Genomic DNA, 55,185 nt, shown 5'->3' on the forward strand with positions numbered 1-55,185 from the left:
CATCGCCAGCAAGCCGGCTCCCACGGTACGGTGTTTCACCGCAAAATATTGCCGAACCCAGCCCCCCTTGTCGGGACGCCGCACCGCAGCGATGGCGCCCGCAAGGACGCCTGAGCCTCACAGGCGAGCCACACGTTCCTGATCAATCCAGTTTGAACGCCTCGTCCAGCGGCACCCGATAACCGTTGGCCAGGCGATTGGTTTCGTTGGCCATGCCGACCACCGCCTGCAACTCGCCGAACATCTCGTCGGTCATTCCCGCCTTGCGCGCGGCGGCGGTGTGGGAGGCAATGCAATACGGACAGTTGTTGGTGACACTGACAGCGACGTAGATCAGTTCCTTGGTCAGCGAGTCCAGCGCACCGGGGGCCATGATCTCCTTGAGGCTCTCCCAGGTGCGACGCAAGGTCGGCGGGTGCCCGGCCAGGCACTTCCAGAAGTTGTTGACCTGCTCGACCTGGCGGGTGTGCATGATGTCGTCGTAGACCGCGCGAACTTCCGGATTGGCGTCTTCGTATTCAATCAGATGCTGGGACGACATGAACGGCTCCTCGGGTTGATGGACAGCGATGAATGAAACAAAGGTTATAGCTGAATCCGTCCGCGCCGTGCTTATCCTTGCGACCCGCGCAAACGAAAACTCCCGGGGCTCTCCCCCGTCCACTGCTTGAAAGCGCGGTGGAAGGCACTGGGCTCGCGAAAGCCGACTTCCTGGGCAATCGCGGCAATACTCATGGTCGTGGTGCGCAAACGCTCGAAGGCGATCGCCCGGCGCACCTCGTCCTTGATTTCCTGATAGGAAAAGCCCTCGCGCTGCAACGCCCGGCGCAGGCTGGCCAAATGGATATCGAACTCCACCGCCAGCTGCTCTAGGGTCGGCCAATGGTCATAGCCACAGGCGCGCAAGCGCTGGTGGACCCGGGCGCTGAAACCCTCGCGATTGCGAAAACGGATAAACACCGACTGCGGCGCATCCCGCAAGAAGGTGTAGAGCGACTTGCGATCCTGCAACACCGGCAAGCGCAGATATTCGCGCTCGAACTCGATCTCGGTCACCGCCGCATCGAACTCCACGTAGGCACCCCACAACAGATGCTCGTCGCCATGGGGCGGGCGGGCATGGGCGAAACGGGCGCGGCTGATGGGAATGCGCCGCCCGGCCAGCCAGCACATCAAACCGACGATCAGGATCAGGAAGGTTTCGGTGATCACCGCTTGCAGGTAAGGGTCCGGCGTAACGGTACGCATCACTACGACCACCCGCTTGCCACGGACCTGCACCTGGGCCTGGATATCGCGCAGGAACAGCGCGAAATACTCCAGCGACAGGCCCAGCGCCTTACCCACGGTCGGTGCCTGGATCAGTCCCCGGCAGATCAGGGCGAAGCTGCCGATGGGCATGCCATGGGAGTCGAAGCCGAAAAACTCGTCGCCCAGTTCACGAATCACCGTCAGCCAGAGTTGCGCCAACAGCCGGGGGGCAACCCGCTCGCCCAGTTCGTCCAGCGAGCGCTCGGCAAAGCCCGAGGCCTGCAACAGCTCGGCAATGCGCTCCGGGCGGTCGAGAAAGCGCGCCAGCAGGGCCTTGATGAAGTAGGACGACACCGAATGTTTTTCTTTCATGAATCCCAAGCTGCGTATGGCAAAAAATCACAGGTTTACTGAGCAGTTTCGGCATAGGCCGAGTGGATGGGCAAGTCCTAGACTTACATCATTGGATACATCACCTGCGCCCCTACAAGGATCATGCAAGCTGATCCGCACAATAATCAGGACTGCCCCCATGTCAAAGCCCGAAGTGTATATCGTCAGCGCCGCCCGTACCGCCATCGGCACCTTCGGCGGCTCGCTGAAAGACGTTCCCTTGAGTGAACTGGCCACCACCGCGGTCAAGGCCGCCCTGCAACGCAGCGACCTGGACCCGGCGCGGGTCGGCCATGTGGTGATGGGCAACGTGATCCCCACCGACACCCAGGACGCCTACCTGTCCCGGGTCGCCGCCATCAACGCCGGCATTCCCAAGGAAACCCCGGCCTACAACGTCAACCGTCTCTGCGGTTCGGGCCTGCAGGCGATCGTCTCGGCGGCGCAGACCCTGTTGCTGGGCGACGCCGACATCGCCATCGGTGCCGGCGCCGAATCCATGAGCCGTGGCCCCTACCTGCTGCCCTCGGCCCGCTGGGGCGCGCGCATGGGCAATGTCCAGGCCATCGACTACATGCTGGGCATTCTCCATGACCCGTTCCACGGCATCCACATGGGCATCACCGCCGAAAACATTGCCGAGCGCAATGGCATCACCCGGGAGATGCAGGACGCCCTGGCCCTGGAAGAACAACTGCGCGCCCGCCGCGCCATCGAAGAAGGCCGTTTCACTTCGCAGATCGTCCCGGTGGAGGTGCGCGACCGCAAGGGCACGCAACTGTTCAGCGTCGACGAGCACCCGCGGGCAACCTCGCTGGAACAGCTGGCGCAGATGAAAACCGCCTTCAAGAAGGATGGCACCGTCACCGCCGGCAATGCCTCGGGCCTGAATGACGGCGCCGCCGCCCTGCTGCTGGCCACCGGCGCCGCACTCCAGAGCGACGGCCTGAAACCCCTGGCCCGCCTGGTGGCCTACGCCCACGCCGGGCTCGAACCGGAACTGATGGGCCTGGGCCCGATCCCCGCCACGCGCCTGGCCCTCAAGCGCGCCGGCCTGACGGTGGCCGACCTGGACGTGATCGAAGCCAACGTCGCCTTTGCCGCCCAGGCCTGCGCCGTCAGCCAGGAACTGGACTTCGACCCGGCCAAGGTCAACCCCAACGGCTCCGGCATTGCCCTCGGCCATCCGGTGGGCGCCACCGGCGCGATCATCGCCACCAAACTGATTCACGAACTGCACCGCACCGGCGGCCGCTACGGCCTGGCCACCATGTGCATCGGCGGCGGGCAAGGCATCGCCGTCATCTTCGAACGAGTTTAAGGACAACAAAGCATGAGTATTCAACGTATCGCCGTGATCGGCGCCGGCATCATGGGCAATGGCATTGCCCAGGTCTGCGCGGTGGCCGGCCTTGAAGTGTCGCTGATCGACGTGTCGCAGCAGGCCCTGGACAAAGGCCTGGCGACCCTGACCGGCAACCTCGACCGGCAAGTGCGCAAAGCGGTGATTTCAGCCGAGGATAAGCAGGCCGCTCTCGGGCGCATCAGCCTGAGCACCGACTATGCGGTGCTGGCCCAGGCCGAGCTGGTGATCGAGGCGGCGACGGAAAACCTCGAACTGAAGAAGCGCATTCTCAAGCAGGTGGCCGAAGTGGCCAGTGCCGAATGCATTATCGCCACCAACACCTCGTCGCTGTCGATCACCGAGCTGGCAGCCGCCATCGGCAAGCCGGAACGCTTTATCGGCCTGCACTTCTTCAACCCGGTACCGATGATGGGCCTGCTGGAAGTCATCCGTGGCCTGCAGACCAGCGACGCCACCCACGCACAGGCCATGGCCCTGGCCGGGCAGATCGGCAAGACCGCGGTCACCGCCCGCAACCGCCCGGGTTTCGTGGTCAACCGCATCCTCTGCCCGATGATCAACGAAGCCATCTTCGTGCTCCAGGAAGACCTGGCCAGCGCCGAGGATATCGACGCCGGCATGCAGTTGGGCTGCAACCAGCCGATCGGCCCGCTGGCCCTGGCGGACCTGATCGGCCTGGACACCCTGCTGGCGATCATGGAGAGCCTGCACTCGGGCTTCGACGAACCCAAGTACCGCCCGGCGCAGTTGCTCAAGGAAATGGTTGCCGCCGGCTATCTGGGCCGTAAAAGCGGTCGCGGCTTCTATACCTACGAGCGCTGATCGCCATGCCCCGGAGTGCCCTCGCCGCCGTCGTGCCTGAAGCCGAGCTTCAGGCCAGGACCTCGCGTCATCTGGAAACCCGCGAAAAGGCCGTGGCGCTGTTTGCCCGGCGCGGGTTCGCCCAGGTGGGCTTGCGTGAGCTGGCCGGGCACCTGGGCATCCAGGCGGGCTCGCTCTACAACCATATCGAGAGCAAGCAGGCCTTGCTCTTCGAGCTGATCGAGAGCCTGCACCTGGAGTTGCTGGGGATCGTCACGCAGCCGGTGCGTAGCGCGCGCTCGGCGGAGAAGCGCCTGAACGAGTTGATCGCCGCGCACCTGGACCTGCATCGCGACAAGGGGGATTTCTTCCGCGTCGCCGAGCACGAGTTCCACTGCCTGGAAGCGCCGCATCAGGCGGCGATCCTGGTGTTGCGCCGGCGCTATGAAAGTCATCTGATCAAGTTGCTGACGCCGCTGGGGTTGTCGACCGACGACACCCTGGCCCTGACCACCGTGCGCACCTTCCTCTGCCTGCTGAACAACCTGCCGGCCTGGACCGAGGAGGCCGGACTGGACTCGGCGACTTATCGGGCGTTGATGCACAACATCGCGCTGGGAGCGGTCAAGGGCGCGCTGGTCAAACCGCCCCTGTAGGAGCCAGCTTGCTGCGGGCGGCGTTCCGACGATGAGCTCAAGAGCGCCGCGTGGTTTCAGGTACCCCGCGTTATCGTTGACGTCCATCGCCAGCAAGCCGGCTCCTACAGGGGTTTTGCTGTCTTCAAGATACGGTGGTTACAGACAGGTCGCTACCGCCGCCAGCCTTCTTGCGCCAATCGGCTTGCTGTTGGTCGCGTAGTAGTCGACCACGGTGCCCGAGCCTTCATGGCGCACATCGGCAAAGAACTCCGAACTCCGGGTATAAACGGTCGTACCGCCCTTGTAGCCGGGCTGCAGATAGGCCGCCGCATCCACACCGAACACCGCCTCGTCCTGCCAGGAAAACTGGATGCACTCGGCAACGGCATCCCCGGCCTTGCTCGACGTGAAGCTCTTGGTCGGCCCGGTGGTGCGGGCCTGGTTCATGCCGGGGCCCATGCAGCCTGCCAACGCCACTACCGCCAACGTCCCGATTAACATCCGCATGACCGTTCCCTGCCGAAAAAAAGAAGCGACTTTAACATTGTGGCCGCTCAATACGAATCACTACTGCGCGAAAGCTCACCCGTTGCCCGGCGCAGTTGTCCCCTTCGCCTGGCGACCCTCCCCTCCAGTCGCCTGCGACGCTGCATCGGGTTGCGCAAACCCGACCGGCTGTCCAAGCTCAGTCCAGTGATTCAAGGATGGCTCATATGCTCAAGACGTATTTCAGACGGGCCCAGCCGGGTCTGTGCCTGCTGTTCGCCGCACTGATCGGCGCCACGGCCTTCGCCGAAACAGCCCCGGTCTTCCCGGATGCCGACGCCAGCGATCCGGCGAAACTCGGCTGGATGATCGGCGCCCCGCCCCCGGCCGACCGCATCCTGCGCTTCGAGGACGGCAGCTATTTCCGCTTCCCCGCCCTGCGCTGGAGCGTCTCGCACTTTCGCCAACTGATGCCCACCACCAATGTGTCCCGAGGCCTGGAGAGCCCCGTTGCACTGCCAGCCGCCTTGCGCAGCGATATCGACCGCCTGCGCTTCACTCCCCTCGACACAAAAACGCCGATGAGCTGGGAGCAGTCCCTGGCGGCGACCTACACCGATGGCATCCTGGTGCTGCACCGTGGCAAGGTGGTGTACGAGCGCTACTTCGGCTCGCTCAAGCCCCAAGGGCAACACGCCGCGATGTCGGTGACCAAGTCGGTGATCGGCACCCTGGGCGCGACGCTGGTGGCCGAAGGGCTGATCGATGTGAACAGGCCGGTCAAGGACTATGTGCCGGAACTGGCGAAGTCGGCCTTCGGCAATGCCAGCGTGCGCCAGGTGCTGGACATGACCACGGCACTGGACTACAGCGAGGACTACGGCGACCCGAACGCCGCCGTCTGGGCCCACGCCCAGGCCGGCAACCCGCTGCCCAAGCCCGCCGACTACCAGGGCCCGCGCACCTACTACGAATTCCTCCAGAGCGTGCAACCCGAAGGCGAGCATGGCAGTGCCTTCGCCTACAAGACCGTCAACACCGACGTGCTCGGCTGGGTGATCGCCCGGGCCACCGGGCATAACGTTGCGCAGGTGCTGTCGGAGCGGATCTGGAGCCGCCTGGGAGCCGAACAGGATGCCTATTTCACCGTCGACTCGATTGGCACCCCCTTTGCCGGCGGTGGCTTGAACACCGGCCTGCGGGACCTGGCACGCTTCGGCGAAATGCTGCGCAACGACGGCCGCGTCAACGGCCGGCAGGTCGTGCCCGCGAGCGTGGTCGAGGATATTCGTCGTGGTGCCGACAAGGCGGCATTCGCCAAGGCCGGCTACTCACTGCTCAAAGGCTGGAGCTATCGCGATATGTGGTGGGTCACCCATAATGACCACGGCGCCTATATGGCCCGGGGCGTCCATGGCCAACGGATCTATATCGACCCCAAGGCCGAGATGGTGATCGTGCGTTATGCCTCTCACCCAGTGGCGAGCAATTCGGCGAACGATCCGGTGACCTTGCCGGCGTTCGAGGCGCTGGGAAAATTCTTGCTGGAGCATCCGCAGAAATAATCCGCCCCAGCTTCTGAAAGGCAAAAAAAAGCCCAAGCGGCTGATGGACGCTTGGGGCTCAAAAATGCATAAACCGTGGTAGGTGAACGCGGGGCGCATATTACCCCACTGCGACAATATGTAACAAGATTTTTTTCAATGGCTTATTGACATAAGTCCTTCAATAACCACATGTTTTTCATGGTTTGGCGTGAACCATAATGGGGCACAAACAGCCGTTTCTTATTCCAGAAACAATCCGTCGGATAGCTTGATATCACCGACAACAGTATTTGCTTCGCCAACCCGGGACGGCGACAATTGCCGCTCCATTTTCCTTCGAGGTTTGCAACATGCGTAAAGCACTTACCGTCCTGGCCCTGAGCGCCCTGTTTGCCCAAGGCGCCATGGCCGCAGGCGGCACACAGGCCGCGGTCGGCGGTGGTCTGGGCGGCGCCCTGGGCAACGTCCTGGGTCAGAAGATGGGCGGCAGCACCGGCGCAGCGGTCGGCGCAGGCCTGGGTGGCGCAGCCGGTGGCGCGGTAGCCGCCAAGAAAGGCAAGAAAACCAAGGCCGCCATTGGCGGTGGCCTCGGCGCAGCCGGCGGTTCGCTGCTGGGTAACCAGTTGGGCGGCAAGACCGGCGCGGCCATCGGTGCCGGCCTCGGCGGCGCAGCCGGTGGCGCACTGGGCGGCAAGTAAGGTCAGCTTGTAGGCGCCGGCTTGCTGCGGGCGGTGTTCCACCGATAGGCCGGATAGTCCAGCAGGACTTACCGGCCTCATCGCCAGCAAGCTGGCTCCTACAAGGTTTCGTGGCGTTTCCCAGGCCTCCACAGGGGCAAGCCCTGCTGCAAGATCCGTATTCCCCCCCCAGTATCGATCACGCTGATATTCGCTATTGGCAAGGATCCGTTCCGCCAGTGCCGAAGGGCTTCGTAAGATGACACCCACTGCCTCACCACTTTCACGGTGAGGGGATGTCTTCCCGGAGACCGCCATGAAATATCTTCTGTTTATCCTGTTGTCGCTGTTCAGCCTGGTCGCGACCGCCCAAGGCAACGCACCGGCCACGCACCCCGTCCAGGGGGCGACTGCCAGCACCAGCGCCGAACCCTATGACTATTCCGAAGACCTCGACCTCGCCAAGGCCGTGCGCGCCGACAGCGCCGCCGCGTCCGACTGTGGCCCGGTGCAAGGGCATGTGGTCTACGTCGACAACCAGGGCGTGCGCCACGAAATGAACTTCATCCGCCTGGGCAATGCTTGCCAGCACGGTTGATCGGCAACCCGACGTGAAGGCTCCAGCGTCCGTCAACACGCACAATCAGGAGCCTTCGCCCAGCAGTTCCTGCCTGACCGAAGAGAGAATCTCGTCGGACAACGCCGGTGAATGGCGGCTGGCACGCGCCAGCGTTACGGCCCCCACCATCGTGACCGCCAGTGTAATCGCCTTGCGCCGGGCTTCGTCCGCAGTCAACGACCCGGGTAATGTCGCCTCCAGGGCATTGATCATCCCCTCCAGCCCTTCTGTGAAGAGATCCTGTATTTCCCGTCCCTGGCGGCAGATTTCTCCCGCGTAGGCCGCCATCGGGCAACCTGTCGAACCGTCGCGATTGGCCTCGGATACGTAGATATCGACATAGGCCTTCAAGTCATCCCCCGACACCCGCCTGGCCTCCATGAATCGATCCCGGCTGCCCTGTTGCAGGTAACGATGCGCTTGCGTGGCCAAGGCTTCCTTGGACTTGAAGTGGGCATACCCCCCCCTGGGTCAGCCCGGCCGCCTCTCTGCTGCTCAGCGAATATGTGGACCTCAAGCCGGGCGATGCGATTGCCCTCAACTCGGCAACTTCAGGCTTATCGCAGTGGCTGTTTGTGCTGGCGAAGAAAAAGGGACTTGAAGGCGGTGGGGCTGATCCGCCGCCCTGAAGGCGCGGAGACCCGTGGTTGCGACCATGTGATCGTAGAGGGCGAAGACATTGCACTGGCCAAGCAGCGCCTGCAGGGACTGAACGTGCGCCTGGGCCTCGACGTATTGGGCGGGGCTTACGCCGGCCATCTACTACAAGTACTGAGCCCGAAAGGCAAACTGGTGGTCTACGGTGCGGTGACACTCCAGCCGATGGAGATTTCCGGTGGTGTGCTGATCGCCGGAGAGCTGACGATCGAACCGTTTAAGGTCGCCGTATCGCCGGAATACCTTCGGCGATACGGACACTTCCCCTGGACTCAGAACGCGAAACACGAACAGCCGAAGGCACCCCAGAAACCCTGGAAGTCACTGACCGGCACATTCGACATCCGTGCCCGTTCATGACCGTGGGCATGCACCCCGCAAGGACCGCTGCACTGGTGCACCTGGGCCTGCAACGGCGAGTTCGGCCGCCAGTGCCCAGGTACCTTGACCACCGGCGACCAGTCGGGGGTCACCGGCAGCGTGGGCGGCGCCAGCTTGTCGAAGTCACCCGCCGCGTGCACCACCTTGCCGTCGACCACCGTCAACACCGACTCGATCCACTTGATCGCCTCGGCCTCGACACTGAAATAGTCCGCCGACAGCGCCACCAGGTCAGCCAGTTGCCCGACCTTGATCTGGCCTTTCTTGCCCTGCTCCGAGGAAAACCAGGCACTGCCATGGGTGTACAGCTCCAACGCGGTTTCCCGCGACAGGCCCTCGGGATAGAGCTCAAGCCCGCCCACGGTACGACCGCTGACCATCCAGTACAACGAAGTCCAGGGGTTGTAGCTCGAGACCCGCGTGGCATCGGTGCCCGCGCCCACCGGCACGCCCTCGGCGAGCATGCGCTTGATCGGTGGCGTGGCCTCGGCGGCCTTGGCGCCGTAACGCTCGACGAAGTATTCGCCCTGGAACGCCATGCGGTCCTGAATGGCGATACCGCCGCCCAGCGCCCGCACCCGCTCGATATTTTTCGGCGTGATGGTTTCGCAGTGATCGAAGAACCATGGCAGGCCATTGAACGGAATATCCCGATTGACCTTCTCGAAGACATCCAGCATCCGCGAAATGGATTCGTCATAGGTGGCGTGCAGGCGGAACGGCCAGCGCTGCTCCACCAGATGCCGGACCACCGGCTCCAGTTCCTGCTCCATGGTCTGCGGCAGGTCCGGACGGGGTTCGAGGAAGTCCTCGAAATCCGCCGCCGAAAACACCAGCATCTCCCCTGCCCCGTTGTGCCGCAGGAAGTCGTCGCCCTGGCCATAGGTGACCTTGCTGGTCCAGTTCTTGAAATCCGCCAGCTCTTCCTTGGGCTTCTGGGTAAACAGGTTGTAGGCGATCCGTACCGTCAGTTGCTGCTTGGCCGCCAGCTCGTTGATGACTTCATAGTCGTCCGGATAGTTCTGGAAACCACCGCCGGCATCGATGGCGCTGGTGACGCCCAGGCGGTTGAGTTCACGCATGAACTGGCGAGTCGAGTTGACCTGATACTCCAGCGGCAGCTTCGGCCCCTTGGACAGGGTCGAGTAGAGAATCATCGCGTTGGGCCGGGCAATCAGCATGCCAGTCGGCTCGCCCCGGGCATCACGGACGATCTCGCCACCCGGCGGATTTGGCGTGTCGCGGTTGTAACCCACTACCCGCAGCGCCGCACGGTTGAGCAAGGCGCGGTCATACAGGTGGAGGACGAACACCGGGGTGTCCGGCGCCGCCTTGTTCAGTTCTTCCAGGGTCGGCATGCGTTTTTCGGCGAACTGGAATTCGTTCCAGCCCCCCACCACCCGCACCCATTGCGGCGCCGGGGTGCGCTCGGCCTGGTCCTTGAGCATGCGCAACGCATCCACCAGCGAAGGCACGCCTTCCCAGCGCAGTTCCAGGTTGTAGTTCAGGCCGCCACGAATCAGGTGCAGGTGCGAGTCGTTGAGGCCGGGGATGACGGTACGGCCCTTGAGGTCGATCACCTTCGTTGCGCTGCCGCGCAGGGCCATGGCCTCGGCGTCGTTGCCCACGGCGATGAAGCGACCGTCCTTGATCGCCACCGCCGTAGCCTTGGGTTGGGCGCGGTCGACCGTGTGCAGGCGGCCGTTGTGCAGAATCAGGTCAGCGATCACATTGCTCATATCAGTTCTCCTTGCTTGACGGAATGTAACGGTCAGCGAAATCAGTGGTTGGCCGGTTGCAGCCAGCGGCTGAACAGACGGGTGACACGGGGCATGAACACATAGACCACCAGCAACACGATGCTCAGGGTGATCAGCACATTGGCTTGCACGTAGCCGCCCAGCCAGGGCAACCGGGCGAACAGCGGACGCCACAGCATCGGCACCAGGAAACTCAGTGGCAGGATCACCAGGAAGGTCACGCAGGCCTGTTTCCAGCGCGGTACCGGACCGGGCGAACCCACTTCGGCCGGGGTGAACCAGAACTCGCGCTCGGCGTTGACCTCGGTCTGGTCACCGTCGGCCAGCATGGGCTGGGCCTCTTCCACCAATCCACGGCGGTCGTCGGAGTCCAGCCAGTGTTGCAGTTGCTCGGTAGAGGCGAAACGCAGCACGCTGGTAAACAGCGTTTGGCCGTGGCTGTGCCCACGCACCACGTCGATGCCCAGGTGCCCCGGATAACTGCGAGCCATGGCGATGGTACGGCGCAGCCAGACTTCATAGGCCTGGTCCTGGCCCTTCTTGATCCGATGACGGACCAGCAGGGTCACCACGCCATCCAGCAATTCGATATTCATGGGCGTTGACTCCCCAGGCGAGTGAACGGTGCCAAACACCGATCCAAAGAGAAGGCCCCTGAGCCGCCGATCAGCAAGGTGGCGAAGACAATCACCAGCAACCAGGCGAACTGCCCTTCGGCCAGGCTCCACTCAGGGTGTACCCACACCAGCGAAACCAGCAGCAGGAACAGCACCGGCAGCGTGGCCAGGCGCGTCAGCAGGCCGAGGATGATCAGCAACGGACACAACACTTCGGCGAAAATAGCCAGGCTCAGGGTCAGGTGTGCCCCCAGGCCGAACGGGTCTTCGATCAAGCTCAGCTGGTGCTGGAAGTCCAGCAGCTTGGGCAGGCCATGGACCCGCAACAGCAGGGCCGATCCGCTCAGGCGCAACCAGAGCAGTGCCCAGTCAGCCGAAGTACGCGAGGACAACAAGGGGGTGGCGATCATCTCAGCTCTCCCGGTGAAGGCTCGAGGCAATGAGGCGTCGGGCGCGGCTGGCGCGCCCGACTCACGTCATTACTTGACCTGACGCGCTGGCGCGTTGTGGACCATGGTGTAGGCGTAGTCCACACCCATGCCGTAGGCGCCGCTGTGCTCGCGGACCAGATCCATCACCGCGTCGTAGGTTTCCTTGTGCGCCCAGTCACGCTGGAACTCCAGCAGCACCTGCTGCCAGGTCACCGGTACGGCGCCGGCCTGAATCATCCGTTGCACCGACATGTCGTGGGCTTCCTGGGTGGTACCGCCGGAAGCGTCGGTGACGATGTACACCTCGAAACCTTCGGCCAGGGCTTCCAGGGCCGGGAAGTTCAGGCACACCTCGGTCCACAGTGCAGCCATGATCAGCTTCTTGCGACCGGTGGCCTTCACCGCCTCGACGAACTTCTTGTCTTCCCAGGAGTTCATCGAGGTGCGCTCGATCGGCTGTGCGCCCGGGTTCACGGCCAGCAACTCAGGCCAGATGTAGCCGCTGAAGCTCTTGGTTTCCACCGAGGTGTAGATCGTCGGTACGTTGAAGATCTTCGCCGCCTTGGCCAGGCCCACAGTGTTGTTCTTCAAGGTCTGGCGATCGATCGATTGCACACCGAAGGACATCTGCGGCTGGTGGTCGATCAGGATCAGGGTGGAGTTGGTTGGGTTGAGCAGTTCACGGATAGACATGGCGAGTTCCTTTTGGCTGTCGAAGGTTTGGTTCATCTTGAAGCTCGGCGCGGGCTCCGTTTGGAGGTCTGTGCTGCCGGCTTGGAATGAACTTTAGGCCACGAAGAAAAAAGGAACAATTACCTAAAATTGAGAATAATTGATTCTATTTAAGGGACAATCCTGAATCACCTTGTTGTCTACCCGTGCCCGTCGTCACCGTGGCGGCGCAAACGGCTTCGCCGCAGCGGCCCTAGCCGCCAGCGTGCGCTGCTCCCAACGCGCAATGACCAGTGGCGCCAGGGCGTTGCCCAACACATTCAAGGCGGTGGTCGGCATATCCATGAGGCGGTAGACGCCCGCAATAAAGGCAATGCCCTCCAGGGGCAGGCCGGCGCTGGCCAGGGTCGCCGAGAGAATCACGAACATGAACCCGGGCACGCCCGCCGCGCCCTTGGAGGTCAGCACCATGGTCACCACCAGCAGCGCCTGTTCGCCGATGCTCAGGTCGATCCCGTAGAGCTGGGCGACAAACAAGGTGCCGATGCCGAGGAACAGCGAGGCGCCGTCCAGGTTGAACGAATACCCCACCGGCACCACGAAACTCACCAGTGAACGCGGTGCGCCGAAGCTCTCCAGCTTGGCCATCAGTTGCGGCATCACCGCGGCGGAACTGGCGCTGGAAAACGCCAGGATCAACTCGTCCTTGATGTGCCGGATCAGCCCGAAGAACGGCACCCCGGCCAGCCGCGCCACACTGCCCAGGACCACCAGCGCGAAGACGATGATCGAGATGTAGCTCACCAGGATCAGCTTGATCAGCGGCAACAACGAGCTGAAACCGAAGTTCGCCACCGTCACCGCAATCATCCCGAACACGCCGATGGGCGAATAGGCCATGATCATCGAGGTCACGCGAAACATCCCTTCCGAGACCCCGCGCAAGGCGTCGAGCAAGGGCCGCTTGCGTTCTTCGCCGAGCCCAGAGACACCCAGGCCGAACATCACCGCAAAGAACAACACCGGCAGCAGGCTGCCCTTGGCCATGGCATCGATCACGTTGTCCGGAATGATATTGAGCAGGATCTGCCCCAATCCATGTCCCGTCGCACTGGCCGGTGCCACGTTGACCGCCACCGCCTTCAGGCTGGCCAGGTCGGTTCCGGCGCCCGGCTGCAAGAGGTTGCCCAGCACCAGCCCGACGATGATCGCGGTGGTGGTGATGGTGAAGAAATACAGCAGGGTCCGCACGCCGATGCGGCCAAGGGACTTGCCGTCGCCGTTGCCGGCGATGCCCACCACCATGCAGGCGAACACGATAGGCACGACGATCATTTTCATCAGCCGGATGAAGATATCGCCCGCCGGTTGCAGCACATTGTCGATCAACCAGGGACGCGACTCCGGAAACCGGTGCAACAGCGCCCCCACCAGGATGCCGGCGGCGAGGCCGATGAGGATTTGCAGGACGAGGGGAATACGTGGCTTTTGCATGGAATGCCTCTGAAAAAAACCAGGACTGTTTCGGGCAGTGTTTGTTGTTGTAAGCCGCTTCAACGCGGCGACGCCGTCGACTCTGTGGTCAATCAGCGCAACGCCTGGCAGGCGCGTCGAAGCCGTCGGCAACCTTCCTCGATCACCTCCATGGCGCTGGCGAACGACAGCCGCACATACGGCGACAGGCCATAGGCGCTGCCCGCCACCGTGGCGACCCCGCCCTCGCGCAGGAAATACGCCACCACATCCCCGTCACTCTCCAGGCGTTGAGCGTCCGGCGTGACCTTGCCTATCAGGCCTGAAACGTTGGCGAACACATAGAACGCTCCGTCGGGCGGTGTGCAACCGATCCCAGGGATGTCGGCCAGCAGTTCGAGCATCCGCCGGCGCCGCTCGACATAGAGTTCGCGCATCTGCGCGATGGGCGCCTGGTCGCCGGCAAACGCCGCGACGGCGGCCGCCTGGCTGACCGAACTGGGGCAGGTGGTGGTCTGTGACAGCAACTTGCCCATGGCCGCGATCAACCACCGCGGGCCGGCGGCGAAGCCCAGGCGCCAACCGGTCATGGCATAGCCTTTGGAAGCGCCGTTGACGATCAGGGTGCGCGCTTGCAAGTCGGCGGCCGCCGCCACGAAGGACACATGCCGGGCAGAGCCATAGACGAAGTGTTCGTAGATCTCGTCGGACATGATCAACACCTGCGGATGCTGGCGCAGCACATCGGCCAGCGCCTGCAATTCGGCTTCGCTGTACACCGCCCCGCTGGGGTTGTTGGGGGTGTTGAGAATCACCCATTTGGTCCGTGGTGTAATCGCCTGTTCGAGCGCCTGGGGCAGCAGCTTGAAGCCGTTGGATTCGTCACCGGGAATGATCACCGGGGTCGCCTCGTTGAGCCGGGCGATATCCGGGTAGGACACCCAGTACGGCGTGTGGACGATGACCTCGTCGCCCGGGTTCAGGGTAGCTGCCAACGCATGGTAGATGATGTGCTTGCCGCCACAACCGGCGATCACCTCGTCGTCGCGGTAACTCAGGCCATTATCGCGGGCCAGCTTCTGCACGATGGCCTTGAGCAACGCCGGCGTTCCCGGGGTACCGGTGTAATGGGTTTCGCCACTGAACATCGCCTGTTGCGCGGCTTCGAGAATATGCCGTGGCGTGTCCAGGTCCGGTTCGCCGATGGTGAAGTTGACGATGTCCCGGCCCTCACCACGCAACTGCGTGACCAGGGCGTTGGCGGCGATACTCGGTGACGGCTCGATGGCAAGGACGCGGTGCGACAGTAATGATTGACTCATGGGTCTTCTCCTCAGTTCGCCAGGCCGGCTTTTTCCAGCACCTTGTCCAGCCACGACTGGTCGATCGCGCCGCTGGCGATCTCGGCCTTGACCTGTTCTTCGTGGGCCTCGTGCTGGCGCGCCTTGACCAGCACCTGTTCGGCATCCGCCTGGGAAAACGCCACGAGACCGTCCTCGTCACCGACGATCAGGTCGCCCGGATTGACGATCATCCCGCCAATGGACACCGGCACGTTGATTTCCCCCGGACCGCTTTTGTAGGGCCCGCAATGCACCACGCTGCGGGCGTAGCACGGCGTGTCCTCGAAGCTGGCGACATCGCGGATGGCACCGTCGACGATAAAACCGACACAGCCGCGCTGCTGGGCATAGAGCTTGATCAGTTCACCGATCACCGCGTTGTTACTGTCGCCCTGGGCATCGATGACCAGCACATGGCCGGGCTCCAGCAGGGTCAGGGCCTTGTAGATGTAAAGGTTGTCGCCGGGACGGGTCTTGACCGTCAGCGCCGTGCCGACCAGCTTGCCGCTACGGTTGTAGCGGGTCAGGCCGCGGGCGCCGATATGCCGGCCGAGGTTGTCACTGATATGCGGGGTGACGACGTTGCGAAAGGCCTCGACCAGCGAAGCGGACGCCAGGGCTGGCGAGGTGAGAATGCGCGAACCGGGGAAAGACATGATGACCTCCTTGAACGAAGAAACCCGTGTGGGCCTGGATCGATCTTAAGAAAGGCCAGCCAATACTTTTAGCGATATTTTTCTATTGAAAAACATCGCTTTTATTCATAAAAAATAGAAAAGGCGAGTCGGCTTACGCCTGCAGCAGAAGACGTCCAAAATCACAGCACTGATGTGCCAGGCGCGCCACTTCCACGCTCAGGCCCTGCAAGCGATCGGCCCGATGCACGGCGGCATAGCGGATCTGCGGCAGTCCCGGACGGGTCTCGATCACCCGCAATCGGCCCTCGGCGATCAAGGGCGCGAGGCATTGCCGAGGCAGGTAGCTGATGCCCACGCCGGAAATGGTCAGGCCGATCTGGGCCACCAGGTAATTACTGATCAAGGTGCGATTGAGGCGGACATCGTGCTGGGCCAGCCAGCGCTCGTAGACCAGGCCTGTGCCCGAACTACCCCCTTGGGTCAGCACGGTATAGGCCGACAAGGCCTGAAGGTCCATCGGCGCGGATTCGCGATACAGGTCCGGCGCGCACATCCAGGCGTTTTCCACGGTCTTGAGCGGTGTGGCGACAAAGCGTGCGTCGTCGAAGACATCGGGCACGATGATCAGGTCGAGCTGATCGTTCTCCAGCTTCTTGAACAGCTCGGAACTCAGCTCGACCGAAGGCTCCAGCACCACCTTGGGGTAGGCTTCGCGAATCTGCTCCACCAGGGCGGGCAACCAGGTCAGGGCCGTCAGTTCGGTCACCCCCAGGCGAAAGCGCCTGACCAGCACCTCCCGGGAACTGATGCGCTCCAGCAGATAGTCGCGCTGGCGGAGCATTTCGGCCGCATGCTCGAACAGTTCGGTGCCTTTTTCCGTCAACCGCGCGCTGCGTTTCGAGCGGTCGAAAATCGGCACGTCGAAGGCGTCCTCCAACTCCTGGACACGCTTGGAAATCGCCGACTGGGACATGTTCAGTTTCATCGAGGCCGCTTCGAAACTGCCCAGTTCGACGATCCAGTAGATGGCTTCCAGCTGTTTGAAGGTAATCATGGCGTCGCCTCAGATGAAAAAAAGCGCGCCATTATTTACCCATCCCATCGACTTCGGTAAAGCACTTCGACGGAGAAGCCCTAGGTCCTGGCCACAGGTTCGGAAATACTCAGCAAGACCACGAAACTCAGCAACGAACTGATGGCCATGAAAGCAAAGACATAGTCCCAACCATGGGTATCCAGAAATAGACCGGTCAGGAACGGTGTGGCCGCCCCGCCCAACTGGCCGCCCATGTTGACCACCGCGCTGGAGACGGGAAAGGCTTTCTTGCTTGCCAGCCCCATGGGATAAACCATGTAGGAAGAAAAACCGAGGCTGAGCACCACGCCGGTCATCAGCAGCAAGGCGCCATAGGTCAAGGGATCGGCAGGCGAGTTGATCAACAGATACATCATCAACGAAGTCGCCAGCGCCGACAGCATCATGCCAGGCTTGCGCCGCTTGCCCATGAACCGGTCGGAGAAGACCCCGCCCAGGAGGTTGCCGATCACCGCGCCGACCCAGGGTGCAGCCGAGACCAGCCCCATGTTCATCAGGGAGTAGTGTTTGACCGTCATCAGGTAGGTGGGAATCCACGCCAGCAACACACTGGAAATACCCAGCTGGAAGCAGTAGCCCAGCGCACAGCCCCAGATATTCCAGGACTTGAATACCTGGGCGGTGGTTTCCAGCGTCGCCTCCTCGCGGAAACGGATCAACACATCGAGTTTTTTCATCCACGGCTGGATCGGTCGCCCCCCCACGACCTTGCCGTCGACAAGCACCTTGGAGTCGTTGACGATGTAATCCAGTTCAGCCGGTTTGACGAAGCGGCTCTGGGCAGGATGGTTGGCGACCAGGTAATACCAGACCACCGAGAGCAGCAGGCCCGGCACCGCAAAGCAGTAAAAGATCTCGCGCCAGCCCCAGGCGGCGATGATCAGCGCACACAGCGGCGGCACGATCACCGGCCCGAACTTCACCGCCGACAGGAAGATCCCCGTGGCCGTGCCCTTTTCCCTGGCCGGAAACCATTGGTTGATGGTCGAGGTCATGCCCACCGGCAGCGGGCCCTCGGCAAATCCCAGGCCGATGCGATAGAGCTTGAGTGCCAGGATCGAACCGGCGGTGCCGACCAGGCCGGTAAACAGCGACGTCAGGATCATCGCCCCCGGCAGGATGTTGCGCACGCCAAAACGACTCGCGGCGAACCCCGACGGCAACTGGGCGATGGCATAGGCCAGCAGGAACAGGCTGATCAGCCCACCGGCTTGGGCATTGCTCATGGCAAATTCCTGACGAATGAACGGCAGCGCCACCCCGAGGTTGGCGCGGTCGGCGGCCGCCAGGGTGTAAGTGAGGAAAATCAAGCCGGCCACCACCCAGCGGTAACGACCGGGGGCAGCCACGTGCAACGACTCGTGACGAGACATGAGAAGGCCTTTTTATTAGTGTTGTGGCCCTAATCTAGAGTGCAAACAACCTGAGCATTAGCGATTTATTTTCAACTTCATTGATCGCTTTTATCCATGATTTCCCGAGTACCTGCTGAACAAGCCGAGGCGCCCCCTGCCAAATCGCAACCTCTAGCTGTATATTCATACAGATAAAGGTTGCCCGGCGCGCCAACACTGAGCATCCTGTAGCCCTTGCCAGGCGCTGATGAAACAAGGTGGTTATGCGGTTGTTCCTCTGTGAGAAGCCTTCCCAGGCCAAAGACATTGCCGCGGTGCTCGGTGCCACGCGCCGTGGCGACGGCTGCTGGGTGGGCCCGAATGCCACTGTCACCTGGTGCATCGGCCACCTGCTGGAAACCGCCCCGCCGGATGCCTACGACGCCCGCTACAAACGCTGGGTGCTGGCCGACCTGCCCATCGTTCCGGAAAAATGGAAGATGCAGGTCAAGCCCAAGACCGCCAGCCAGTACAAGGCGGTCAAGCGCCTGCTGGGCGAAGCCCGGGAACTGGTGATCGCCACCGACGCCGACCGCGAAGGGGAAATGATCGCCCGCGAACTGGTCGAGCACTGTCGCTATCGCGGGCCGATCCAGCGGCTCTGGCTGTCGGCACTGGACGACGCCTCGATCCGCAAGGCGCTGGCGGTGCTCAAGCCCGGCGGCGAAACCTTTTCGCTCTATCATTCGGCCCTGGGACGCTCGCGGGCCGACTGGCTGATCGGCATGAACATGAGTCGCCTGTTCACCCTGCTCGGCCGCCAGTCCGGCTACCAGGGCGTGCTGCCGGTGGGGCGCGTGCAAACCCCGACCCTGCGCCTGGTGGTGGACCGCGACCGCAGCATCGCCGACTTCGTGCCGGTGGCTTACTGGGCGATCGACGTGCACCTGCTGCACGACGGCCAGCCCTTTGTCGCCCAGTGGCGCGCCCCGCAGGACACCTGCGATGACCAGGACCGCTGCCTCAACCAGGCCCTCGCCCAACAGGCCGCGAGCGCCATGGGCGCGGCGTCCGGCGCCACGGTGGTGAAGCTCAAGACCGAGCGGATTCGCGAGCCCGCACCCCTGCCCTTCGACCTCGGCACCCTGCAGGAAGTGTGTTCGAAAAGGCTCGGGCTGGGCGCCCAGGAGACACTGGATATTGCCCAGGCGCTGTACGAAACCCACAAGGTCATCACCTACCCGCGCAGTGATTGCGGCTTTCTGCCCCTGAGTCAGCACGGCGATGCCGGCCGGGTACTGGCGGCGCTGGAGCGGGCTGATCCGAGCCTGGGCAAGCTGGCGCCCTATCTCGATCCGTCGCGCCGTTCGCGAGCCTGGAACGATGCCAAGGTCACGGCCCACCACGGGATTATCCCGACGGGCAGCGGCGCCAGCCTCGACCGTTTGCAGGGCAAGCCGCGCGCCGTCTACAGCCTGATTCGCGCCCGTTACCTGGCGCAGTTCCTGCCCCCTCACGAATACGACCGCACCCAGGCCGATTTCGACTGCGCGGCACAGGCGCTGCGGGCCGTGGGCAAGCAGGTCATCGAACCCGGCTGGAAACGTGCCTTGCCTGAAGCCCTGGCACCGGCCAAGGGACGTGAAGCCCCCGAGCCACAGGCCTTGCCGGCACTGCGCGAAGGCACCGAGTGCGCGCTGAGCCGAGTCGAGCTCAAGGACCTCTGGACCCAGCCGCCAAAGCCCTTTACCGAAGGCGACCTGATCAAGGCGATGAAAAACGTCGCCCGCTATGTGGAGGACCCGCGCCTCAAGCAGAAACTCAAGGACACCACCGGCATCGGCACCGAAGCCACCCGCGCCGGCATCATCCAGGGCTTGCTGGATCGACATTACCTGGTCAAGCACGGCAAAAGCCTGTCAGCGACCCCGGCGGCCTTCAGCCTGATCGATGCGGTACCGCGGGCGATTGCCGACCCCGGCACCACGGCGATCTGGGAACAGGCCCTGGACATGGTGCAAAGCGGCGAGATGAGCCTGGAAGAGTTTGTCGCCAAGCAGGCCGCCTGGATGAGCAAGCAGGTGGGACGCTGTGTCGAGTTGAAATTGCAGATCGCCCTGCCGGCCGGGATGGCGGGACAAGGCGCGGCGCCCTGGAAGAAGAAGCGCAAGGCTTCGGCCGGCAAGCCGGGCAGAACCCGACGCCCACCGAAGTCGGCCGCCTCCTGACGGATTGAGCGTTCCCACGCGGGTGCGTGGGAAGGCTCAAGGCAGGTACCTGGACTTAAATGAGCAGCATGAAGGCTGTCGTTACTTCACCTTTCTGCCCAGGTCATCGACGCTACGTTTCAGGCTCTCCAGATCGTGCTTCAGATCACTGACATCGCGCTTGAGGCTGGACAGCTCGCTGGAATTCGAACTGGAGCTTGAACCCGAGCTGCGCTTGAGATCGTCCACTTCGCGACTGAGCTTGTCGATACTGCGATCCTGATCGCTCACGCTGCGCTTGAGGCCGGAAAGATCGCTGTTGTTCGAGTTGGAACTCGAGCTGCTATTGCGTTTGAACTCCTCGATGACACGAGCCTGGTCATTGATGATCTTCTTCAGGTTCTCCAGTTCGTCGGCATTGCGCTTCTGCAGTTCCTTCATCTTCTGAAAATCATCAACCGTGAAATCGGTGTTGCGCAGTGAGTACCCGGAGCTCGTATCGCCATGGGTTGCGGCGAGACGATCGAAGCGCCCGGCATCCAGGTCTTCGACATTCACCGCGGCCTGAGCCGCAAGCGCTGAACCGCCGAGCAGAAGTACAAGCAAGCCGGTAGCGGGAATCGTGAAAGAGGGTTTGAAACGAGCGCGCATCACTTGTCATCCTTGTGAAGTGCCGAGATGGCACATAGCTATGACTCGCTTCACCCGCAGAGGTTCCACCTCCGACGTGCTGATTCCCGACCGCCTGAAAGTCAGAACGAGTAACGCACGGCATTGACCCAGCGGGTCTGATCCTCGAAGAAACCGAAGCTGCTCCGATCGCCTGCAAACACATCCAGCCCGGTGCGCAGTTGCCAGTGGGCATCGAGGTCATAGCGCATTTCCAGGGCGGCATACTGCGCGGATTGCCTCAGGTCCTGGGCGACGTATGCCGTCAGGTAGAGCCGTCCTTGCAGCATTTCCCGGCGTATCGCCAGACTGACGATTTCCGAGCGACCCTGGTCAAGGGCCTGGTCGACAGCGTCCTTCCACTGGTTGTAGTACTGCACGCCGAAGAACCAGTCTCCGGTCAGGTAATCGACGCCCAGCAACAATTGCCGCTGCCGGCTCTTCTTCACATCGACGATCCCCGTCGGTGCCCGGTAGTAGCGATAGTCATCCGGGGTCAGCGCCGCCTCGCCCTTGACCACCACCGGACCGACAGGCACGGCAAAGGAGCCGCCGAACAAGGTACGGCGCTGCAACTGCTCGCGATAGCTCAGGCCGCTGCGCGTGAGTTCCGGGGTCAGGGTGTCTTCGGTTTGCCAGCCATGCCAGGCGTTGAGGGAATAGTCGACGCCCGCGGCATTGCCGCTCCAGCGCAGTGCCGGGGTCCAGTCCGCCGGCTTGCGCCAGTCCGGGTCCGATGCCTCGCTTCGGGGGATGCCGGTGAGCAGATCGCCGACCCGGGGCTCGGCAAAACGCCCGTCGCTGGATGGCAGCAGGTCCTTGCGGGTCTGCGGGATCAGCAACATCTGCAACGACTGGTCCTCGAACACCGAGCACTCGCTGTTGAGCATCGCCAGAGGGCGGCGCTGCTGGACATAGTCACCGAAGAAACCTTCGCGCCGGTCGAAAGGATGAATGACATCCAGTACCCGCAAGCGGTCGGCGCTGCCCCACACCACCTGTTGCACACCGAGGGTCGAGGTGCAGCGTTCGCCCTGGTATTCGGCGAACAGCTCGCGCGGTTCGATCTCGTGGTAATCACCGTCGAGCTTGTTCTCCTGCAGCGCCCTGACCTGCGCCTTCAGCCGCCAGCCCGACTCCCCTTGCCAGGCACCGCCCAGCAACGCGGAATATTCGTCGAGCCCCCACTCGCCCTCGCGGGTCACGGCCTGGCGGGTCTCCAGCCGGCCATTGAAATCCACGGCATCAAGTGCACTGGCCTGGCTGTCGATGCTGAACAACAACAGCGCCCCCAGGCCCAAGGTTCTATTGATCATGCATCATCCCCACACACCAGCAGCTCATCGAGCGCGACCTCCTCGTCGGCACGCTGTCGGTCGAAAGCGCCGATCCGGGCATCGACCCATTCACCGAGCCCGGCCAGGGCGAAACGCGGCGAAGCCAGATGCTCCCAGTCGCGCGCAGCCCTCTCCAGGCGCGACGCCACCCAGGGACGACAATGCTCTTCCAGCGCCTGGGCCGAGAGCATCAGCCAGACGACACACTGCCCCAACTGGAGCACCTGCTCGGACAAGCGATCATTGTCCCGTGGCTGCAACCGCTCGCTGGACAGCCAGGCGTCCAGTCGCTGGATAGCCAACTGGCCGTGGGGCATGAACGCCAGGTACGCCTTGATCACCGCCGGCTGCTCCAGCACGCGCTGCCCGATAAAGGCCGCCAGGGTCTGCGACGGGCCCTCGAACAGACGGGTGATGCGCGCATCGCGCCAGAGCTGGCCGATGGGGTTGTTATCGCAGTAGCCGCGGGCGCCGAGCATCTGCAAGGCGCTGTCGCTGACTTCGCCCAGCAGCTCGCTGGCCAGCCACTTGACCGCCGCCAGCACCTCGGCCGGTGGCGCGGGCTGTCCCTGGTCCAGGCCCGTGGCCAGGTCATCGACCCAACCGCCGAGGGCGGTTGCCGCGCAGATAGCCCCGCCGATCTGCGCCTGGGTGTGCTCGTGATCCCAGAGTCGATGGGTGCCCAGGGAGCGGCGCGTGCTGTAGCGGGTCATCAGTTGCACACAGCGCCACAGGGCGCCGATGCAGGTGGCAGCAATGCCCAGGCGACCGAAGACCATGGTGTCGCTGGCCACCGCCATCCCGGCGAACTGGCTGCCCAGCACCTGCTCCGCGCCGACCTCGACGGCGTCGAAATGCACCTGGTTCTGGACCATGCCCTTGAGACCGAGGGTCAGCGCCTCGCTGCCCTGGCCCAGCCCCGGCTGGTCGGCATCCAGGCAGAAACCGATAAAACCGCACTCGCGCCCCTGCTCGTCCAGATGCCGCGCAAACACCGAGATCACCCCGGCCCAGGCGGCAGAGCCACACCAGGACTTGCGCCCGTCCAGACGCCAATGATCGCCCTCGCGCCGTGCCGTCGCCGCCAGGTTCAGCGGGTTGGAACCGGCCCCCTGCTCGGTCAGGGCAAAGGCGGCCAGCATCCGCCCGGTGGCCAGTTGGGGCAGGTAGCGCGCCTTCGCGGCGGCTGAGCCGAAGCGCTGGATCGGACGAATGCCCAGGCCGTTGTTGAGCCCGACGAAAAACGCCAGGGTCAGGTCGATGGCCCCCAGTTGGCGCTGCACCCGCAACAGCTCGAACGTCGAAAAGCCCAGCAGGCCGCCCTGGGCCTCGGCGACCTGCATGCCCAGCACCCCGCGATTGCCCAGGGCCAGCACCAGGTGCGGCGGCAGGCAGCGGCGCGCGTCCATCAGGCGGAAATCCAGACGCCCGGCCCAGTCCTGCAACCATTGGTTCAGCTCGGTGACGGCCGGGGTGTCGGGACGTGCCGCCTGGGCAAATGCCGTCCATGCATTCATTGCTCGATCTCCTGTCGGGCCAACAGCCAACGGGCCGTCTCGCCGACCAGTTGCTCCAGCGTCTGCCGGGGCGCGAAGCCCACCTGCTGGCGGGCCTTGTGGGTGCGGTAGTAGACGTTCATCCCCAGCAGGCGGACCACATCCGCCGAGAGTCGCAAGGGGATCAGCGAGGTCAGCAGATCCAGCGGCCGCAACAGCGCCACGATCCATTTGAGGGTCGAACCCCGCGGTTGCCAACGCGGCTCGGACACCCCCAGCGCGCGGCCCATGCCGGTGAACAATTCGCGATAGCTGACGTTCAGGCTGCTGAGGATGTAGCGCTCGCCGCGCCGGCCCTTGTCCATGATTGCCAGCAGCCCTTGCACCAGGTCCTCGGCACCGATCACGGCGATCCCGCCGGGCGGGATGAACGGCAGGCGACGCTGATGCAGGTCCAGCATGACCTTGCCCCAGCCATGCCGCACATCGCAATTCGGTGCGATGACGGCCGACGGGCAGGCGATCACGATGTCCATTCCCTCCGCGCAAAACTGCCGGACCCGTTCCTCGGCCGCGCGCTTGCTGTGCATGTAGGCCAACCTGAAGGCCGCGCCGTTGTAGGCCATGTGTTCATCCGCCTCGCCGGCCGGATAGCCCACGGCGGCAATAGACGACACATGCAGCACCCGCCGCACGCCGGCGCGACGCGCGGCGTGCAGCAGGTTGACCGTGCCTTGCACATTGACCGCGAACATCCGCGCCCGGGCGCTTTCATAAGGCAGCGCCAGGCCGGCGGCGTGATAGATCAGGTCGACACCGTCCAGTGCCCGTTCGAGGCTGGCCGGATCGAGCAGATCCGCCACGCGCCAGGACACCCGGTCACTCACCGACACCAGGGCCGACGCCGGGTCGTTTGCCAGGACCAGCACGGCGACCGCCTCCCCGCGCGCCAGCAAGGCCCGCACGATATGGCTGCCCAGGCAGCCGCTGGCCCCCGTCACCAGGATCATTGCTCACCCTCCCCGGCTCGCCCCAAGGCCAGGGAGACATTGAGCCCGCCGAAGGCGAAGGAGTTCTTCAACCAGGCCTCGACCCGGGCCGGGCGAGCGCCTTCGGTGACGTAGTCCAGATCGCATTCGGCATCCGCCGCCTGGTAATTGAGGGTCGGCGGGATCCGGTCCTGCAAGGTCGCCATCAGCCCGCCGATCAACTCCACCACACCGGCAGCACCCATCAGGTGGCCGATGGCCGACTTGACCGAGGACACCTGCAAGCGATCCGCATGATCGGCAAATACCTGGCGGATCGCTGCCGTTTCACAGCGGTCATTGAGCAAGGTGCCGGTGCCATGGGCATTGATGTAGGTGAAGCTTTCGGGCGCCAGCCGGCTGTCGGCCATCGCCTTGCGCATCGCCAGCGCGGGACCTTCCACCGACGGCTTGATCAGGTCCCCGGCATCGCTGTTGACGCCGTAGCCCAGCACGCGGGCCAACACCCGCGCACCGCGTGCCCTGGCATGGGCCAGGGTTTCCATGACCAGGACACCCCCGCCCTCGCCCAGCACCATGCCGCGGCGGCCGGCGGAAAACGGTCGGCAGGTGTCCGGCGCCATGGCCCGCAACGCCTCCCAGGCTTTCCACACCAGCGGATTGAGACAGGCATCGGTGCCACCGGCCAGAACGATGTCGGCATCGCCCTGGCGCAGCAGCCGATAGGCCTCGCCGACCGCCTGGGTCGACGAGGCACAGGCGGTGCTCAACGTCATCGCCGGGCCCTTGAAACCGTAACGCAGGCTCAGGTGACTGGCCGCGGCATTCGCCATGACCCGGGGCACGGTCCAGGGGGCCAGGGTCTGGCTGCCGGCCTGATAAAGATCCAGGTAGGCACTGTGCAGCGAGTCGCTGCCGCCCACCGCCGTGCCCATGTACACCGCGCACCGATGGCGGTCGACCGCCTCCATGTCCAGCGCCGCCATGTCCAGCGCCTCGCGCCCCGCCAGCAGGGCGAACTGGGTCGAGCGGTCGAACATCAGCAACTCGTTGGCGCTGAAGCAGCCCTCCAGCGCCTGTTCGGGCAGCGCGCCGGCATTGCACTGTCCCGGCAGCCACGGCACCCGGGCAATCGCACAGTGCGAGCGGGCCAGACCATCCCACAAGGCTTGCCGACCGATACCGAAGGGCGACACACAGCCGACGCCGGTGATCACGACCTCATTCATGAAGCGACTCGCAGGCTCGCCAGTTGCTCGGCGAGTATCTCGATCAGGCGGGCCACCGAACTGATGTCGGTGTGGCTGTAGCTGGACAGATTGACCTGGAAGCGTTTCTCGATGGCGTACGTCAGCTTCAGCACGTCCAGCGAGTCGAGCCCCAGTTCGTCGACACTGAGCTGGATGTCCAGCTCGGTGATGTCCAGTTCAAGGGTCGTGGCCAGCAGTTCCAGCACCACGGTTTCCAGGGATTGAGTCGACATGATGGGTACTCGGATCAATGTTCGGTGCGCAGGGCACGCTGGGTGAAATTGGCCTCGGCGATGCCGGGATTGATGCTGACCTTCTCGACGATCATCCGCGTGCTCTTGTTCGCAGCCAGGTTGAACATGGTCTGGGCGGTCGGTCGGCTGAAGCCGCCCACCACCTGCAGGCCATCGGTCTTGAGCTGCTTGACCAGCGTGCCCTGGGCGTCGAAGTAGTCGATCTGCACCGGGTAGCGGCTGCTCTCCTCCAGGTAGTAGACCTTGCGCGAATAACCCGAGATGCGCGCCTCTTCGGTCTGCGCGCGGGCCTCGATCCGGCGACAGGCCGGCCAGCTCAGGCAGGGTTCGGGCTTGCCCAGGCTGGCGAACTGGTAGCTGGCCAGCTTGTAGTCCTCGAAATCCTCATAGGTGAAGTCGGTGCCCATGAACCAGTTCTGTTTCTGCGAACCGGCCAGGCGCCGCAGGTTCTTGGTCGAGGGGGTGTAGGACCAGATATCGTTGGTCGCCGCACCGCTGTCCTCGATCAGCAGCGCAACGTTCTTCACCGCCGCCGGCGCCGTGAAGCGCACCAGCGTGCCGGTGCGGTCGCTCATGCGCTTGTCCAGCCGCGTGAGCTGGCGGGTGAACGTCAGGTGGTCGGCCTCGAACAGCTCCATGCGGTAGTCGATCTGTTCATCCTGGGCCTTCATGCGCCGGTCGGAGTCCTGCATGATCGACAGGGCATCGTCGGCCAGCGCCGGCCAGGAACAGGTCAGCAACACGGGTAAAACGGCAAGCAATCGGCGAGTCATCCAAAATTCCTGAGTTTGAGGGTGTCGACCGCGGGGATGCGCAACACATGGCGAATGGCGGGCATCGCCGCGAAGGGAATGATCAACAGGGCGGGCAGGATCACCCGCAGGAAATCGCTCGAGGCCGGGTCAGTGTTGATCTTGAACCAGACATCGGTCAGGCGATGGTTGAGCACCGCGCCCAGGCCGTAGCCCAGGGGAATGGCCACCAGTCCGGCCACCACGGCGATGCTGAAGGTTTCGCAGAGCATGATCAGCGACACGTTGCGGTCGCTGAAGCCGAGGATGCGCAGCACCCCGTATTCGCCGCGTCGACCGACAATGCTGAAGTTCATGCTGGTCACGGCGAACAGCAAGGCGATCGCGATGCTCATCAGCGCCGAGATATGGATGATCACCCAGATATGCGAGCTGATTTCCAGGATGGCGGCGACGATGTCCTGCTTGGAGGTCACCCGCACCACACCCGGCACGGCATAGATCCGCGCGTCTTCCAGGCCCGCCGCACCGGTGTCGACCAGATAGGCCCCGGTGAACTGTTCATCCAGCGCCAGCATGCGCCGGGCGTAGTCCTTGCTGGTGATCACCTCGCCCGGCAAGGCCCCGGAGAACACCCCGACGACCCTCGCCTGATAGTCGTTGCCACGGACCTTGAGGGTCAGCCGGTCACCGGGACCGACACCCTGGGCAATCGCGATGCGCCGCTCGATCACCACGGCATCGCGATCACCGTCCAGCAGCATGCGACCTTGCATCAGGTTGACATGGCGCACGCCGTCGGCCGGCGCTATCCCCAGCAGGCTGGCATTGTCCAACCGCCCGCGGCCACTGACCTGGGCGCCGCCCTTGACGAAGGTTGACCAGCGACTGCCCGGCGCCAGCGCCTGCAGACGGGAGATATCCTCATCCCACCAGGGCACGTCCAGGTCGACCACGCGGCTCCAGTTGTCGCGCTCGACGTTGTTGATCGCGGTGCGCTCCATGGAGGTCAGGGAAATGTAGAAGGCGATGGTGATCGCGATGCTCGCCGCCATGGCGAGCACGGTCACCAGGCTGATGCGCCAGCTACGCAGCAGGTTGCGCAAGGAATAACGGAACCAGAACGGGCCGCCGATATGCCGCAGGCAGGCGACCATGCGTTGGGCCAGGGGCTGCTCCTGGCCGGCACCGACATCGCGCAGGGCGTCCATCGGCGTGATGCCCAGGATCGAACGCATGGGCAGGTACATGCCCAGGGCCACGGTGCCGCACAGCACCAGGCCGGCGCGCCACAGATAAGGCAGCTGGAACACCAGGCGCGGCTCCGGCATGCCGATGGCCCGCGCGTAGTTCAGGCCGAACGCGTACATGTCGAACAGGGCGAAGCCGCAACCGAGCAGCAGCGCCGCCGCGATCAGCATCAACGCCGGCAGGCTGTAGGCACAGGCGACCTGTCGACGGGTATAGCCGAGGGTGAGGAACATGGCGATCAGCGGCCGCTCTTCCTTGGCCCACTGGTACATCAGGAAGAACACCACCAGGGTCGACGACAGGGCGAAGATCAGCACCACCGTGGGCAGGAATACCTTGAAGGTGTTGAGGTCCAGTTCGAGGAATTTCTGGCTGAACTGCTCCTGGCGCGGCAGCACATAATCGACCGCCAGGCGGGTCTGGGCCCGCTCGGTCACGGCCTGCTTGATCCGGCCCAGGTCGGCATCCGCGGACAGGCCGAACAGCAGGCTGTTCACCGCGGCGAAGCCCAACTGTTGACGCATCAGCGCCTGGTCGGCGAACACCACGCACAACGAACCGTTGCTCGGCACATAGACGCTGGGATTCAACGGCGCCACCAGGTACTCCGGGCTTTCGACGATGCCGACGACCTCGACCGGGTAATCGGCATGGCCGGAAACGAAATTGAACCGGTCCCCTACCCGCTTGCCATGGAACGCGGCGCAGTTGCGCTCCAGCACCACGCCGGCGGCGTCCTGCGCATCGGGCAAGCGGCCGGCGAGCACCTTGAGCCGGTTGACCGTGGAGAAATCCTGCGCCGGCGAACTGATCATCAGCGCCGCCACCGGCTGCTCGCCGCCCAGCGGCACCAGCCCGGGCATCAACAGCCGCGGGTAGGTGGCGCTCACCCCGGGGATGTCATCGAACGTCGGCAGGTTGATCTGCTCGTCCGGGGCGAAGATCACTTCAAGCCCGGCCATCGAGGCCGACGACTGGATGTCTTCCACGGTATTGAACAGGCTGTCGATCGCCGAGTAGGCGCCCACCAGCACGCCGAAGGTCGAAGCGCAGATCAAGGCGATGGTCAGCAGCCGGTAACGAATGACCAGGATCGAACGCAGTACATGCCGGACCAGCATATTCATTGGGCGGCCCTGTGCAGGTGACCGGAACGCATTTCGTAGACCTGGTCGGCATGCTGCCCCAACGCCGGGTTGTGGGTGACGATCACCACGGTCACCTGTTTCTCTTCCTGCATCTGGCGCAGCAACTCGAACACCCGCATCCCGGTGTCCTCATCCAGGCTGCCGGTCGGCTCGTCGGCGAGGATCAGTTGCGGTTCCTTGATCAGCGCACGGGCAATCGCCACGCGCTGCTGCTGTCCGCCGGAGAGCTTGGCGGGAAACTTCTCGGCGTGCTCCAGCAGCCCGACCTTGTGCAGGTACTCTTCGGCCCGACGATGGTCCTGGGCGGTGACCGTGCGGATCGGCTCCAATCCGGTCAACACGTTTTCCTTGACCGTCAGCGTCGGGATCAGGTTGTGGAACTGGAAAATGAACCCGACCCGCTCGGCGCGAAAGCGCGTCAACGCGGCAAAGTCCATCGAGTCGAGCAGTGCGTCGCCGACCCGGACCCGCCCCTCGTCGCCCCGGTCCAGGCCGCCGAGGATGTTGAGCAGCGTGGTCTTGCCCGAACCCGAGATGCCGCGGATCACGGTCATGCTGGCCCGCGCGATATCCAGGTCGATATGGTTGAGCACCAGGCTGCGACCATCGCCGCTGGGGTAATACTTCTTCAGGCCCGCGAGGGAAATCAGGGGTGTGTCCATCCGGTTTGCAACTCCGTTTCAGAGCGATGTTTCAACGAGATCGAGCCCGAACACGCCATAGCGTTTGGTCCGGCGCATGCCCAGGTTGCGTGCCAGCACATAGCTGGAAGGGTTGCGGTCATCGATCCACATGGTGTCCAGGCGGCCGAAGCGCGGTTCGGCATAACGACCGATCTCGTCGCCGATCAAGCGCCCCAGGCCACTGCCCTGCACGGTGGGATCGGCACCGATCAGCGCGATCACCGCGCCATCGACGCTGCGTTTGTAGCGGCCCAGCTTGAACAGGTCGAACAGCCCCAGGCTGCCCTTGAGCTTGTCGAGGATCTGGTTGAGGTCCGGCAGGATCAGGAAAAACGCCACGGCCCGCCCCTCGAGCTCGATCAGCTTGATGCCCTCCAGGTCGATGAAGGTCTTGACGCTGTCGATCTGGAACTTGAAGCTCGCTGCGGAAATCGGCGCCACCTCGTAGTTCTCCGCGAATGCACTGTTGAACAGGCAACGGACTTCATCGAGGTTGTCGCGCAAATCGGCGCGGGTGGCGGTGCGCACGCTGAACTGGCTGCCCGGCATCACCCGGTCGCTGCGACTGGCCTTGCGCCGTACCCGGTACTGCTCGGCGGTCACGCCATAGGTGCTGAAGGTAAAGGCCAGCTCGAAACCCAGTTGCTTGAGGGTGTCGGCGTACCAGAGCGGGTTGTAGGTTTGCAGCAGCGTCGGCGCACGTCCGTCGATATTCTCCAGCAGCAGCGCCGCGTCCTGGGTCGAGGTGTAGCTGTAGGGCCCCAGCAGGCGGGACTTGCCGCGTGCCCTGGCCCAGTTGCCCACGGCCTCGAACAAGGCGCGGGCAACCGCGGGATCCGGCGCGACCTCGAAGAAACCGAAGAACACATGCTCATCGCCAAAACGCTCGTTGTAGGCGGCATGGATACTCACGCTGATCCGACCCTGCACCTGGCCCTGCGCATCCACCGCGAGGAAATGCTCGATCTCGGCCTCGCGGAAAAACGGGTTGTGCCGTGGCGAAAGCAGGCGTTTCATGTCACTGCGCAGCGGCGCAATCCACAACGGGTCATCGGCATACAACCGAAACGGCAATTCGATGAACTGCTTCAGGCGCTTGGGGCTGTCGACGGCTTGAATGCTGATCATGCGACGACGTCCAACAACTGTTGCATGTTGCGATGGCGCGCCTCGAAGATGCGGTTCATGTAGGCATTGACGAACAGCCGCTCCAGCAGTGCGCCGCCGATGGCCCGGTAGGTGACCCGGTCGGTGTAGAGCGTGCCGCCTTCGGCAGCCTTGACCAGGTGCTCATGGCGAAACGCACTGAGCGGCCCCTTGACCATCTCGTCGATGAAGTGCTGGCTGTCCTTGACCTCGCGGATGCGCACGGTCCAGTTGGCCGGAATGAAACCGAACATCCAGTGCCGGAAGCGGAACTCGCGCCCCTGCTCAATCCGCAGGTCGGCGATGTCGATCTTGCCCAGCGGCGTGACAGGCTCCGGGAAGATCTTCGGGAAGTTGGCCCCTTCCAGGCAGAAGTCGAACACTTCGGCGCAACTGCGCCCCTTGATCAACGTGGTCTTTTCCAATACGGGCATGTGGCGTGCTCTCTCTTCAAATGGGTTCGGCGACCGGCTGGAAACGTTCGGCGTAACGTTGCCAGGCTTGTGGATCCAGGGCCTTGTCGAAACTGCGCAAGCCCGCCAGCTTGAAACCGTGGCGCCCCGCCAGGCCTTCGATCAGCTCGAGGTCGTCATTGCTCAGGTCCAGCCCCAGGCTGGCATGACGCCATTCGCCCTCGAGGGCGAGCATCATGGTCTCGGCCATGCAGGCGTAGGCCAGGTCGTCGGGGATCCCGTAGCGCGAACCCAATCGCGCGTCGCCCGGCATCTCGACGATGCCACCGTCGAGCACCAGCACATCGGGGCGGCGGGCCGCGATGTCCTGGCTGACATTGGCCGGCCGCGAGATGTCGCAAAGGATGGTGCCGACGGCGATATCGTCGGCGCTGATGAAACGCTCGGCGCTGTTGGTCGCGATCAAGACCAGGTCGGCATCGGCCAGCGACTGCTGGACATCGTTGCTCCACTTGAGCGGTATCCGGTCGCCGTTTTCGTCCAGCAGCGCGCGCCCCAGCTCGGCGGCTTCCTGCCCTTCCAAGCGCCGGGCAATCCTCGCCAGAACACTGCCTTGCGCCGCAACGCTCTGCGCGCCATAGGCCACCAGTTGGGTGATCACCGAGGCGAAGCGTGGCGTATTGAAGCGAGCACTCTTGGGGTTGCCGACCAGGGTCAACTGACCGGCCTGGCCGGCGATCAGCCGGGCAATGGCCGAACCGATACTGCCGGTGGCGCCGATGACCGCGACCCGCATGTCCTGCATGCGCCGCCCGGTCAGGTGCACCGCACGACAGGCGGCCTCGACCGCCGTGAGCAAGGTGTAGGTGTTGCCCGTGGTCAGGGGGATGCCCTTGTCCAGCAGACGCAGGCCGCCGCCGGTGACGATCGAGGTATGCCCGCCCAGGCCCACCAGCTTGGCACCGCGCCGCTTGGCCATGTCGATGGCCTGGCCGATCAGGGCACAGGACTCTTCCACCGGCATCGCCGCCATCTGCGCCGCCGAACGCGGCACCATGATCAGGTCGCCGCTGACCTTGCGGCCGGTGGCCGGCGAAGTCAGTTCGACCGTGGAAACGAAAAACGGATCGAGCAGCGGGTTGAGGCGCTCCTCAAGCAGTTGCAGGGAATGGCGCGAGTAATGACTGAGGCTTTCATCGAACTCGGCGTAGTTTTCCAGTTCCAGCGGATGGAGGATGAAGGCGAAATGATCGTCGGCGACCGGCTCGTCGAAGCGCGCCGCGTGCAACGGCAGGTCGCCGGGTCCCGGGGAACCGGCATCGGCCTCCAGCAGGTGCGCGAGCAAGCTGCCGGTGCGACCTTCGGCCACCAACTGCAGGGTCCGCGCCAGGGCTTGCAGGAAGTGTTCGCACTCGGCGCGTCCGGCAATCAGCGGCGGCTCCACGCGCATGACGCTGGCGCCATTGAGCGTCGGCGCCACCCGCACGCCTTCGACATTCAGCAGGTAGCTGGCCAGTACCGGGACCAGGCTTTCCTGTTCGCCCATGATGCCGGTGAAGCCGCCGTGAAACTGCGGGTAATGGCTGCGGTCGAGGGTGAACTCGATGCCGATCAGATAACCGGCGCCCCGCACCTCGCGGATGAAGCTCGGGTAGCGCTGCGCCAGTCCCTGCAGTTGCTCCAGCAGATAGGTGCCGTTGTCCCGGACGTTGTCCAGCAACTCGGGCTGGTCGCGCAACAGGTCCAGCACCTTCAGGCCGATACGGCAGGCCAGGGTGTTGCCGCCGAAGGTCGAGGAGTGTTTGTTCTGGAAGTCTTCGCTATAGGCGCTTTCGGCCAACAGGCAGGCACCGATCGGCATGACCCCGCCACCCAGGGCCTTGGCCAGCAGCAGGCAGTCGGCCTGCACCCCTTCGCTGGCGAAGAGCTTGCCGGTACGCCCGAGCCCGGTCTGCACCTCGTCGATGATCAACAGCGTGCCGTGGCGGTCACACGCCGCGCGAACGGCCTGGAGGTAGTCGGCCGGCGGCAGGTTGATGCCGCCCTCGCCCTGGATCGGCTCGACGATGATCGCGGCATAGGCGCCCGGATAGCGCTGCAATTGCGCCTCGATGGCCTGGATGTCGCCGTAGTCGACAAAGTCGAAACCCGGCAGCGGCGCCTGGAAGCCTTCCTGGTATTTATCCGAGCCGGTGGCGGACAACGCGCCCAGGGTCTTGCCGTGGAAGCTGTGATGGGTCGACAGGATGCGCTTGCGCCCGGTCTTCACCAGGCAGGCTTTCAACGCCGCCTCGACCGTCTCCGCCCCGCTGTTCTGGAAGGTCACGCTGCGGTACTTGCCCGGCGCCAGTTCCAGCAGGCGCTGGGCCAACAGGCCGCTGGCCGCCAGGCATGAGGGCTGGACGAAGATCGGCTCGCGGCTGTGCTGGAAGCTCGCCAGCTCCGCCAGCAACGCGTCCGGACTGTGGCCGAAAGGCAACGCCCCATAGGCACCGAGGAAATCCAGATAGGCCCGCCCTGGCGCGTCATACAGATAGCAGCCCTCACCGCGGACAAAGGTCTTGTCGAGCCCGACCCGGCGGATCAGTTCGCCGATGGCCGGATTGACATGCTGTTCGAAGGGGCTGATGGCTTGCCAGCGGCTCATGAAGGATTCTCTGTCGGGAAGGAAATGGAAGTCGGCGCCGGGTGCGCCGAGGCGGTCTGCCGGTACAGCTCGGCGGCCACACCGTCTGCCGCCATGACCCGCTCATGGGCGGTCTTGAGCGCGTGATAGGGCAACGCCGGGAACAGGTGGTGCATCGCGTGATAACGCTGGGCCAGGGGTTCGAACAACTCGATCCAGCCGCCCTGGCGGGCATGGGTGGTGGAGTCGCTCAATTGCCATTGCAGCGAAACAGGATGACCGGGCGAGGCGTAGCGGTGAGCCAGCCAGGTACGGAACATATTGATGAACAGCACGCCGTAGATCACCGCGAGGAACCAGCCGATCCGGTTCCAGGGCAACAGCGCACTGCCAGCGGTGACCACCAGGGCCCAGGCATACAGGCTGGTCAGGCCTTCGAGCAGACGGTTGTAAGCCTGGCGGGCGGACAGCCGCGCCGGGTTGTTGCGGTAGGCGGCATGCAAGGTCACGGCGCTGTAGCGCTCGACCACCAGCCGCCGCAACGCCGGCAGGCACCAGGACAACGGACCGACCAGGGCGAAGCGCACCCACAGCAACAACGGGGTCAACAGCGTGCCCAGCGTCAAGGTCACCATGCTGCTGGCGAAGCGCCGTTCGAACGGCAGGTATTCCGGGTCCTGGCGGGTGCCGTAGCGGGCCAGCGTGTGATGATCCATATGGCTGAGGTAGAGGAACGACGGCAGCAACAAGGGGATGCCGCAGGTCAGGTTCCACGCCAGGTTGAATCCGCGCACCGCGCGCCTGGGCATATGGCTGAGCTCATGGATGAACATCGCGCAGCGATACAGGGTGAAGACCGCCACCAGGTAGCACCCGGCCTGCAGCCACGGGCCGGCAATCTCCAGCACGGACAATGCCGCCCAGAAAGCCGCGATGTTCACGCCGAAGTCCAACCAGTAGCGCCAGGGCTGATGAGCGCGCAGGTCGTCGACCAACGGGCGCAGGGACTCGATAAAGCCACGCTCGCCCTGCCCGCTCGCTGCCGGTTCGCGCTTCAAGGACGTTTCCAAATCACACCGTCCAGATAGAAGTGGTGGAGAACGACGATCAAGGGCAGCAAGCCGACCGAAGGCATTTCCAGGCTCAGGACCAACAGGCTGGCCATCCCGAGGCTGGCGAACCAGATCCAGGGCCGCTCGCCCATCTGCCTGACCCAGCGATGGCCGGTGCCCAGCAGACCCGCCGGCACCGGCTGGTCGCTGGTCCTGCGCAAACCGGCCTGCACGGTCGAGGCGCAAACCAGGTGGTATTGCAAGGCATGGATACTGGTACCGATCAGGATCAGCGCGTAAAGATCGCCCACCAGCAGGTAGGCCGCGTTGTACAGCCCCAGCGAGACCGCCAGCATCACCTGCACGAACCTGGGCAAGGCCTCGCCGCGCAGGCCCTCACGCCATTGCATGACGATGAAGCGCAGGGTCACGATGGCGAACACGGCATAGGCCAGGACGGCCCAGATCGGCCCGATCGGTGGCGTGGGGATGGTGATATTGGCAAAGGGCAACGCCTGCCCGAAGAGCTGGTAGTCACCGAAATGAAAGCCGCCATGGCTGATCCGGTACAACAGGGGCGCGGCGAAACCGGCCAGCACCATCGTACGGATCGGCGTGGTCGAATGCCGGTAGCCGGACTTGCGCGCATACAGCGCGGCCACGCCGAAGTGTTGCTTACACACGTGATACGGTTGCCAGTACACCCAGATCGCCACCAGCCAGGCAAAGGCACCGAACGCATACAACCCGAAACACAGGGCACCGATCAGCCCCAGGCTGGCCCAGAAGCGCACCTTGTGTCGCTGGTATTCCAGCGGTTCGGCGAGCAGCCGCACGTGGGTGTGCAGTACATGGGGCACATCCAGGAACAGGGCGAACAGCAAGGCACCGATCAGAAAGGCCGGACCGTGCAGGATCGCCAGCAACAAGGCCACGGAAATCAGCGGTCCACCGATCAGGATGGCCAAGGTGTCGGCCCTGGCACTGATGAACCAGCCAGGCGCTTTATTGGGAATACTGGACATGTTCGACGCCCCTCAGATGGCTGGAGACAGGTCGAATACGTTCGCCTCGTCGAGCAGTTCCGCCAACTCGCCCAAGGTGGTCAGGCCGTCGATGGGCTCGGCCGGAATGCTCATCTCCAGGCGCCCGCGCAGCTCGGAGAGCAAGGTCAGTTGGCTGAGGGAGTCCAGGCCCAGATCGAGCAAGGCGTCACCGGGTTGCAAGGGCAAACTGCTCAAGTGGGCCGGCAAAATGCCTTGCAGCGAAAGACTACGAATCGTCTGGCAAATAACGTCGAACACAAGTGCTCCTTGCACGCATGCAATCCGTGCAGCTGGGTGGGTTAAACGGAAAGAGAGGTCTGGGTCGCGGCGACGCTGCTCAATTCGCCGCCGAGGTAGCGTCGACAGAGGGCCTGGCGTTGAATCTTGCCGCTGGTGGTCCTGGGGAAATCCGCGCGCCGGATCAGCACCAGGTCATCGACCTGGACACCCGCATGCCGGACCGCCGTACGGGCCACCTCGCGACGCAGATCGTCCAGTTCGCGTCCGGCCAGCGCGTTGCTCGCCATGACCACCACCACGCTTTCCCTGGCCAGGCGGCCGTCGATGCAGGAAAAGGCGGCGACCGAACCCGCGGCCAGCCCGAGCGAGCTTTCCAGGGCCCATTCGATGATCTGCGGGCTGACGTTCACGCCGGCCCGCGTGATGAGGTCCTTGGTGCGCCCGGTGATATAGATTTCGTCGTCGAGCAGGAAGCCCAGGTCGCCGGTGCTGTACCAGTCGCTGCCCTGGCGGCGTACCGGCTCGACCTTCAGGTACTGGCTGATCACCGAGCTTCCGCGAATTTCGATATGACCCAGGCTACCCTCGCCCAGCGCGAGCCCGTGCTCATCGGCGATGCGCAACTCGACCCCATCGACCACCTTGCCGTTACCCAGGTACGCGGCGGAACCGGGAGCCCCTTCGCCCAGCTCGATGACTTCGCCGAGGGCATGCAAGGCGCGGGTATCCAGCCAACGTACGCGCAGCGACTGCCCCGGCGGATTGAGGGAAACCGCCACCACGGCTTCGGCCATGCCATAGGCCGGTTGCAACACCCCGGACTGCAGGCCATGGCAGGCGAATGCGCTTTCGAACTGGCGCAGATGGTCATGGAACACCGGCTCGGCCCCCACCCAAGCGTAACGCCAGGCGGACAGATCCAGCTCACCGTCACGCACCCGCCCCGCCAGACGATTGAGCAGGGCAAAGGCCGATGTCGGCGCCGGCGACAAGGTGCCTTTATAGCGCGATAGCGCCTGCAGCCAGGCGAGCGGTTGCCGGGAGAATTCACGCGTCGGCATCAGGACCAGATCGATGCCGCACCACCAGGCCAGGGTGATCGCCGACAGCCCCATATCGTGGTGCAACGGCAGCCAGCTGACCATCCGGTCGCTCGGGCTGACCGCGACCCGTTCGGCAATCGCCTGGCAATTGGCACTGAGCATTGCCTGGCTGATGCACACGGCCTTGGGCAGTCCGGTGCTGCCTGAAGTGAACTGCAGAATGGCCTGGTCGGCGGGGACACAACGCGCCGGCTCATGCAGTGCTTGCACGTTGCCCAGCGCTTCGCCCAGCGCGACATCGGTCAGGACCCGGCTTGCCCACTCCTGGGACAACTGTTGCCGGACAGGCTCACTGCCGAGAATCAGGGCCGGCTCGATCAACTCGAGCATGCCGTTCAAACGACCGTCATCGGGCTTGCCGGAAGACGTGCCCAGTTCATGGGGCAACAGGGAAATGGCCAGGCCTTCGGCCCAGGCCGCCAGTGTCATCGACAGCACGTCAAAGCCGGACGCCAAGGCAATGGCAACCACCTGCCCACGCTGGAGGGCACGTTGACGCAGCACGCTGCGCACTTGCGCAACGCGCTCGAGTAATTCGCAGTGGTTGATCGAGACAGCCGCATCCTGCGTCAGAACAGTCGTTTGACGAGAATGAGAATCGGTAGCGAATTTTTCGAACAGACACAAACAGGTAGGCTGGACTATTCCATTAGCCATTTTTGTCGCTCCTTGACACAGGCCGCGCAATCTACAGATTGTCCGACAATGGGTCAATATGGCTTTTCAATATCACCGAAAAAAATGACTGTCAGGTCACGGTGGCCCAGACGGGATAGCCCGCCGACGACGGTTTGCGCTCTGGTCTGAGAGTGGTTTCTCAGAATGAGACCGGTCAAATGGTTATCATGTCGAGCCGCCGACAAGGGCGGCCCGACAGGTGTCCGGGACCATTGCGGTCAGCGAGGCCGCCTGCAAAACCATTGGCCATGTTAACGGGGAGCAGTCCCTGAACACGCCGGCAGCGCGTCCAGGGATGGCTTGCCCGTTCATCAAAGGAACGAAATATGACCCGTAATATGATCGGCAGCGCGGTGGGGGGTGCAGCCGCACTGATCCTGCTCATCGTGTTTTTTGGCAGTTGGTACACCGTGGATGAAACCGAGCGCGGCGTGCTCCTGAGAAACGGCGCGCTCGTCGGCGTGGTGGACCCGGGACTGTCGTTCAAGACGCCGTTTATTGAAACGGTGAAGCTGATCAGCACCCAGAGCCAGGTATCGGCGTACGAGAACCTCCAGGCCTACAGCAAGGACCAGCAATCGGCGCAGCTCAAGGTCTCGGTCTCCTGGCACGTCGCGCCCTCCGATGTCGCCAAGGTGTACACCCAGTTCAAGGATATCGAGGGCATCCGCGACCGCCTGATCAGTCGTCAGGTACCGACCCAGGTCGAGAACGTCTTCGGCCAGTTCAACGCCGTGGCCGCCGTGCAGAACCGCGTCCAGCTGGTCAGTGACATTTCCATGGCGATCAAGGCGGCGATCACCGGGCCGGTGATTATCGACAGCGTGCAGGTCGAGAACATCGACTTCAGCGACGCCTATGAGAAAGCCATCGAGGCCCGCATGGCCGCCGAAGTCCAGGTCAAGACCCGCGAACAGCAACTGGCGACCGAACAGGTCCAGGCACAGATCCGCGTGACCCAGGCACAAGCCGAAGCCGATGCGCAACTGGCACAGGCCAAGGCCGATGCCCAGGCCACCGAACTGCGCGGTCGGGCCGAAGCCGAGGCGATCAAGGCTCGGGCCCAGGCACTGGCGAGCAACCAGAACCTGGTGGAGTTGACCAAGGCGGAGCGTTGGAACGGCGTGCTACCGACAACAGTGCTGCCAAGCGGCTCCCTGCCCTTCATCGATGCCCGGCAGGACCGCAAGTCCGACTGACTGCAGGAGCAGGCCTACTCGCGATGGGCGTCAAGGATGACGCCCTCAGGCTCATCGCGAGCCATCAGACGTCGACCGGCTGCTTCTCCGGGACCCGACTTTTCTCATCGATCCAACCCTTGAAGGCTTCCAGGGCTGAAACGATTTGTCGGCGAATCTGCGGGTCCACGGCAATCTCCGCCTCCCCCATCTCTTTAGCCAGCAAATTCACAGTGATCGATGCCGACTCGACTAGATTCGCCGACATCGTATCCAGCACCAACCTGAGCGCCGCCTGCGCATGACTCGCCCGTGGCGATGCATTGAACAGCGCCACCGGCTTGCCGGGAAACTCGTGACTGGCAACGAGCCAATCCAGCGCGTTCTTGAACGATCCCGGAATGCCGCGCGCATACTCAGGGCACGAAATCAGGATGCCATCCACCCGACCGATCCGCTCGCGCAACGCCACAACGATCGCCGGAGGATTGTCAGCCAGGTCCGGGTCGAAATGCGGCAGTTGCCCCACGTCCAGATAATGCTGGATCGACACCCCTTCAGGGCTGAGTCTCTCGGCGGCGCGCAGTAGCGAGCTGTTTGAAGAGGCTGCCCGAAGGCTCCCGGAAATTGCCAGTATCCGTACCATTGATATCCCCGCTACAACCGAAACGCCCTGGAAAGAAAAGCCCGCTCAATGGCGGGCGCTTGGAAACTCTGCACTCATGAGCGCATTGTCCGGGAGTCCACGCATATCGGCCAGGGCTGAAACAGAGACTAAAGAGGGAGGAAGGTCAACCAACTGAATGTGGCGGTATTTCAAGAGCGCTGCGGATCGGCCGTCAAGCCGCCGCAGATGACAGTCCAGCCAGTACGGATCTGATGAGCCGAGAACACTTGCTGAACCCAAGATGCAAAAAAGGGTCAACCTCTCGGTTGACCCTTTCTGACCGCCCAGCAGAGCGGATTTTGTTTGGTAGGCGCGATTGGACTCGAACCAACGACCCCCACCATGTCAAGGTGGTGCTCTAACCAACTGAGCTACGTGCCTGCTGTGAGGCGGCATTCTACGGAATTTCGAAGGTGTGTCAACCCCTTTTCTTTCCGCTAAGCCTATGAATATGCGTATTTTTTAGTGAGCACCCGAAAACAAAAAAGGGCCAACCTTTCGGTTGACCCTTTCTGACCGCCCAGCAGAGCGGATTTTATCTGGTAGGCGCGATTGGACTCGAACCAACGACCCCCACCATGTCAAGGTGGTGCTCTAACCAACTGAGCTACGTGCCTGCTGTGGGGCGGTATTTTGCGGATTTTCTCGCGAGTGTCAACCCCTTTATTTTGCTAACTCTTTGAATATGCAAATTTTTTACTGAGTTCTGCAGACGCCGGCTTTTTCCCAGGGTGGCTGGCGGGGGTATTTCATCTAAGGTAGGATCAGGCCAATCGTAAAAAATATAAAACAGAGGTTGCAGGATGGCGAACACTCCCTACCCCCAGTCCTATTACGCCGCTTCGGCGAATCCGGTACCGGAACGCCCTGCCCTGCAGGATGACGTCGCGACCGATGTGTGCGTGATCGGTGCCGGCTATACCGGGCTGTCCAGCGCACTGTTCCTGCTGGAGAACGGGTTCCGGGTCACGGTGCTGGAGGCCGCCAAGGTCGGTTTCGGCGCGTCGGGCCGCAATGGCGGGCAGATCGTCAACAGCTACAGCCGCGATATCGATGTCATCGAACGCAGCGTTGCCCCCAAGCAGGCCCAGTTGCTCGGGCAGATGGCCTTCGAAGGCAGTCGGATCATTCGCGAGCGAGTCGCCCAGTACAACATCCAGTGCGACCTGAAGGACGGTGGTGTATTCGCCGCCATTACCAAGAAACAGATGGGTCATCTCGAATCCCAGAAGCGGCTCTGGGAGCGCTTCGGCCACACCCAGCTCGAACTGCTGGACGAGCGGCGCATTCGGGAGGTGGTCGGCTGCGACCAGTACGTGGGCGGCATGCTCGACATGAGCGGTGGCCATATTCATCCGTTGAACCTGGCACTGGGCGAAGCGGCCGCGGTCGAGTCGCTGGGCGGGACGATCTACGAGCAGTCTCCGGCGGTGCGCATCGAACGCGGCGCCAACCCCGTGGTGCATACGCCCCAGGGCAAGGTCAGGGCCAAGTTCATCATCGTCGCCGGCAACGCCTACCTGGGCAACCTGGTGCCGGAACTGTCCGCCAAGTCGATGCCCTGCGGCACCCAGGTGATCACCACCGAGCCCCTGGGCGATGCGCTGGCGAAGTCGCTGTTGCCCCAGGACTACTGCGTCGAGGACTGCAACTACCTGCTGGACTACTACCGCCTTTCCGGCGACAAACGCCTGATCTTCGGCGGCGGCGTGGTATATGGCGCACGGGACCCGGCCAATATCGAGGCGATCATCCGGCCGAAAATGCTCAAGGCCTTCCCGCAGCTCAAGGATGTGAAGATCGACTACGCCTGGACCGGCAACTTCCTGCTGACGCTGTCGCGCCTGCCGCAGGTCGGCCGCCTGGGGGACAACATCTACTACTCCCAGGGCTGCAGCGGTCACGGTGTGACCTACACCCACCTGGCGGGCAAGGTGCTGGCCGAGGCCCTGCGCGGCCAGGCCGAGCGTTTCGACGCCTTTGCCGACCTGCCGCACTACCCCTTCCCCGGCGGCCAGTTGCTGCGCACGCCATTTAGCGCCCTGGGCGCCTGGTATTACACGCTGCGGGACAAGCTGGGGGTTTGAACACCCCGGCCTGTTGCAGACCTTGCCATCAATGCCCGACCAATGCCTTCGTGGCCTGGGCCGCCGCCTGCTCCTGACCGGCCTGGGCCAGGTCGTTGGCGGCTTTCAACCAGCGCTGCCGATCAACCTGGACCGGCAATTGCGTCGGCGCCTGGACCAGCACCGCCCAACTGCCGGCATCCTTCCAGGCCGAAGCAAAGGCCGAGAACGTGATCAGCATCCGGCGATTCATGCCCGAGCGCAGCAGGACGGTCTGTTTGTTCCGGTTGTAACCGACCAGCACCGCATAGCGCGGGGTCGACCACACCCGGCCCTCGTTGAACCGCACCAGCACCGGATACCCGGCCGCGACCTGGGCCAGCAACGCCGACAAGTCAGGGTCCAGCGGGTACACCACCATGCCGTACTCACGCGCCAGGACCTGCATGTTTCGCTCAAGACCGTCCTCGGCGCCGGGCAATTTCAGCGGTTTCTCCAGCAACCCCGGCGTCACGCTGACGCCCTGCTGCGACAACATGCTGGCCAGGGCCATGGTACCGCCTTGATAGGCTTCGCCACGGAAGAACGGCACGGCATTGAGTTCAACCCGCTCCGGCAGACGCTGGACGTCCGGCGCAACACCGCCGGCACAACCGCCCAATCCCAGCAACAATGCGCCCACCAGCCACAAGCGCCGCCCCGGTACCCTTTGCAAACCTGTTGATCCCTTGAACATCTTCACTCTCTTGGTCAATCGCCAGGCCGCTCAACACCTGGCAGGGCCCCTGATCATAGGTCGCAGGTGACCAAGGGTATAGCCTTTCGTTGCAGATTGCCTGGCGCGATAGAGCGAAATGACTGCATCCCCACGACCTTTGGTCAATGGACTGAAACACTGCAACGTCTAGACTGGATTGGCAGGAAGACGGACGAAGTGAGTGAGCCCGAACGGGCGAAGGAGGCACTGATGAGCCTTGTAGCGATCATTGTACTGTTGGTGCTCGGCTGGGTAACCGTCGCGGCGGCCATGTTATGGGGAGTCCTGAGAGTCTCCCGTCGGCATCACACCCCTGCCCTGCCTGCGCAGCCCAAATCCAGCGAAAAGTCCCAGGCCCGTACCGCCATCGCCCACTGACGGACTTTCACGAAAACGCCACGAAAAAGGCCGCCTGAACCCAGGCGGCCTTTTCAGCATGCGGCCAGTATCAGGCTTCTGCCAGCTGACGCTTGTGCCGGGCACGTCGGGCCAGCATGTTCAAGCCTTCGATCACCGCGGAGAAGGCCATGGCCGCGTAGACATAGCCCTTGGGCACATGGGCACCGAAACCTTCGGCAATCAGCGTCATGCCGATCATGATCAGGAAGCCCAGGGCCAGCATCACCACCGTCGGGTTGTCGTGGATGAACTTCGCCAACGGCTCGGACGCCAGCAACATCACCAGGACCGCCACCACCACCGCCACCACCATGATCGGCAGATGCTCGGTCATGCCCACGGCCGTGATGATGCTGTCGATGGAAAAGACCATGTCGAGCATCAGGATCTGGCCGATCGCCGCCGCAAAACCGAGGGATACGCTGGCGCTGCTGTCTTCGGCCTCCTTGGCCTCGGGGTCCATGCTGTGGTGAATCTCGGTGGTGGCCTTCCACACCAGGAACAGGCCGCCGGCAATCAGGATCATGTCCTTCCAGGAGAACGCCTGGCCGAACAGCTCGATCACCGGCGCGGTGAGCTGGACGATATAGGCGATGGTGCTCAACAGGCCCAGGCGCAGGATCAGGGCCATGCCGATACCGATGCGCCGGGCCTTGGTGCGAAACTGCGCCGGCAGCTTGTTGGTCAGGATCGAAATGAAGATCAGGTTGTCGATGCCCAGCACGATTTCCATGATGATCAGCGTCGCCAGGGCAATCCAGGCGGTGGGGCTGACGGCGAGTTGCAACAGGTATTCCATGCTTCAGTCCTGATTCCGGGGTGAGGCGGCCACGTGCTGGCCCACCGATAGCAACGCATTCTAGGGAAGCAGACACTTCAGTAAAATTCGTATTTTTAAGCGCTATACTTCGGTTTTAACGAACTGATGTCATCCATGCTCAACTATCGCCAGCTTCACTATTTCTGGGTCGTGGCCAGAACCGGCAGCATTGCCAGGGCCTGCGAGCAGTTGAACCTGACACCGCAGACCATCAGTGGCCAGATCAGCCTGCTGGAACAGACCTTTGACGTGGAGTTGTTTCGCAAGGTCGGGCGGCAGTTGGAACTGACCGAGGCCGGGCGCCGGGTCCTGCCCTACGCCGAACAGATGTTCCAACTGGGCAACGAACTGGAAGCAATGCTGCGGACCCAGCCGAACGAACAGCAGCGGCTGCTGCGGGTCGGGGTTGCGGATGTGGTGCCCAAATCCATCGTCTACCGCCTGATCGCGCCGACCATGGAGCTGGATGAGCCGATCCGTATCACCTGCCGCGAAGACAAGCTCGAACGCCTGCTCGCCGACCTGGCGATCCAGCGCCTGGACCTGGTGATTTCCGACAGCCCCATGCCCAGCCACTTGGACATCAAGGGCTACAGCCGGAAACTGGGGGAATGCGGGATCAGCTTTTTTGCCACGGCCTCATTGGCAGCGCGGCATGCCGATGATTTTCCGCGCTGCCTGCACGGCGCACCGCTGCTGATTCCCGGGCAGGAAAGCGTGGTTCGCAGCCGCCTCCTGCGTTGGTTCGCCGAACAGCAACTGCATCCGAGGATAGTCGGTGAGTTCGACGACAGCGCCCTGATGCAGGCGTTCGGCCAATCCGGCAGCGGGATCTTCATCGCACCGAGCGTGATCGCCGAGGAAGTGTGCCGGCAGTACGGCGTCGAACTGATCGGCCAGACAGAGGCGGTGAGCGAGTCGTTCTACGCGATCTCGGTGGAACGCAAGGTCAAGCACCCCGGCATTGTCGCCATCACCGAGGGGGCTCGACGCGAGCTCTTCACGACACTGGAAGACTAAGCGTAGACCGTACGGGATTTGGCACCCATCAGCGCCAGCGCCAGCAGGATCGACAGCAGGATAAAGCCGGCGGCGGCAAAACCGAGGCTGCCCAGGCCCAGGTTGTCGATCACCCGACCGCCGACCATTGCCCCCAGGCCAATCCCCAGGTTGCCACCGGCAATGTTCAGCGACGCCGCGAAGGCCGGCGCATGGGGCGCGGCCTTCATCAGGCGCACATGGCTGACCAGGAACAGGGCCGCCTGGGTCACGCCCCAGACGCCCAGGGCGGCCGCCAGGCCAAGGATAGAGTGAATGCTCGGCACCAGGGCCACCATGCCACCGATCATGAAGGCGCAGAACACCATCGAAGCGATCAGCGGATGGCGATCGACCATGCGCCCGCCCAGGGAGTTGCCGATCAGCCCCACCGCACCGAAGCCCATCAGGCACCAGCCGACCACCGTACCGTTGAAACCGGCCAGGCGCTCGAGGATATCGGCCAGGTAGGTGTAGGCCGTGAACATGCCGCAGAACACCAGGATCGACAACAGCACATGGCCGATCATCAGCGGACGACGCAGGATGCCGAACTGCGAACGCAAGGACACTTGCTCCAGGTGCAGGCGCGTGGCCGGCAGGTAGCACCAGAGCAGCAGGGCCTTGATCATGGCCACCCCCGCCAGGATCGCAAAGGCGCTGCGCCAGCCCCAGGCGTCGGAGATCAAGGTGCCGACGGGAATTCCGAACACCGTCGCACAGACGATGCCGAAACCGATCTTCTCGATCGCACGCCCGGCGTAGTCGGGGCCGACGATGTCCACCGCCGTTTCACTGGCCAGGGCCCAGAAGACCGGGAGCCCCAGCGCCGGCAGCAGGCGGGCGATGGCCATGACGCCGATATTCGGTGCCAGCGCCGCCAGGGTGTTGGCCAGGCCGAACATCACCAGGATGGTGATGAACAGGCGCCGGCGTTCGAAACGCGAAAAGTACGCGGTCAGGAAGGGTCCGAACGCGGCGACGGTAAAGGCGAACAAAGTCACCAGCAAGCCCGCCTGGGGAATGCTGACGTCAAGGTCACGGGCAATCGACGGCAGCAGGCCGACAATGACGAACTCCGTCGTCAGCACGGTGAATCCGGCGGCTGACAACAGCAGGATGGGCAACAACATGAATCACTCCAGAAACGACAACGCCAGCGATAGCCCGAAGGCCCGCTGAATAAGAGGTGCAAACAGAGGGGAAGCGATCACTGTAACAGAAGGTGTGTGGCGAGCGGGCTTGTCGGAACGCCGCACCGCCGCGCTGGGGCGCGAAGCGGCCCTAAAACCGGCGAGTGCGGCCTATCAGACAGACCGAGGTGACCGGTTTTGCGACTGCTTCGCAGCTGAGCGCGGCGGTGCGGCGTTCCGACAAGCCCGCTCGCCACAAAATTACCAGCAAGTCAGAGGTGAACCGGCAACGAAATCAGAACGCGCCCATGTAGTCACGCTTGCCGATTTCCACGCCGTTGTGGCGCAGGATCGCGTAGGCAGTGGTCACGTGGAAGAAGAACTGCGGCAGGCCGTAGGTCAGCAGGTAGGCCTGGCCACTGAAGCGCTTCTCTTTCGGGGTGCCCGGACGGGTCACGATCTCGATGCCTTCATTGCCGTCGATCTGTGCCGCAGTGATGCTGTCGAGGTGAGCCAGCACCTTGCTGATCAACGCCTGCAATTCGGCGAAAGTGGTTTCGGTGTCCGGGTAGGACGGCACTTCGATCTTGGCCAGACGCGAGGAAACGCCCTTGGCGAAATCGACCGCGATCTGCACCTGACGGTTCAGCGGGAACATGTCAGGGGCCAGGCGGGCTTGTACGAAAACGCTCGGATCGATGTTCTTCGCCGCCGCGTGGGCTTCGGCCTTGTTCAGAACGTCGCTCAAGGCATTGAGCATTTGTTTGAAAACCGGAATGGAAGCTGCGTACAGGGAAATGGTCATGAGGATCTCGCAGTGAAAATGGCAGGAGTGAAGCCGGACGATTATAGCCAGGGTGAAGCTCATCGCGGCTTGTCTTTTTACGGGTGAAGGCCCTACGCTGGTGACCTTTCTATGCAAAGGGAAACGCACAATGGGCAGCGAGCAAGAGACTTCCGTCGATCAACCCCAGTTGAACAGCACGGAAATCCGCATCCTGGGCTCCCTGATCGAAAAACAGGCCACCAGCCCGGAAACCTATCCCCTGACCCTCAATGCCCTGGTCCTGGCCTGCAACCAGAAAACCAGCCGCGAGCCCGTGACCAACCTCAGCCAGGGCCAGGTCGGCCAGAGCCTGCGGGCCCTGGAAGGCCGCGGTTTCACTCGCCTGGTGATGGGCAGCCGCGCCGACCGCTGGGAACATCGGGTCGACAAGACGCTGGAACTGGTGCCGGCCCAGGTCGTGTTGATCGGCCTGCTGTTCCTGCGGGGTCCGCAAACGGTCAACGAACTGTTAACCCGCAGCAGCCGGATGCATGATTTCGAAGACAGCGAGCAGGTCGTGCACCAGCTGGAGCGCCTGATTGCCCGCGGCCTGGCCCTGCTGATTCCACGCCAGTCCGGGCAGCGGGAAGACCGCTACACCCACGCCCTGGGCGACCCGGCGGATATCGAGGCGATCCTCGCGGCCCGTCAGCAAGGACCGGAACGCAGTGCGACCGGCGCCGTGTCCGTGGAGCGCATCGAAGAACTGGAAGCGCGGATCACGGCGCTTGAAGAGCGTCTGGCGCGGTTGGAGTAACCCGCCCGCAGGTCTTCAACTGCGCGCAAACGCCACGGCTTTCTGGAACTGCTCCTCGCCAGGCCGCACGCCGGTGTACAGCACGAACTGTTCCAGCGCCTGGATGGCAATGACCTCGAGCCCGGTGATCACATGCTTGCCCTGGGCCCTGCCCCGCAGAATCAGCGGGGTTTCCGAGGGCACCGCGACCACGTCGAACAGCGTCTCGGCGGCGTCCACCGCCGCGGCCTCGAACGCCAATTGATCCGCCTCAGGACCACCGCTCATGCCGATCGGCGTGACATTGACCAGCATCCGTGGGCGCAACGCCCCCAATTGCGCCTGCCATTCATAGCCGCAATTCTGTGCCAGCGCCCGGCCCGCCACTTCGTTGCGGGCCACTATCACGCCATTGCGGTAACCACCGTCGCGCAGGGCCGACGCCACGGCCTTGGCCATGCCACCGCTGCCCTGCAGCGCAAAGGTGATGTCCTTGGGCACCGCATGGCTGTCGAGCAGCTGCGCAATGGCGATGTAGTCGGTGTTGTAGGCCTTCAGATAGCCGGCGGTGTTGACGATGGTATTGATGGACTGGATCGCCGCGGCGGACGCATCCAACTCATCCACCAGGGCGATGCACGCTTCCTTGAACGGCATCGACACCCCGCAGCCACGAATGCCCAGGGCCCGGATCCCAGCGACCGCACCGGGCAGGTCCTGGCTGCTGAACGCCTTGTAGTAAAAGTTCAGCCCTAGTTGTTCATAAAGGTGATTGTGGAAACGCAAGCCGAAATTCCCGGGGCGCCCCGACAACGACATGCACAATTGGGTGTCTTTGTTGGGGTTCATCTGCATGTTTCATCTCCTGATGGGTGTTTTCGGACAAATGGGATTAGGCATTTACCCAACTTTCGTCGATCATAGCCACTCGCTGAAAGGCTCTGGCACCTGCCTCGGACACCTGTAAAGAAGCCGCGCCACGAGCCTTACACAAAATTTACTCAACGGCTTCGCAATTTTTCGAAAAGTCGTTGTCATAGAAGTATCCCCGCGACAGTCCTTGAGTCTATTGCAGACAACAAGCGCTGGGGTTGGAACCCGAGGAATAATCATGATTCGCACAATTCCCAAGATAGCCTTGCTCGTTGGTGCACTCGCTGTCGCAGGTCAGGCCTCTGCCCACGGCGGTGGTGGTTGGGTTGGCCCTGCCTTGTTGGGTGGCGTGATCGGTGGAGCCATCGTCGGTTCGATGGTCTCTCGCCCGGCTTACGTCGAGCAGCCGGTGTATGTACAACCGGCTCCGGTCTACGTGCAACAGCCGCCTCCGGTCTATGTCCAACCCGCACCGGTCTATGTCCAGCCGGCTCCCGTCTACGTCCAGGGTGGTTACTATGGCCGTCCGGTGTACTACGAACACCGGCATCATTGGCACGACGGCCCACGCTGGTAATCGACAGTCGCAATACCCAGGCCCTGCTCGCAAGAGTGGGGCTTTTTTTTGCGATGTCTGAATTACACCCTCAAAGGTCGCAGGCAAGACACCCGCCCACCCTCGATAAAAGGCATGATGTAACCTGTCGTCGCCCAGGACGGGCGTTAATACGACTGTCATATTTATGCCATACCTGATCAGCAAGATCAGGCTAAATGATAAGAACAAGGACGCGCCATGCCTACACAGCACCCACATCGCACCGCTGGACTCTGCACCTCGAGCAAGGTCTACAGCGCCCTCACCGAACTCAAGCAGCTCGAAGGCCACCGCACGGCCAAATTTCTCTCGTTGCTGGCCGAAAACCTGGTCCGCAAGGGGCTGCTCAATGAGCAGGAAGTGCTGAAGATGCTGGATCAGGTCGTCGACTGACGTCCCCCTCTTTACCGCCTGTCGATCTCGTCGATGTCCACTATCGAGCGCGATGATTTTCCTCGAACACGGTCGGGCCTATAAGGTAGCTCCATAGATCGATGGAGGTCCTCATGGCCAAGGTTCAAATCATGTCCGTTATCGGCAGCGCCGTTCCCGCCTCGCTCAGAGAGCTGGGTCTGCTCGCCTGCTGGTACCTGGTCCGAGACGGTGTCCCCGTCAGCGGACCGTTCACCTCACTGCCGGCGGCCAAGGCTTCGTCGCAAAGCCTGGACCTGCATGCCCTGAGCGCCTGACCGCGCCAAGATTCCCGAAACGTGCGTTGCTCCGCACACCCCTTTGCCCGCACTCGTTGCGGGCTTTTTTATGGGCTCGCGCGCATCAGCCGCGCTCGGCCAGTGCGGCATTGACCTGGGCACGATGGGTGAGCTTCTGCAGGCGCTTTTCCAGCTCGATCATCACCACGCGGTCGCTGCGCCCACTTTCCAGCTCATCGATCAGCGCCTGGGTCACCTGGCGCAGTTCGTGATTGATGACGATCCGATCGTCGTTCAGGTCATGCTTGTGCGACTCGAACAGACGGTGCAGGAAATCCTCGAGGTTGCGCTGGCAGCGATGTCGATCCGTGGCCCGCAAGTGAGCCAGATTGGCACTGATGCGTCCCAGCAGATCCAGCAGCTCGATGCCGAAATAGTGCAGCCGCCGCGCATAGCCCACGTCGTGTTCACGGCGTTGCTTACGCTGTTCCTGGAACTCCTGCTTGCGCTGGATCGCCGGCACACTGATGGCCATCATCAGGCCAACAATCAAGCCCACCGCCTGGACCCAGCCATACCAGTCCGCCGATTTCGGAAAAAATGCAAATCCCAGCAACAGGACCGCCACCATCCCCGCCCAGGCCACCATAGGCAGGTAATCCCTGCTGATCAAACTCTTCGGCATTGCCGGACTCCTGAGTCATTGGATTGCCCCGATGCTAATCGGTGCACAAGGTTGGCACCACAACATGTCAAGCCGGATACACAATCAGGCGCTGCAGCCCTGAAAATAAGGGCTGCCATCCATACAACCGCCGCCCTACCTGAGCTAAAATATGTCTCATGGCCAGCACCACCCCAACCTTCATTGCCGGCCAGCTAGGGCACAGTGTTCAGGTCCTTTTGTCAGCCTATGCGCGCTGGCTGAACTCAACCACGGATTGGACGGAGATCGGAAAGCTCGAAGAGAGAATGGGTACGACGATACAAGCGTAAATTTTGTGTCAGTTAAGCCCAGGATCTACAGAGGTGTGGCAAGTTTCTGAACTATATTCATAAAATGTAACGATTTTTTTCAGAACGACCCGTTGCCAACGGCTTACCCATCATATTTTTGCGAGTCCACCCGCGTGAACATTCGTCATTCCATTTTCGGCCTGGTTTTTGTCTTGGCAGGCGCCGTTATCACCCCCAACGTAGAAGCCCGCGAAACGGGCTCCACCTCCCGTGACCCCCACCACCTGCGAATCGCTTCCGGTAGCGCCCTGGTCATCGATCTGCAGACCAACCAGCCCCTCTACTCCAGCAACCCGGACGTGGTCGTGCCGATCGCCTCGGTGACCAAGCTGATGACCGCCATGGTGGTACTGGACGCCAAGCTGCCGATGGACCAGTACATCTCGGTGAACATCGCCGATACCCCGGAAATGAAAGGGGTGTTCTCCCGGGTCAAGCTCAACAGCGAGCTGTCGCGCAGGGAAATGATGCTGATCGCCCTGATGTCGTCGGAAAACCGTGCGGCGGCCAGCCTCGCCCACCATTACCCGGGCGGTTATGCAGCCTTTATCGCGGCGATGAACGCCAAGGCCAGGTCCCTGGGCATGCTCCACACCCACTATGTGGAACCCACTGGCCTGTCGATCCACAACGTCTCCACCGCCCGCGACCTCAGCAAGCTGCTGATGGCCGCACGTCACTATCCAATGCTGAGCGAGCTGAGCACTACCAAGGAAAAGACCGTGGCGTTCCGCAAGCCCAACTACACCCTGGGCTTTCACAACACCGATCACCTGGTCAATAAAGCCAACTGGGACATCAAGATCACCAAAACCGGCTTCACCAACCAGGCCGGTCATTGCCTGGTGCTCGTGACCAGCATGGGCGGCCGTCCGGTGGCCCTGGTGATTCTCGATGCCTTCGGCAAGTACACCCATTTCGCCGATGCCAGCCGGATCCGCAACTGGATAGAAACCGGCAAGAGCGGCGAAGTGCCGGATGTGGCCCTGCGCTACAAGGCTGACAAGAACCTCAAGAGCCGCGCCGAAGCGGCAAAGTAAGCCCTGATACCGTGGCCCGACTCTTCGGGCCACGTGCTGTTGTGCTTGAGTGCCTGTTCGTGCGGGTCTATCACATGGCCGAACTGGGCCCTCCGGCCTGCCTCGCTGGCAGTGATGTGACCTCGACGGCCTTACTCGATCCGCCGCAAGCGGAGTCAAACCCGCCGCCATAAGCCCGCAGGTGCCGCCGCGCACCCAAACCTGCATAATCGCGCTCCGCCTCCGCCGTACAGGACGTCATCCGTGAGCGCCGCACGCAACCCTACCCGCGAGAACAAGAACATCGGCCGCCTGCTGCTCGAGCTGCTGTGGCTGCTCCTGGTTCTGCTGGTGCCGATTTTCTTCGTAACGATCCTTCCCCCCGCCCTCGCCCTGGCCGTGGTTTTCGCCTGCGCCGCAGGGATGTGGGCCTGCGTGAAGCTCGGTTGGCCCAAGGGCGGACGAGCCTTTGCCCGGCTGATGATCTCGGCGGTCTTCGGCCTGGGCTTCAGCCTCGGGCGGGCACTGCCCGAATACTGGAGTATCGCGGCCGCCTTCCTGGCGATTCACCCCGGGCTTGCCTGCGTGAGCCTCTGGGAAAGACGCCTGGGCCTGGTGACGCCCACCACGGAAAACCCGACCTCGGGCAACGGTGCCAGCGCCTGGGGCGGCCAGGAACCGACGCTGACGCCCGAAGGCGAGCCGATCCGGGTGTTCAACCAGGGCGAAATTGCCATGGGCGGCCCGGTGATGTGCGACTACCTGTTTCCCGACGGCATCCTGCTCGAAGGGCTGGGGGCCTCGGCACGCTTTTCCAGCGACGCCCGCTACTTCGCCGCCCCCATTCCGTCGCGCGGCAACTGGGGCCTGGTGATTCTCGATCGTCCCTTGCGCCGCCTCTATCGCTGCCGTGCCGACCAGTTCTGGGAACTGGACACCTTCAACGAGCAAGGCCTGGGCGGGCGTTACAGCCCGCTGGTGGACAACGGCGCCCACCAGCATTCCCTCGAGGACCTGTTGAAAGACGCCGAAGCTATCGACCTGCTGCCGGTCAGCGATCTCTGGCTGGAGCCCGGGAACTGGCAACAGGCCTTGGCCCGGCAACAGATCGAATATCGCTCCCCCGATGGCCGGCATCTGCTGGAGGGCCAGTTGACCCTGCCCGTCAGCCTGCGGGAACTGGACCAGCCGACCACACCGATCAACCATCCCGATTACCGGCTCAGCCTGGACGGTGTCCCCGCCCCCTTGTTGATCACCGCCCAGACAGCGATCGTCTGGAGCGCCGACAGCCGCAGCCTGGTGTGTATCGCCCGCCCGCTCGAACCGTCAGAACCGCACCGACCACTCTGGCTCTGGCAGCAGGATCGCGGCTGGCGGGCACTGCGCAGTCCCTGGACCAGCGATGACCGCGGCCTCGGCGGATACTGGAGCGATCCGCTGGCGCTGGACGAGCAACAGGTCTGGCTGGAGAGCTACCTGCCCCTGTCGCAACCCGACAACGGGCGATTCGGTTACCAGTTACAGGGTATCCACAGCGACTCGCAAATCCTGGTCGGCCACGACCCTCTGGGCCGCGAGCAGAATGCCGAATGGAAGCAGCCTCGCACCCGCCTGGTCCTGCCGCTGGACAGCGACGGGAGCGAGGCGAGCGTGACCATCGAGTCGGAGCCGCTGCTGGATGGCCTACGGGCCTGTTTCAGCCAGGAACAGGTCGATCAGGACGAGTCCGTCGGCTATCAGTGCCGGATCGGCGACTGGACCCTGCCCGGCCTCTGGCGCCTGGACCATCGGGTCAGCGACTGTTCCCGCTACCTGGCGCTGGTGCCGTTCTCCCCGCATCCTGCGATACCCGACCGTGTGGTGGTCGCCGATCCCCGGCAACGTCGGTTGATCGACAGCCCGCCGATGCGGGTAGCCGGGCTGGTGGATTTCCGCGCCGCGACGCTGAGCGTAGCGGTAATTGTCGGACGCCTTCCCCGGGACGTCGCCAGCACGCCGTTGCAACGTTTTACCGAAGCCGCCCCTGAAGCGTCCCAAGCCGCCGAGTTCTGCCGATACCGCGAAGACTCGCGTCTCTACTACGAACTGCGCAGGTTGCAAGTCGCTGCGGACAGACTGCAAGACTTGCCCACCTGGCGGCAGGTTCATCAGCCACAGATCGCCACCGCCGAAGGCGAGTTTATTCAGCCCTCCCCAACCGGCCAGGATGCCGCCTGGCTGTTCGGCAGCACCACAGAATACGGCGACGATCTGGGCCGAGGCCATATCGCCCGCCTCGGCGGGCACCTGCTGACCGCCTCCGGCTGCGCCCTGTCGGATCTGGCGCCATCCATGGCCTGGTCGCCGAAGGGACGCTACCTGGCGTTGACCCGGCTGTACCTCGACCACCGCGACTTCGCCGACAGTTACACTCGCCGCGCCTGGAAGCTCCTGCTGCTGGACATCGAGGCACGCACCTTGCGCACGGCCCCCGGCTGGCTGGGCAACCGACCACATTTCATCGATTTTGGCGCCGACGCCCTGCACTTGCGCCAGTTCGAAGCGGATTGGGACCTGAGGGATGGCTCCGACCCGGGTACTCGTGTGAAGATCGCCTTGAAAGAGATACTGGAGTGGCCGTCCGAACCCTTGCAGCCTCATGCCGACCTTTGGCTGACCGCAACCGAGGCGACTCATGCCCAGGCTTGGCAAACCCAGGAAAGACCGGAACCGCTTCGGCTTCTGTTGTAGGACCCAGCTACGCTCCTACAGGTCAGTCACTGCCCCCAACATCCCGCACCGGACCCGCAAAATGAGCAAAGCCTCCCCAGCCGCTCCCGATGACAAGGCCCCCTACTTCTGGCGGGACGAACGCCTGCCCTTCATCGAAGCCCGCTCGATCCAGG

Annotated in this window: 55 protein-coding genes and 2 tRNA genes (1 of these 57 only partly in view); 19 read left to right on the forward strand and 38 right to left on the reverse strand. The window is 63.2% G+C overall.

Annotation, left to right across the window (positions count from 1 at the left end; all coding sequences use genetic code 11):
- Positions 1–142: 142 nt before the first annotated feature.
- Positions 143–541 (reverse strand): carboxymuconolactone decarboxylase family protein, encoded by a 399-nt coding sequence (locus UCMB321_RS18305; RefSeq protein WP_040069535.1) that lies wholly within the window; start codon positions 539–541, stop codon positions 143–145.
- A gap of 71 nt (positions 542–612) precedes the next feature.
- A complete protein-coding gene (locus tag UCMB321_RS18310; protein WP_040069537.1) occupies positions 613–1,623 on the reverse strand; it encodes an AraC family transcriptional regulator in 1,011 nt (336 codons plus the stop codon).
- Between the two features lie 160 nt (positions 1,624–1,783).
- Between UCMB321_RS18310 and UCMB321_RS18315 the strand changes: the two genes are divergently transcribed.
- From UCMB321_RS18315 to UCMB321_RS18325, 3 genes are read left to right on the forward strand one after another with little or no spacing between them, the layout of a single operon-like run.
- Positions 1,784–2,965 (forward strand): acetyl-CoA C-acyltransferase family protein, encoded by a 1,182-nt coding sequence (locus UCMB321_RS18315; RefSeq protein ID WP_040069540.1) that lies wholly within the window; start codon positions 1,784–1,786, stop codon positions 2,963–2,965.
- Between the two features lie 12 nt (positions 2,966–2,977).
- Positions 2,978–3,832: a 3-hydroxybutyryl-CoA dehydrogenase gene (locus tag UCMB321_RS18320; protein ID WP_040069542.1), complete on the forward strand. Its 855-nt coding sequence runs from the start codon at positions 2,978–2,980 to the stop codon at positions 3,830–3,832.
- A gap of 5 nt (positions 3,833–3,837) precedes the next feature.
- Positions 3,838–4,467: a TetR/AcrR family transcriptional regulator gene (locus tag UCMB321_RS18325; RefSeq protein WP_040069545.1), complete on the forward strand. Its 630-nt coding sequence runs from the start codon at positions 3,838–3,840 to the stop codon at positions 4,465–4,467.
- Positions 4,468–4,605: 138 nt separating this feature from the next.
- Here the strand turns inward: UCMB321_RS18325 and UCMB321_RS18330 are convergent, their stop codons facing one another.
- Positions 4,606–4,956: a hypothetical protein gene (locus UCMB321_RS18330; RefSeq protein ID WP_040069548.1), complete on the reverse strand. Its 351-nt coding sequence runs from the start codon at positions 4,954–4,956 to the stop codon at positions 4,606–4,608.
- Between the two features lie 206 nt (positions 4,957–5,162).
- On the opposite strand from UCMB321_RS18330, the gene UCMB321_RS18335 reads away from it, so the two are divergent.
- The 3 genes from UCMB321_RS18335 to UCMB321_RS18345 all read left to right on the forward strand — a co-directional run bounded on the left by UCMB321_RS18335 (position 5,163) and on the right by UCMB321_RS18345 (position 7,757).
- On the forward strand, positions 5,163–6,500 hold the full coding sequence (locus UCMB321_RS18335; protein WP_040069549.1) for a serine hydrolase domain-containing protein: 1,338 nt from the start codon (positions 5,163–5,165) through the stop codon (positions 6,498–6,500).
- A 332-nt stretch (positions 6,501–6,832) separates the two neighbouring features.
- Positions 6,833–7,180, forward strand: coding sequence for a hypothetical protein (locus tag UCMB321_RS18340; RefSeq protein WP_040069550.1), 348 nt, complete (start codon positions 6,833–6,835; stop codon positions 7,178–7,180).
- 295 nt (positions 7,181–7,475) lie between these two features.
- The gene (locus tag UCMB321_RS18345) at positions 7,476–7,757 is read left to right on the forward strand and encodes a DUF2790 domain-containing protein (RefSeq protein ID WP_040069551.1); all 282 of its coding nucleotides are present in this window, start codon (positions 7,476–7,478) and stop codon (positions 7,755–7,757) included.
- A 45-nt stretch (positions 7,758–7,802) separates the two neighbouring features.
- Here the strand turns inward: UCMB321_RS18345 and UCMB321_RS18350 are convergent, their stop codons facing one another.
- Positions 7,803–8,210: an LmrA/YxaF family transcription factor gene (locus UCMB321_RS18350; protein WP_052451297.1), complete on the reverse strand. Its 408-nt coding sequence runs from the start codon at positions 8,208–8,210 to the stop codon at positions 7,803–7,805.
- A gap of 165 nt (positions 8,211–8,375) precedes the next feature.
- Here UCMB321_RS18350 and UCMB321_RS18355 point away from each other — a divergent pair, with 165 nt between their 5' ends.
- Positions 8,376–8,795, forward strand: coding sequence for an MDR/zinc-dependent alcohol dehydrogenase-like family protein (locus UCMB321_RS18355; RefSeq protein WP_040069552.1), 420 nt, complete (start codon positions 8,376–8,378; stop codon positions 8,793–8,795).
- Here UCMB321_RS18355 and UCMB321_RS18360 read toward each other — a convergent pair.
- The 9 genes from UCMB321_RS18360 to UCMB321_RS18400 all read right to left on the reverse strand — a co-directional run bounded on the left by UCMB321_RS18360 (position 8,708) and on the right by UCMB321_RS18400 (position 18,219).
- Positions 8,708–10,546: an amidohydrolase gene (locus UCMB321_RS18360; RefSeq protein ID WP_040069647.1), complete on the reverse strand. Its 1,839-nt coding sequence runs from the start codon at positions 10,544–10,546 to the stop codon at positions 8,708–8,710. The two genes, UCMB321_RS18355 and UCMB321_RS18360, sit on opposite strands and share 88 nt — an antisense overlap.
- Before the next feature lie 50 nt (positions 10,547–10,596).
- Positions 10,597–11,172 (reverse strand): antibiotic biosynthesis monooxygenase, encoded by a 576-nt coding sequence (locus UCMB321_RS18365; protein ID WP_040069554.1) that lies wholly within the window; start codon positions 11,170–11,172, stop codon positions 10,597–10,599.
- A complete protein-coding gene (locus tag UCMB321_RS18370; RefSeq protein ID WP_052451298.1) occupies positions 11,169–11,603 on the reverse strand; it encodes a DoxX family protein in 435 nt (144 codons plus the stop codon). Before UCMB321_RS18370 ends, UCMB321_RS18365 begins: the two co-directional genes overlap by 4 nt.
- Positions 11,604–11,672: 69 nt before the next feature.
- A complete protein-coding gene (locus UCMB321_RS18375) occupies positions 11,673–12,317 on the reverse strand; it encodes a hydrolase (protein ID WP_040069652.1) in 645 nt (214 codons plus the stop codon).
- A 195-nt stretch (positions 12,318–12,512) separates the two neighbouring features.
- Positions 12,513–13,790, reverse strand: coding sequence for a cation:dicarboxylate symporter family transporter (locus tag UCMB321_RS18380; RefSeq protein ID WP_052451299.1), 1,278 nt, complete (start codon positions 13,788–13,790; stop codon positions 12,513–12,515).
- Between the two features lie 92 nt (positions 13,791–13,882).
- Positions 13,883–15,091 carry a pyridoxal phosphate-dependent aminotransferase gene (locus UCMB321_RS18385; protein ID WP_040069557.1) on the reverse strand — a complete coding sequence of 403 codons (1,209 nt, stop codon included), beginning with the start codon at positions 15,089–15,091 and terminating at the stop codon, positions 13,883–13,885.
- Positions 15,092–15,102: 11 nt separating this feature from the next.
- Positions 15,103–15,768, reverse strand: a complete 666-nt coding sequence (locus UCMB321_RS18390; protein WP_040069559.1) for an RraA family protein — start codon at positions 15,766–15,768, stop codon at positions 15,103–15,105.
- Between the two features lie 133 nt (positions 15,769–15,901).
- Entirely contained in the window at positions 15,902–16,804 is a 903-nt protein-coding gene (locus UCMB321_RS18395; RefSeq protein ID WP_040069562.1) for a LysR family transcriptional regulator, read from the reverse strand.
- Between the two features lie 80 nt (positions 16,805–16,884).
- Positions 16,885–18,219: an MFS transporter gene (locus UCMB321_RS18400; RefSeq protein ID WP_040069563.1), complete on the reverse strand. Its 1,335-nt coding sequence runs from the start codon at positions 18,217–18,219 to the stop codon at positions 16,885–16,887.
- Positions 18,220–18,464: 245 nt separating this feature from the next.
- Here UCMB321_RS18400 and UCMB321_RS18405 point away from each other — a divergent pair, with 245 nt between their 5' ends.
- On the forward strand, positions 18,465–20,408 hold the full coding sequence (locus UCMB321_RS18405; RefSeq protein ID WP_040069566.1) for a DNA topoisomerase III: 1,944 nt from the start codon (positions 18,465–18,467) through the stop codon (positions 20,406–20,408).
- Between the two features lie 81 nt (positions 20,409–20,489).
- Here the strand turns inward: UCMB321_RS18405 and UCMB321_RS31485 are convergent, their stop codons facing one another.
- The 16 genes from UCMB321_RS31485 to UCMB321_RS18485 form a co-directional block, all read right to left on the reverse strand.
- Positions 20,490–21,038, reverse strand: a complete 549-nt coding sequence (locus tag UCMB321_RS31485; RefSeq protein ID WP_040069569.1) for a hypothetical protein — start codon at positions 21,036–21,038, stop codon at positions 20,490–20,492.
- 101 nt (positions 21,039–21,139) lie between these two features.
- Positions 21,140–22,372 (reverse strand): hypothetical protein, encoded by a 1,233-nt coding sequence (locus UCMB321_RS18415; protein ID WP_040069571.1) that lies wholly within the window; start codon positions 22,370–22,372, stop codon positions 21,140–21,142.
- The gene (locus UCMB321_RS18420) at positions 22,369–23,910 is read right to left on the reverse strand and encodes an acyl-CoA dehydrogenase family protein (RefSeq protein WP_052451300.1); all 1,542 of its coding nucleotides are present in this window, start codon (positions 23,908–23,910) and stop codon (positions 22,369–22,371) included. Before UCMB321_RS18420 ends, UCMB321_RS18415 begins: the two co-directional genes overlap by 4 nt.
- Entirely contained in the window at positions 23,907–24,899 is a 993-nt protein-coding gene (locus tag UCMB321_RS18425; RefSeq protein ID WP_052451301.1) for an SDR family NAD(P)-dependent oxidoreductase, read from the reverse strand. Before UCMB321_RS18425 ends, UCMB321_RS18420 begins: the two co-directional genes overlap by 4 nt.
- Positions 24,896–26,107, reverse strand: coding sequence for a beta-ketoacyl-[acyl-carrier-protein] synthase family protein (locus UCMB321_RS18430; RefSeq protein ID WP_040069573.1), 1,212 nt, complete (start codon positions 26,105–26,107; stop codon positions 24,896–24,898). The genes UCMB321_RS18425 and UCMB321_RS18430 overlap by 4 nt, the downstream gene beginning before the upstream one ends.
- The gene (locus UCMB321_RS18435; protein WP_040069575.1) at positions 26,104–26,361 is read right to left on the reverse strand and encodes an acyl carrier protein; all 258 of its coding nucleotides are present in this window, start codon (positions 26,359–26,361) and stop codon (positions 26,104–26,106) included. The genes UCMB321_RS18430 and UCMB321_RS18435 overlap by 4 nt, the downstream gene beginning before the upstream one ends.
- Before the next feature lie 14 nt (positions 26,362–26,375).
- Entirely contained in the window at positions 26,376–27,155 is a 780-nt protein-coding gene (locus tag UCMB321_RS18440) for an outer membrane lipoprotein-sorting protein (protein WP_040069577.1), read from the reverse strand.
- Positions 27,152–29,512 carry an ABC transporter permease gene (locus UCMB321_RS18445; RefSeq protein ID WP_084615098.1) on the reverse strand — a complete coding sequence of 787 codons (2,361 nt, stop codon included), beginning with the start codon at positions 29,510–29,512 and terminating at the stop codon, positions 27,152–27,154. The genes UCMB321_RS18440 and UCMB321_RS18445 overlap by 4 nt, the downstream gene beginning before the upstream one ends.
- Positions 29,509–30,195, reverse strand: a complete 687-nt coding sequence (locus tag UCMB321_RS18450) for an ABC transporter ATP-binding protein (protein WP_040069581.1) — start codon at positions 30,193–30,195, stop codon at positions 29,509–29,511. The genes UCMB321_RS18445 and UCMB321_RS18450 overlap by 4 nt, the downstream gene beginning before the upstream one ends.
- Positions 30,196–30,213: 18 nt before the next feature.
- Positions 30,214–31,344, reverse strand: coding sequence for a hypothetical protein (locus tag UCMB321_RS18455; RefSeq protein ID WP_040069583.1), 1,131 nt, complete (start codon positions 31,342–31,344; stop codon positions 30,214–30,216).
- A complete protein-coding gene (locus tag UCMB321_RS18460; protein WP_040069585.1) occupies positions 31,341–31,796 on the reverse strand; it encodes an SRPBCC family protein in 456 nt (151 codons plus the stop codon). The genes UCMB321_RS18455 and UCMB321_RS18460 overlap by 4 nt, the downstream gene beginning before the upstream one ends.
- A 16-nt stretch (positions 31,797–31,812) precedes the next feature.
- Positions 31,813–34,422: an aminotransferase class III-fold pyridoxal phosphate-dependent enzyme gene (locus UCMB321_RS18465; protein WP_052451302.1), complete on the reverse strand. Its 2,610-nt coding sequence runs from the start codon at positions 34,420–34,422 to the stop codon at positions 31,813–31,815.
- Positions 34,419–35,471, reverse strand: coding sequence for a fatty acid desaturase family protein (locus tag UCMB321_RS18470; protein WP_167337448.1), 1,053 nt, complete (start codon positions 35,469–35,471; stop codon positions 34,419–34,421). Before UCMB321_RS18470 ends, UCMB321_RS18465 begins: the two co-directional genes overlap by 4 nt.
- Positions 35,456–36,478 (reverse strand): hypothetical protein, encoded by a 1,023-nt coding sequence (locus UCMB321_RS31090; RefSeq protein ID WP_040069588.1) that lies wholly within the window; start codon positions 36,476–36,478, stop codon positions 35,456–35,458. Before UCMB321_RS31090 ends, UCMB321_RS18470 begins: the two co-directional genes overlap by 16 nt.
- Before the next feature lie 12 nt (positions 36,479–36,490).
- Positions 36,491–36,757 (reverse strand): phosphopantetheine-binding protein, encoded by a 267-nt coding sequence (locus UCMB321_RS18480; protein WP_040069590.1) that lies wholly within the window; start codon positions 36,755–36,757, stop codon positions 36,491–36,493.
- A gap of 41 nt (positions 36,758–36,798) precedes the next feature.
- Positions 36,799–38,499 (reverse strand): AMP-binding protein, encoded by a 1,701-nt coding sequence (locus UCMB321_RS18485; RefSeq protein WP_084615101.1) that lies wholly within the window; start codon positions 38,497–38,499, stop codon positions 36,799–36,801.
- 347 nt (positions 38,500–38,846) lie between these two features.
- Between UCMB321_RS18485 and UCMB321_RS18490 the strand changes: the two genes are divergently transcribed.
- On the forward strand, positions 38,847–39,719 hold the full coding sequence (locus tag UCMB321_RS18490; protein WP_040069594.1) for an SPFH domain-containing protein: 873 nt from the start codon (positions 38,847–38,849) through the stop codon (positions 39,717–39,719).
- Between the two features lie 64 nt (positions 39,720–39,783).
- On the opposite strand, the gene UCMB321_RS18495 is transcribed toward UCMB321_RS18490, so the two are convergent.
- The 3 genes from UCMB321_RS18495 to UCMB321_RS18505 form a co-directional block, all read right to left on the reverse strand.
- Entirely contained in the window at positions 39,784–40,344 is a 561-nt protein-coding gene (locus UCMB321_RS18495; protein ID WP_052451304.1) for an NADPH-dependent FMN reductase, read from the reverse strand.
- Between the two features lie 325 nt (positions 40,345–40,669).
- A tRNA-Val gene (locus UCMB321_RS18500) sits at positions 40,670–40,746 on the reverse strand.
- A 159-nt stretch (positions 40,747–40,905) separates the two neighbouring features.
- A tRNA-Val gene (locus UCMB321_RS18505) sits at positions 40,906–40,982 on the reverse strand.
- Between the two features lie 186 nt (positions 40,983–41,168).
- Between UCMB321_RS18505 and UCMB321_RS18510 the strand changes: the two genes are divergently transcribed.
- Complete coding sequence (locus tag UCMB321_RS18510) at positions 41,169–42,452, forward strand: NAD(P)/FAD-dependent oxidoreductase (protein ID WP_040069596.1); 1,284 nt, start codon at positions 41,169–41,171, stop codon at positions 42,450–42,452.
- Between the two features lie 28 nt (positions 42,453–42,480).
- Here UCMB321_RS18510 and UCMB321_RS18515 read toward each other — a convergent pair whose 3' ends face one another.
- Positions 42,481–43,167: a PA2778 family cysteine peptidase gene (locus tag UCMB321_RS18515; RefSeq protein WP_040069599.1), complete on the reverse strand. Its 687-nt coding sequence runs from the start codon at positions 43,165–43,167 to the stop codon at positions 42,481–42,483.
- A gap of 231 nt (positions 43,168–43,398) precedes the next feature.
- Here UCMB321_RS18515 and UCMB321_RS31095 point away from each other — a divergent pair, with 231 nt between their 5' ends.
- Entirely contained in the window at positions 43,399–43,566 is a 168-nt protein-coding gene (locus UCMB321_RS31095) for a hypothetical protein (protein ID WP_167337449.1), read from the forward strand.
- A gap of 70 nt (positions 43,567–43,636) precedes the next feature.
- On the opposite strand, the gene UCMB321_RS18520 is transcribed toward UCMB321_RS31095, so the two are convergent.
- A complete protein-coding gene (locus UCMB321_RS18520; RefSeq protein WP_040069601.1) occupies positions 43,637–44,386 on the reverse strand; it encodes a TerC family protein in 750 nt (249 codons plus the stop codon).
- Positions 44,387–44,521: 135 nt separating this feature from the next.
- Here UCMB321_RS18520 and nhaR point away from each other — a divergent pair, with 135 nt between their 5' ends.
- Positions 44,522–45,427, forward strand: a complete 906-nt coding sequence (gene nhaR / locus UCMB321_RS18525) for a transcriptional activator NhaR (protein ID WP_040069604.1) — start codon at positions 44,522–44,524, stop codon at positions 45,425–45,427.
- On the opposite strand, the gene UCMB321_RS18530 is transcribed toward nhaR, so the two are convergent.
- Both UCMB321_RS18530 and UCMB321_RS18535 read right to left on the reverse strand, forming a co-directional pair.
- On the reverse strand, positions 45,424–46,578 hold the full coding sequence (locus UCMB321_RS18530) for an MFS transporter (protein ID WP_040069606.1): 1,155 nt from the start codon (positions 46,576–46,578) through the stop codon (positions 45,424–45,426). The genes nhaR and UCMB321_RS18530 overlap by 4 nt on opposite strands.
- A gap of 295 nt (positions 46,579–46,873) precedes the next feature.
- On the reverse strand, positions 46,874–47,383 hold the full coding sequence (locus UCMB321_RS18535) for a DUF1993 domain-containing protein (RefSeq protein ID WP_040069669.1): 510 nt from the start codon (positions 47,381–47,383) through the stop codon (positions 46,874–46,876).
- A gap of 130 nt (positions 47,384–47,513) precedes the next feature.
- Here UCMB321_RS18535 and UCMB321_RS18540 point away from each other — a divergent pair, with 130 nt between their 5' ends.
- Positions 47,514–48,161, forward strand: coding sequence for a YceH family protein (locus tag UCMB321_RS18540; RefSeq protein WP_040069607.1), 648 nt, complete (start codon positions 47,514–47,516; stop codon positions 48,159–48,161).
- A gap of 15 nt (positions 48,162–48,176) precedes the next feature.
- Here the strand turns inward: UCMB321_RS18540 and UCMB321_RS18545 are convergent, their stop codons facing one another.
- Positions 48,177–48,995 carry a shikimate 5-dehydrogenase gene (locus UCMB321_RS18545; protein WP_040069608.1) on the reverse strand — a complete coding sequence of 273 codons (819 nt, stop codon included), beginning with the start codon at positions 48,993–48,995 and terminating at the stop codon, positions 48,177–48,179.
- A 256-nt stretch (positions 48,996–49,251) separates the two neighbouring features.
- Here UCMB321_RS18545 and UCMB321_RS18550 point away from each other — a divergent pair, with 256 nt between their 5' ends.
- From UCMB321_RS18550 to UCMB321_RS18560, 3 genes are all read left to right on the forward strand, one after another.
- A complete protein-coding gene (locus UCMB321_RS18550) occupies positions 49,252–49,590 on the forward strand; it encodes a hypothetical protein (RefSeq protein WP_040069610.1) in 339 nt (112 codons plus the stop codon).
- A gap of 219 nt (positions 49,591–49,809) precedes the next feature.
- On the forward strand, positions 49,810–50,004 hold the full coding sequence (locus UCMB321_RS18555; protein WP_040069612.1) for a hypothetical protein: 195 nt from the start codon (positions 49,810–49,812) through the stop codon (positions 50,002–50,004).
- 113 nt (positions 50,005–50,117) lie between these two features.
- The gene (locus tag UCMB321_RS18560) at positions 50,118–50,300 is read left to right on the forward strand and encodes a hypothetical protein (RefSeq protein WP_040069614.1); all 183 of its coding nucleotides are present in this window, start codon (positions 50,118–50,120) and stop codon (positions 50,298–50,300) included.
- A gap of 85 nt (positions 50,301–50,385) precedes the next feature.
- On the opposite strand, the gene UCMB321_RS18565 is transcribed toward UCMB321_RS18560, so the two are convergent.
- Positions 50,386–50,946: a hypothetical protein gene (locus tag UCMB321_RS18565; RefSeq protein ID WP_040069616.1), complete on the reverse strand. Its 561-nt coding sequence runs from the start codon at positions 50,944–50,946 to the stop codon at positions 50,386–50,388.
- Between the two features lie 445 nt (positions 50,947–51,391).
- Here UCMB321_RS18565 and pbpG point away from each other — a divergent pair, with 445 nt between their 5' ends.
- The 3 genes from pbpG to UCMB321_RS18585 form a co-directional block, all read left to right on the forward strand.
- Complete coding sequence (pbpG, locus tag UCMB321_RS18575; protein ID WP_040069619.1) at positions 51,392–52,318, forward strand: D-alanyl-D-alanine endopeptidase; 927 nt, start codon at positions 51,392–51,394, stop codon at positions 52,316–52,318.
- A gap of 243 nt (positions 52,319–52,561) precedes the next feature.
- Positions 52,562–55,030: a hypothetical protein gene (locus UCMB321_RS18580; RefSeq protein ID WP_040069621.1), complete on the forward strand. Its 2,469-nt coding sequence runs from the start codon at positions 52,562–52,564 to the stop codon at positions 55,028–55,030.
- A gap of 61 nt (positions 55,031–55,091) precedes the next feature.
- Positions 55,092–55,185 carry the 5' portion of an AraC family transcriptional regulator gene (locus UCMB321_RS18585; protein ID WP_040069622.1) on the forward strand. 743 nt of this gene lie beyond the right edge of the window, so the window shows 94 of its 837 coding nt (coding positions 1–94); its start codon is at positions 55,092–55,094; its stop codon lies off the right edge, out of view.

This window comes from Pseudomonas batumici, from assembly GCF_000820515.1.
In the GTDB taxonomy this organism is placed as follows: domain Bacteria; phylum Pseudomonadota; class Gammaproteobacteria; order Pseudomonadales; family Pseudomonadaceae; genus Aquipseudomonas; species Aquipseudomonas batumici.

What these genes read in the sequence shown, in the direction of transcription:
- UCMB321_RS18460 (WP_040069585.1), bottom strand. Translation starts at nt 31,796, where the DNA reads ATGCCCGTATTGGAAAAGACCACGTTGATCAAGGGGCGCAGTTGCGCC.
- UCMB321_RS31485 (WP_040069569.1), bottom strand. Translation starts at nt 21,038, where the DNA reads ATGCGCGCTCGTTTCAAACCCTCTTTCACGATTCCCGCTACCGGCTTG.
- UCMB321_RS18340 (WP_040069550.1), top strand. Translation starts at nt 6,833, where the DNA reads ATGCGTAAAGCACTTACCGTCCTGGCCCTGAGCGCCCTGTTTGCCCAA.
- UCMB321_RS18555 (WP_040069612.1), top strand. Translation starts at nt 49,810, where the DNA reads ATGCCTACACAGCACCCACATCGCACCGCTGGACTCTGCACCTCGAGC.
- UCMB321_RS31090 (WP_040069588.1), bottom strand. Translation starts at nt 36,478, where the DNA reads ATGTCCAGTATTCCCAATAAAGCGCCTGGCTGGTTCATCAGTGCCAGG.
- UCMB321_RS18495 (WP_052451304.1), bottom strand. Translation starts at nt 40,344, where the DNA reads ATGGTACGGATACTGGCAATTTCCGGGAGCCTTCGGGCAGCCTCTTCA.
- UCMB321_RS18545 (WP_040069608.1), bottom strand. Translation starts at nt 48,995, where the DNA reads ATGCAGATGAACCCCAACAAAGACACCCAATTGTGCATGTCGTTGTCG.
- UCMB321_RS18375 (WP_040069652.1), bottom strand. Translation starts at nt 12,317, where the DNA reads ATGTCTATCCGTGAACTGCTCAACCCAACCAACTCCACCCTGATCCTG.
- UCMB321_RS18565 (WP_040069616.1), bottom strand. Translation starts at nt 50,946, where the DNA reads ATGCCGAAGAGTTTGATCAGCAGGGATTACCTGCCTATGGTGGCCTGG.
- UCMB321_RS18455 (WP_040069583.1), bottom strand. Translation starts at nt 31,344, where the DNA reads ATGATCAGCATTCAAGCCGTCGACAGCCCCAAGCGCCTGAAGCAGTTC.
- UCMB321_RS18345 (WP_040069551.1), top strand. Translation starts at nt 7,476, where the DNA reads ATGAAATATCTTCTGTTTATCCTGTTGTCGCTGTTCAGCCTGGTCGCG.
- UCMB321_RS18380 (WP_052451299.1), bottom strand. Translation starts at nt 13,790, where the DNA reads ATGCAAAAGCCACGTATTCCCCTCGTCCTGCAAATCCTCATCGGCCTC.
- UCMB321_RS18415 (WP_040069571.1), bottom strand. Translation starts at nt 22,372, where the DNA reads ATGATCAATAGAACCTTGGGCCTGGGGGCGCTGTTGTTGTTCAGCATC.
- UCMB321_RS18485 (WP_084615101.1), bottom strand. Translation starts at nt 38,499, where the DNA reads ATGGCTAATGGAATAGTCCAGCCTACCTGTTTGTGTCTGTTCGAAAAA.
- UCMB321_RS18330 (WP_040069548.1), bottom strand. Translation starts at nt 4,956, where the DNA reads ATGCGGATGTTAATCGGGACGTTGGCGGTAGTGGCGTTGGCAGGCTGC.
- UCMB321_RS18390 (WP_040069559.1), bottom strand. Translation starts at nt 15,768, where the DNA reads ATGTCTTTCCCCGGTTCGCGCATTCTCACCTCGCCAGCCCTGGCGTCC.
- UCMB321_RS18425 (WP_052451301.1), bottom strand. Translation starts at nt 24,899, where the DNA reads ATGATCCTGGTGACGGGGGCCAGCGGCTGCCTGGGCAGCCATATCGTG.
- UCMB321_RS18465 (WP_052451302.1), bottom strand. Translation starts at nt 34,422, where the DNA reads ATGAGCCGCTGGCAAGCCATCAGCCCCTTCGAACAGCATGTCAATCCG.
- UCMB321_RS18535 (WP_040069669.1), bottom strand. Translation starts at nt 47,383, where the DNA reads ATGACCATTTCCCTGTACGCAGCTTCCATTCCGGTTTTCAAACAAATG.
- UCMB321_RS18430 (WP_040069573.1), bottom strand. Translation starts at nt 26,107, where the DNA reads ATGAATGAGGTCGTGATCACCGGCGTCGGCTGTGTGTCGCCCTTCGGT.
- UCMB321_RS18400 (WP_040069563.1), bottom strand. Translation starts at nt 18,219, where the DNA reads ATGTCTCGTCACGAGTCGTTGCACGTGGCTGCCCCCGGTCGTTACCGC.
- UCMB321_RS18420 (WP_052451300.1), bottom strand. Translation starts at nt 23,910, where the DNA reads ATGAATGCATGGACGGCATTTGCCCAGGCGGCACGTCCCGACACCCCG.
- UCMB321_RS18560 (WP_040069614.1), top strand. Translation starts at nt 50,118, where the DNA reads ATGGCCAAGGTTCAAATCATGTCCGTTATCGGCAGCGCCGTTCCCGCC.
- nhaR (WP_040069604.1), top strand. Translation starts at nt 44,522, where the DNA reads ATGCTCAACTATCGCCAGCTTCACTATTTCTGGGTCGTGGCCAGAACC.
- UCMB321_RS18550 (WP_040069610.1), top strand. Translation starts at nt 49,252, where the DNA reads ATGATTCGCACAATTCCCAAGATAGCCTTGCTCGTTGGTGCACTCGCT.
- UCMB321_RS18530 (WP_040069606.1), bottom strand. Translation starts at nt 46,578, where the DNA reads ATGTTGTTGCCCATCCTGCTGTTGTCAGCCGCCGGATTCACCGTGCTG.
- UCMB321_RS18385 (WP_040069557.1), bottom strand. Translation starts at nt 15,091, where the DNA reads ATGAGTCAATCATTACTGTCGCACCGCGTCCTTGCCATCGAGCCGTCA.
- UCMB321_RS18325 (WP_040069545.1), top strand. Translation starts at nt 3,838, where the DNA reads ATGCCCCGGAGTGCCCTCGCCGCCGTCGTGCCTGAAGCCGAGCTTCAG.
- UCMB321_RS18405 (WP_040069566.1), top strand. Translation starts at nt 18,465, where the DNA reads ATGCGGTTGTTCCTCTGTGAGAAGCCTTCCCAGGCCAAAGACATTGCC.
- UCMB321_RS18510 (WP_040069596.1), top strand. Translation starts at nt 41,169, where the DNA reads ATGGCGAACACTCCCTACCCCCAGTCCTATTACGCCGCTTCGGCGAAT.
- UCMB321_RS18370 (WP_052451298.1), bottom strand. Translation starts at nt 11,603, where the DNA reads ATGATCGCCACCCCCTTGTTGTCCTCGCGTACTTCGGCTGACTGGGCA.
- UCMB321_RS18450 (WP_040069581.1), bottom strand. Translation starts at nt 30,195, where the DNA reads ATGGACACACCCCTGATTTCCCTCGCGGGCCTGAAGAAGTATTACCCC.
- UCMB321_RS18335 (WP_040069549.1), top strand. Translation starts at nt 5,163, where the DNA reads ATGCTCAAGACGTATTTCAGACGGGCCCAGCCGGGTCTGTGCCTGCTG.
- UCMB321_RS18445 (WP_084615098.1), bottom strand. Translation starts at nt 29,512, where the DNA reads ATGAATATGCTGGTCCGGCATGTACTGCGTTCGATCCTGGTCATTCGT.
- UCMB321_RS18435 (WP_040069575.1), bottom strand. Translation starts at nt 26,361, where the DNA reads ATGTCGACTCAATCCCTGGAAACCGTGGTGCTGGAACTGCTGGCCACG.
- UCMB321_RS18440 (WP_040069577.1), bottom strand. Translation starts at nt 27,155, where the DNA reads ATGACTCGCCGATTGCTTGCCGTTTTACCCGTGTTGCTGACCTGTTCC.
- UCMB321_RS18310 (WP_040069537.1), bottom strand. Translation starts at nt 1,623, where the DNA reads ATGAAAGAAAAACATTCGGTGTCGTCCTACTTCATCAAGGCCCTGCTG.
- UCMB321_RS18520 (WP_040069601.1), bottom strand. Translation starts at nt 44,386, where the DNA reads ATGGAATACCTGTTGCAACTCGCCGTCAGCCCCACCGCCTGGATTGCC.
- UCMB321_RS18515 (WP_040069599.1), bottom strand. Translation starts at nt 43,167, where the DNA reads ATGTTCAAGGGATCAACAGGTTTGCAAAGGGTACCGGGGCGGCGCTTG.
- UCMB321_RS31095 (WP_167337449.1), top strand. Translation starts at nt 43,399, where the DNA reads ATGAGCCTTGTAGCGATCATTGTACTGTTGGTGCTCGGCTGGGTAACC.
- UCMB321_RS18315 (WP_040069540.1), top strand. Translation starts at nt 1,784, where the DNA reads ATGTCAAAGCCCGAAGTGTATATCGTCAGCGCCGCCCGTACCGCCATC.
- UCMB321_RS18320 (WP_040069542.1), top strand. Translation starts at nt 2,978, where the DNA reads ATGAGTATTCAACGTATCGCCGTGATCGGCGCCGGCATCATGGGCAAT.
- UCMB321_RS18395 (WP_040069562.1), bottom strand. Translation starts at nt 16,804, where the DNA reads ATGATTACCTTCAAACAGCTGGAAGCCATCTACTGGATCGTCGAACTG.
- UCMB321_RS18490 (WP_040069594.1), top strand. Translation starts at nt 38,847, where the DNA reads ATGACCCGTAATATGATCGGCAGCGCGGTGGGGGGTGCAGCCGCACTG.
- UCMB321_RS18365 (WP_040069554.1), bottom strand. Translation starts at nt 11,172, where the DNA reads ATGAATATCGAATTGCTGGATGGCGTGGTGACCCTGCTGGTCCGTCAT.
- UCMB321_RS18305 (WP_040069535.1), bottom strand. Translation starts at nt 541, where the DNA reads ATGTCGTCCCAGCATCTGATTGAATACGAAGACGCCAATCCGGAAGTT.
- UCMB321_RS18540 (WP_040069607.1), top strand. Translation starts at nt 47,514, where the DNA reads ATGGGCAGCGAGCAAGAGACTTCCGTCGATCAACCCCAGTTGAACAGC.